Source organism: Streptomyces sp. MNU76 (genome assembly GCF_020982545.1).
Classification (GTDB): Bacteria; Actinomycetota; Actinomycetes; order Streptomycetales; family Streptomycetaceae; genus Streptomyces.
Window position 1 is genome coordinate 631938 of sequence record NZ_JAJKLK010000001.1, and the last position, 57671, is coordinate 689608.

The 57671-nt window shown below is 71.1% G+C and carries 52 protein-coding genes and 1 pseudogene (1 of these 53 only partly in view); 29 read left to right on the forward strand and 24 right to left on the reverse strand.

Translation table 11 applies throughout. The features are described from left to right. The 9 genes from dnaJ to E4N62_RS02775 form a co-directional block, all read left to right on the forward strand. Positions 1–498, forward strand: the final stretch of a protein-coding gene (gene dnaJ / locus E4N62_RS02735) for a molecular chaperone DnaJ (RefSeq protein WP_230211753.1). 639 nt of this gene lie to the left of the window's left edge; only the last 498 of its 1137 coding nucleotides appear in the window; its start codon lies beyond the left edge, outside the window; its stop codon occupies positions 496–498. 196 nt (positions 499–694) lie between these two features. Further along, complete coding sequence (locus E4N62_RS02740; protein ID WP_230211754.1) at positions 695–1780, forward strand: nitronate monooxygenase; 1086 nt, start codon at positions 695–697, stop codon at positions 1778–1780. Then, the gene (locus E4N62_RS02745) at positions 1777–2526 is read left to right on the forward strand and encodes a 16S rRNA (uracil(1498)-N(3))-methyltransferase (RefSeq protein ID WP_230211755.1); all 750 of its coding nucleotides are present in this window, start codon (positions 1777–1779) and stop codon (positions 2524–2526) included. The genes E4N62_RS02740 and E4N62_RS02745 overlap by 4 nt, the downstream gene beginning before the upstream one ends. Positions 2527–2572: 46 nt before the next feature. After that, positions 2573–2965, forward strand: a complete 393-nt coding sequence (locus tag E4N62_RS02750; protein WP_230211756.1) for a VOC family protein — start codon at positions 2573–2575, stop codon at positions 2963–2965. Positions 2966–3050: 85 nt separating this feature from the next. Further along, the gene (locus E4N62_RS02755; protein ID WP_230211757.1) at positions 3051–3611 is read left to right on the forward strand and encodes a hypothetical protein; all 561 of its coding nucleotides are present in this window, start codon (positions 3051–3053) and stop codon (positions 3609–3611) included. A gap of 107 nt (positions 3612–3718) precedes the next feature. Further along, the gene (locus E4N62_RS02760) at positions 3719–6964 is read left to right on the forward strand and encodes a S41 family peptidase (protein ID WP_230211758.1); all 3246 of its coding nucleotides are present in this window, start codon (positions 3719–3721) and stop codon (positions 6962–6964) included. A gap of 238 nt (positions 6965–7202) precedes the next feature. Continuing rightward, positions 7203–7556: a histidine triad nucleotide-binding protein gene (locus tag E4N62_RS02765; RefSeq protein ID WP_230211759.1), complete on the forward strand. Its 354-nt coding sequence runs from the start codon at positions 7203–7205 to the stop codon at positions 7554–7556. A gap of 6 nt (positions 7557–7562) precedes the next feature. Continuing rightward, positions 7563–8471 carry a ribonuclease Z gene (locus E4N62_RS02770; protein ID WP_230211760.1) on the forward strand — a complete coding sequence of 303 codons (909 nt, stop codon included), beginning with the start codon at positions 7563–7565 and terminating at the stop codon, positions 8469–8471. A gap of 20 nt (positions 8472–8491) precedes the next feature. Beyond that, positions 8492–9484, forward strand: coding sequence for an adenosine deaminase (locus E4N62_RS02775; RefSeq protein ID WP_230211761.1), 993 nt, complete (start codon positions 8492–8494; stop codon positions 9482–9484). A 127-nt stretch (positions 9485–9611) separates the two neighbouring features. Here the strand turns inward: E4N62_RS02775 and E4N62_RS02780 are convergent, their stop codons facing one another. Both E4N62_RS02780 and E4N62_RS02785 read right to left on the reverse strand, forming a co-directional pair. Then, positions 9612–10721: a PfkB family carbohydrate kinase gene (locus E4N62_RS02780; protein WP_230211762.1), complete on the reverse strand. Its 1110-nt coding sequence runs from the start codon at positions 10719–10721 to the stop codon at positions 9612–9614. Positions 10722–10916: 195 nt separating this feature from the next. Beyond that, complete coding sequence (locus tag E4N62_RS02785; RefSeq protein ID WP_230211763.1) at positions 10917–12218, reverse strand: glucarate dehydratase family protein; 1302 nt, start codon at positions 12216–12218, stop codon at positions 10917–10919. A 212-nt stretch (positions 12219–12430) separates the two neighbouring features. On the opposite strand from E4N62_RS02785, the gene E4N62_RS02790 reads away from it, so the two are divergent. From E4N62_RS02790 to E4N62_RS02815, 6 genes are all read left to right on the forward strand, one after another. Then, positions 12431–14584 carry a PhoH family protein gene (locus E4N62_RS02790; protein ID WP_230211764.1) on the forward strand — a complete coding sequence of 718 codons (2154 nt, stop codon included), beginning with the start codon at positions 12431–12433 and terminating at the stop codon, positions 14582–14584. Between the two features lie 14 nt (positions 14585–14598). Further along, a complete protein-coding gene (gene ybeY / locus E4N62_RS02795; protein ID WP_230211765.1) occupies positions 14599–15096 on the forward strand; it encodes an rRNA maturation RNase YbeY in 498 nt (165 codons plus the stop codon). Next, a complete protein-coding gene (locus E4N62_RS02800) occupies positions 15093–16400 on the forward strand; it encodes a hemolysin family protein (protein ID WP_230211766.1) in 1308 nt (435 codons plus the stop codon). The genes ybeY and E4N62_RS02800 overlap by 4 nt, the downstream gene beginning before the upstream one ends. Beyond that, positions 16397–16756 carry an MmcQ/YjbR family DNA-binding protein gene (locus tag E4N62_RS02805; protein WP_215455373.1) on the forward strand — a complete coding sequence of 120 codons (360 nt, stop codon included), beginning with the start codon at positions 16397–16399 and terminating at the stop codon, positions 16754–16756. Before E4N62_RS02800 ends, E4N62_RS02805 begins: the two co-directional genes overlap by 4 nt. A gap of 16 nt (positions 16757–16772) precedes the next feature. Next, positions 16773–17132 (forward strand): cytidine deaminase, encoded by a 360-nt coding sequence (locus tag E4N62_RS02810; RefSeq protein WP_230211767.1) that lies wholly within the window; start codon positions 16773–16775, stop codon positions 17130–17132. A gap of 570 nt (positions 17133–17702) precedes the next feature. Beyond that, complete coding sequence (locus tag E4N62_RS02815) at positions 17703–18179, forward strand: hypothetical protein (RefSeq protein WP_230211768.1); 477 nt, start codon at positions 17703–17705, stop codon at positions 18177–18179. Positions 18180–18254: 75 nt separating this feature from the next. Here E4N62_RS02815 and E4N62_RS02820 read toward each other — a convergent pair whose 3' ends face one another. Beyond that, positions 18255–18593 carry a P-II family nitrogen regulator gene (locus E4N62_RS02820; RefSeq protein WP_184894236.1) on the reverse strand — a complete coding sequence of 113 codons (339 nt, stop codon included), beginning with the start codon at positions 18591–18593 and terminating at the stop codon, positions 18255–18257. A 195-nt stretch (positions 18594–18788) separates the two neighbouring features. Here E4N62_RS02820 and era point away from each other — a divergent pair, with 195 nt between their 5' ends. Together era and E4N62_RS02830 are read left to right on the forward strand one after the other, a co-directional pair. Beyond that, positions 18789–19751, forward strand: a complete 963-nt coding sequence (gene era, locus E4N62_RS02825) for a GTPase Era (RefSeq protein WP_177261760.1) — start codon at positions 18789–18791, stop codon at positions 19749–19751. A 73-nt stretch (positions 19752–19824) separates the two neighbouring features. Further along, positions 19825–20538, forward strand: a complete 714-nt coding sequence (locus E4N62_RS02830; RefSeq protein WP_230211769.1) for a VOC family protein — start codon at positions 19825–19827, stop codon at positions 20536–20538. A 69-nt stretch (positions 20539–20607) separates the two neighbouring features. Here the strand turns inward: E4N62_RS02830 and E4N62_RS02835 are convergent, their stop codons facing one another. From E4N62_RS02835 to E4N62_RS02855, 5 genes are all read right to left on the reverse strand, one after another. Continuing rightward, positions 20608–22545, reverse strand: a complete 1938-nt coding sequence (locus E4N62_RS02835) for a protein-arginine deiminase domain-containing protein (RefSeq protein WP_230211770.1) — start codon at positions 22543–22545, stop codon at positions 20608–20610. Positions 22546–22754: 209 nt separating this feature from the next. Next, positions 22755–24008 (reverse strand): MFS transporter, encoded by a 1254-nt coding sequence (locus tag E4N62_RS02840; RefSeq protein WP_230211771.1) that lies wholly within the window; start codon positions 24006–24008, stop codon positions 22755–22757. Continuing rightward, complete coding sequence (locus tag E4N62_RS02845; RefSeq protein WP_230211772.1) at positions 24005–25339, reverse strand: GH1 family beta-glucosidase; 1335 nt, start codon at positions 25337–25339, stop codon at positions 24005–24007. Before E4N62_RS02845 ends, E4N62_RS02840 begins: the two co-directional genes overlap by 4 nt. Before the next feature lie 88 nt (positions 25340–25427). Next, positions 25428–25694: a protealysin inhibitor emfourin gene (locus E4N62_RS02850; protein ID WP_230211773.1), complete on the reverse strand. Its 267-nt coding sequence runs from the start codon at positions 25692–25694 to the stop codon at positions 25428–25430. A 58-nt stretch (positions 25695–25752) separates the two neighbouring features. Beyond that, a complete protein-coding gene (locus E4N62_RS02855; protein ID WP_184894249.1) occupies positions 25753–26823 on the reverse strand; it encodes a M4 family metallopeptidase in 1071 nt (356 codons plus the stop codon). A 382-nt stretch (positions 26824–27205) separates the two neighbouring features. Here E4N62_RS02855 and leuA point away from each other — a divergent pair, with 382 nt between their 5' ends. Both leuA and E4N62_RS02865 read left to right on the forward strand, forming a co-directional pair. Next, positions 27206–28927, forward strand: coding sequence for a 2-isopropylmalate synthase (gene leuA, locus E4N62_RS02860; protein ID WP_230211774.1), 1722 nt, complete (start codon positions 27206–27208; stop codon positions 28925–28927). A 219-nt stretch (positions 28928–29146) separates the two neighbouring features. After that, the gene (locus E4N62_RS02865; protein ID WP_374116912.1) at positions 29147–29878 is read left to right on the forward strand and encodes a TerB family tellurite resistance protein; all 732 of its coding nucleotides are present in this window, start codon (positions 29147–29149) and stop codon (positions 29876–29878) included. A gap of 108 nt (positions 29879–29986) precedes the next feature. Here the strand turns inward: E4N62_RS02865 and E4N62_RS02870 are convergent, their stop codons facing one another. The 5 genes from E4N62_RS02870 to E4N62_RS02890 all read right to left on the reverse strand — a co-directional run bounded on the left by E4N62_RS02870 (position 29987) and on the right by E4N62_RS02890 (position 36781). Then, positions 29987–30922 carry a dihydrodipicolinate synthase family protein gene (locus E4N62_RS02870; protein ID WP_230211775.1) on the reverse strand — a complete coding sequence of 312 codons (936 nt, stop codon included), beginning with the start codon at positions 30920–30922 and terminating at the stop codon, positions 29987–29989. Continuing rightward, positions 30901–31995 carry an ABC transporter ATP-binding protein gene (locus E4N62_RS02875; protein WP_230211776.1) on the reverse strand — a complete coding sequence of 365 codons (1095 nt, stop codon included), beginning with the start codon at positions 31993–31995 and terminating at the stop codon, positions 30901–30903. The genes E4N62_RS02870 and E4N62_RS02875 overlap by 22 nt, the downstream gene beginning before the upstream one ends. Next, the gene (locus E4N62_RS02880) at positions 31992–34121 is read right to left on the reverse strand and encodes a dipeptide/oligopeptide/nickel ABC transporter permease/ATP-binding protein (RefSeq protein WP_230211777.1); all 2130 of its coding nucleotides are present in this window, start codon (positions 34119–34121) and stop codon (positions 31992–31994) included. The genes E4N62_RS02875 and E4N62_RS02880 overlap by 4 nt, the downstream gene beginning before the upstream one ends. Positions 34122–34191: 70 nt before the next feature. After that, entirely contained in the window at positions 34192–35151 is a 960-nt protein-coding gene (locus E4N62_RS02885) for an ABC transporter permease (protein ID WP_230211778.1), read from the reverse strand. Between the two features lies 1 nt (position 35152). Beyond that, entirely contained in the window at positions 35153–36781 is a 1629-nt protein-coding gene (locus E4N62_RS02890) for an ABC transporter substrate-binding protein (RefSeq protein WP_230211779.1), read from the reverse strand. Positions 36782–37064: 283 nt separating this feature from the next. On the opposite strand from E4N62_RS02890, the gene E4N62_RS02895 reads away from it, so the two are divergent. Together E4N62_RS02895 and E4N62_RS02900 are read left to right on the forward strand one after the other, a co-directional pair. Continuing rightward, on the forward strand, positions 37065–37805 hold the full coding sequence (locus tag E4N62_RS02895; protein WP_184898517.1) for a FadR/GntR family transcriptional regulator: 741 nt from the start codon (positions 37065–37067) through the stop codon (positions 37803–37805). Positions 37806–37808: 3 nt separating this feature from the next. Next, positions 37809–38249, forward strand: a complete 441-nt coding sequence (locus E4N62_RS02900; protein WP_230211780.1) for a protein phosphatase — start codon at positions 37809–37811, stop codon at positions 38247–38249. Positions 38250–38562: 313 nt separating this feature from the next. On the opposite strand, the gene E4N62_RS02905 is transcribed toward E4N62_RS02900, so the two are convergent. From E4N62_RS02905 to E4N62_RS02915, 3 genes are all read right to left on the reverse strand, one after another. Continuing rightward, on the reverse strand, positions 38563–39219 hold the full coding sequence (locus E4N62_RS02905; protein WP_184894261.1) for a M15 family metallopeptidase: 657 nt from the start codon (positions 39217–39219) through the stop codon (positions 38563–38565). A gap of 377 nt (positions 39220–39596) precedes the next feature. After that, positions 39597–42692 carry an AfsR/SARP family transcriptional regulator gene (locus E4N62_RS02910; RefSeq protein ID WP_230211781.1) on the reverse strand — a complete coding sequence of 1032 codons (3096 nt, stop codon included), beginning with the start codon at positions 42690–42692 and terminating at the stop codon, positions 39597–39599. 228 nt (positions 42693–42920) lie between these two features. Beyond that, entirely contained in the window at positions 42921–43514 is a 594-nt protein-coding gene (locus E4N62_RS02915; RefSeq protein ID WP_230211782.1) for an HD domain-containing protein, read from the reverse strand. A 296-nt stretch (positions 43515–43810) separates the two neighbouring features. Here E4N62_RS02915 and E4N62_RS02920 point away from each other — a divergent pair, with 296 nt between their 5' ends. From E4N62_RS02920 to E4N62_RS02935, 4 genes are read left to right on the forward strand one after another with little or no spacing between them, the layout of a single operon-like run. Continuing rightward, the gene (locus E4N62_RS02920) at positions 43811–44041 is read left to right on the forward strand and encodes a hypothetical protein (protein WP_215455351.1); all 231 of its coding nucleotides are present in this window, start codon (positions 43811–43813) and stop codon (positions 44039–44041) included. A 58-nt stretch (positions 44042–44099) separates the two neighbouring features. Beyond that, a complete protein-coding gene (gene recO / locus E4N62_RS02925; protein ID WP_184894268.1) occupies positions 44100–44849 on the forward strand; it encodes a DNA repair protein RecO in 750 nt (249 codons plus the stop codon). A gap of 42 nt (positions 44850–44891) precedes the next feature. Then, positions 44892–45752: an isoprenyl transferase gene (locus E4N62_RS02930; protein WP_230211783.1), complete on the forward strand. Its 861-nt coding sequence runs from the start codon at positions 44892–44894 to the stop codon at positions 45750–45752. A gap of 2 nt (positions 45753–45754) precedes the next feature. Next, complete coding sequence (locus E4N62_RS02935; protein WP_230211784.1) at positions 45755–46279, forward strand: YcxB family protein; 525 nt, start codon at positions 45755–45757, stop codon at positions 46277–46279. Between the two features lie 89 nt (positions 46280–46368). Here E4N62_RS02935 and E4N62_RS02940 read toward each other — a convergent pair whose 3' ends face one another. The 4 genes from E4N62_RS02940 to E4N62_RS02955 all read right to left on the reverse strand — a co-directional run bounded on the left by E4N62_RS02940 (position 46369) and on the right by E4N62_RS02955 (position 49569). Further along, positions 46369–46782 carry a Fur family transcriptional regulator gene (locus tag E4N62_RS02940; protein ID WP_184894274.1) on the reverse strand — a complete coding sequence of 138 codons (414 nt, stop codon included), beginning with the start codon at positions 46780–46782 and terminating at the stop codon, positions 46369–46371. 70 nt (positions 46783–46852) lie between these two features. After that, positions 46853–47797, reverse strand: a complete 945-nt coding sequence (locus E4N62_RS02945) for a metal ABC transporter permease (RefSeq protein ID WP_230211785.1) — start codon at positions 47795–47797, stop codon at positions 46853–46855. Positions 47798–47810: 13 nt separating this feature from the next. Further along, positions 47811–48578 (reverse strand): metal ABC transporter ATP-binding protein, encoded by a 768-nt coding sequence (locus tag E4N62_RS02950; protein WP_230211786.1) that lies wholly within the window; start codon positions 48576–48578, stop codon positions 47811–47813. A gap of 28 nt (positions 48579–48606) precedes the next feature. Continuing rightward, on the reverse strand, positions 48607–49569 hold the full coding sequence (locus E4N62_RS02955; RefSeq protein ID WP_230211787.1) for a metal ABC transporter substrate-binding protein: 963 nt from the start codon (positions 49567–49569) through the stop codon (positions 48607–48609). 215 nt (positions 49570–49784) lie between these two features. Here E4N62_RS02955 and E4N62_RS02960 point away from each other — a divergent pair, with 215 nt between their 5' ends. Beyond that, positions 49785–51167, forward strand: a complete 1383-nt coding sequence (locus E4N62_RS02960) for a glycine--tRNA ligase (RefSeq protein WP_230211788.1) — start codon at positions 49785–49787, stop codon at positions 51165–51167. Positions 51168–51279: 112 nt separating this feature from the next. Here the strand turns inward: E4N62_RS02960 and E4N62_RS02965 are convergent, their stop codons facing one another. The 3 genes and pseudogenes from E4N62_RS02965 to E4N62_RS48510 form a co-directional block, all read right to left on the reverse strand. After that, on the reverse strand, positions 51280–51495 hold the full coding sequence (locus E4N62_RS02965) for a hypothetical protein (protein WP_230211789.1): 216 nt from the start codon (positions 51493–51495) through the stop codon (positions 51280–51282). A gap of 12 nt (positions 51496–51507) precedes the next feature. Further along, positions 51508–52641, reverse strand: a complete 1134-nt coding sequence (locus tag E4N62_RS02970) for a transposase (protein WP_230211790.1) — start codon at positions 52639–52641, stop codon at positions 51508–51510. Positions 52642–53082: 441 nt separating this feature from the next. Then, a pseudogene (locus E4N62_RS48510) lies at positions 53083–53181 on the reverse strand (helix-turn-helix domain-containing protein); the annotation flags it as partial. A 628-nt stretch (positions 53182–53809) separates the two neighbouring features. On the opposite strand from E4N62_RS48510, the gene E4N62_RS02975 reads away from it, so the two are divergent. Further along, positions 53810–54772: a DUF4394 domain-containing protein gene (locus E4N62_RS02975; RefSeq protein ID WP_230211791.1), complete on the forward strand. Its 963-nt coding sequence runs from the start codon at positions 53810–53812 to the stop codon at positions 54770–54772. A 179-nt stretch (positions 54773–54951) separates the two neighbouring features. On the opposite strand, the gene E4N62_RS02980 is transcribed toward E4N62_RS02975, so the two are convergent. Continuing rightward, positions 54952–55167: a VOC family protein gene (locus tag E4N62_RS02980; RefSeq protein ID WP_230211792.1), complete on the reverse strand. Its 216-nt coding sequence runs from the start codon at positions 55165–55167 to the stop codon at positions 54952–54954. A gap of 9 nt (positions 55168–55176) precedes the next feature. Here E4N62_RS02980 and E4N62_RS02985 point away from each other — a divergent pair, with 9 nt between their 5' ends. Together E4N62_RS02985 and E4N62_RS02990 are read left to right on the forward strand one after the other, a co-directional pair. Beyond that, positions 55177–56685 carry a recombinase family protein gene (locus E4N62_RS02985; protein ID WP_230211793.1) on the forward strand — a complete coding sequence of 503 codons (1509 nt, stop codon included), beginning with the start codon at positions 55177–55179 and terminating at the stop codon, positions 56683–56685. A gap of 631 nt (positions 56686–57316) precedes the next feature. After that, complete coding sequence (locus E4N62_RS02990) at positions 57317–57511, forward strand: hypothetical protein (protein WP_230211794.1); 195 nt, start codon at positions 57317–57319, stop codon at positions 57509–57511. The last annotated feature ends 160 nt before the right edge of the window (positions 57512–57671 follow it).

Genomic DNA, 57671 nt, shown 5'->3' on the forward strand with positions numbered 1-57671 from the left:
ACGCTCACGGTCAAGATCCCGGCCGGTGTCGACAACGGCACGCGCATCCAGCTGGCCGGTGAGGGCGAGGTCGGACCCGGTGGTGGTCCCGCCGGTGACCTCTACGTCGAGATCCACGAGTTGCCGCACCCGATGTTCCAGCGGCGCGGCGATGATCTGCACTGCACGGTGACGATCCCGATGACGGCGGCGTCCCTCGGTACGAAGGTGCCGCTGGAGACGCTGGACGGGCTGGAGGAGGTCGACATCCGCCCCGGCACGCAGTCCGGGCAGTCGATCCCGCTGCACGGGCGTGGTGTCACGCATCTGCGCGGTGGTGGGCGTGGGGATCTGATCGTCCACGTCGAGGTGCAGACGCCGACGAAGCTGGACCCCGAGCAGGAGGCGTTGCTGCGGCAGCTGGCCGCGCTGCGGGGTGAGGAGCGGCCGACGGGGCAGTTCCAGCCCGGGCAGCAGGGTCTGTTCTCCCGGCTGAAGGACGCGTTCAACGGGCGCTGAGCGAGTTCGTCGCCGGGTGCGGGTGGGCGGGGCTTCTCGCGCCCACGCGGCGGAGCCGCATATCGACACAGGCCCGCAGGGCCTGTGTCTTCAGGGGCGCGGGGAACCGCGCGGCCCGCCCCCACGCACCCGCACCCGACGAACAACCGTCCGTCCCCGATTCGGCTCCCCCCGGAGGGCATGGCACCATGCCGTCATGTCCTCCGCACTGACCGATCTCGTCCCGCTCCCGATCGTGCAGGCCCCGATGGCGGGCGGTGTGTCCGTGCCGCGGTTGGCCGCCGCCGTGTCCGAGGCCGGCGGGCTGGGGTTCCTCGCCGCCGGGTACAAGACGGCCGACGGGATGTACCAGGAGATCAAGGCGCTCCGGGCGCTCACCTCCCGCCCCTTCGGCGTGAACCTCTTCTTGCCGCAGCCGGAGTACGCCGAGCCCGCCGCCGTCGAGGTCTACGCGGAGCAGCTCGCCGGTGAGGCCACCTGGTACGACGCCGAGCTGGGCGACCCGGACAGCGGACGCGACGACGGCTACGAGGCCAAGCTCGCCGTGCTGCTGGACAACCCCGTGCCGGTGGTGTCGTTCCACTTCGGCTGCCCGACCCCCGAGGTCATGGAGTCCCTCGCCCGCAAGGGCACGCTCACCCTGGTCACCGCGACCTCGGCGGAGGAAGCCCAGGCCGTGGAGCGGTCCGGGGCCCACGCCGTGATCGTGCAGGGCGTCGAGGCGGGTGGCCACCAGGGCACCCACCGCGACGACCCCGAGCGGGACTGCGCCGGCATCGGCCTGCTCTCCCTGGTCGCCCAGGTCCGCGAGGCCGTGGCGCTGCCGATGGTCGCGGCCGGCGGCATCATGCGTGGCAGTCAGATCGCCGCCCTCCTCACGGTGGGCGTGAGCGCGGCCCAGCTCGGCACGGCCTTCCTCGCGACCGCCGAGTCCGGCGCGCACGCCGTGCACAAGCGGGCCCTGACCGACCCCCTCTTCGTCCGCACCGAGCTGACCCGGGCCTTCTCCGGCCGTCCGGCCCGGGGCCTGGTCAACCGCTTCCTGCGCGAGCACGGCCCGTACGCTCCCGCCGCCTACCCGGAGGTCCACCACCTGACCTCGCCGCTGCGCAAGGCCGCCGCCAAGGCCGGGGACGCGCAGGGCATGGCGCTCTGGGCCGGGCAGGGGCACCGGATGGCACGGGAACTGCCGGCCGGGGAACTGGTCGAGGTGCTGGCCGCCGAGATCGCCGCCGCGCAGGCGGCGCAGGCTTCCGCCCAGGTCGGGAGCGAGGGACGATGACCGCACCGGTGTTCGTGGTCGACTCGCTGTACCTGCCGGGCGGCAGTGGCGGCGAGCTCGTCCTGGACGGCCCCGAGGGGCGGCACGCCGTCTCCGTGAAGCGGCTGCGGGCCGGTGAGGACGTCGTCCTCACGGACGGGCGCGGACGCTGGGCGGAGGGGATCGTCAAGGCCGCCGAGGGCAAGGACCGGCTCGTGGTCATGGACCTGGAGACCGTGCACGAGGAGCCCCCGGCACAGCCGCGGATCACCGTCGTCCAGGCGCTGCCCAAGGGCGACCGGGGCGAACTGGCCGTCGAGACCATGACCGAGGTCGGGATCGACGCGATCGTGCCCTGGGCGGCCTCCCGCTGCATCACCCAGTGGAGGGGCGACCGGGGGCTGAAGGCCCTCGCCAAGTGGCGGGCCACCGCCCGGGAGGCGGGCAAGCAGTCCCGCCGGACACGGTTCCCCGAGGTCGCGGACGCGGCCACGGGCAAGCAGGTCGCGGAGCTGCTGGCGAAGGCCGACTTCGCCGCGGTCCTGCACGAGAGCGGCGACGAGACACTGGCCACGGCCGAGCTGCCGGCGGCCGGGGAGATCGTGCTCGTCGTGGGGCCCGAGGGGGGCGTGTCGCCGGAGGAGCTGGCGCTCTTCGGCGAGGCGGGCGCGGGGGCGTACCGACTCGGGCCCAGTGTGCTGCGCACGTCGACCGCCGGGACGGCGGCCGGGGCGTTGCTGCTGGGCCGAACCGGACGCTGGTCCTGACCGCCACCCGGTCCCGACCGGTGTCCCCCAACCCTCTGGGAGCATCGTGGAACTCGCCCAAGTAAGACTGCTCGTCACCGACTTCGCCGTGTGCTACCGCTTCTACGCCGATGTGCTCGGGCTGAAGCCACAGTCCGGTGCGGTCGACGGGCCGTACGAGAAGTTCAGCCCGGCCGTCGGGTCCGCGGGGATCGCCCTGCAGGACCGGGCGATGATGGCCGAGGTGCTCGGGGAACTGGCCGACGAGGCGAACGGCCACCGGTCGCTGGTCGTCCTACGGGTCGACGACCTCGACGCCTACTGCGAACGGATCACCTCGTTCGGCGTACGGCTCCTGCCCGGTCCCGCACGTATGACCGACCGTATGCGGGTGGCCCATCTCAAGGACCCCGAGGGGAACTTGGTCGAGCTGCAGGAATGGCTGCTGATGAGCGGCTGACACCCCTCGCCCGCGTCCCCCGGTCCCGGCGGCTTGTCCGCATGCGGTCTTCCCCACCGCCGCGGGCGGTGGCAGGCTGCCGGACATGCGGGCATGGAGGCGTGTCAGGGCGTACCGGTCGGGCGGGCGTCGGCTCCTGCTGGGAGCCGGGCTCGGTGTCTGCGCGGTCGTGGGTCTGGTGGCCTGCGAGGGCGGCGGGCTCAACACCGGCGCGGTCGCGTTCACCACGGACCAGCTCGCCACCGAGGAGCTGGAGCGGGAGGGCCTCGACGTCCGGTGGCTCACCTGCACGGCGTCCTACGACAGCGACGGCAAGGACGGCAAGGGCGGCGGGAAGACCGCGTCGCCGTCCTCCTCGGTCGCCACCGTCGCGAAGGTCGACTGCACCGGCGAGGACAAGGAAGGCCGGGAGATCACCGTCACCGGGAAGGTGACCAAAGAGGTCAACGGCAGGTGCGTGCGCGGCGATCTGACCGCGAAGGTCGGCGGCAAGGAGTGGTTCCACGTGGAGGGGCTCGGCAACTGCGACGCCCCGGAGTCCGACCAGCCCGGCCGGCCCGGTCAGCCGGGACCGACCGTGACGGTCACCGTCACCCAGACCATCTGGTGCCAGAAGGACCCGGCGTGCGTGCCCGAGGGCAAGTGAGGCCCGGCCCGGAGCGGACCGACCTGCCCGTCGGCAACTCGGGCCCGGTGCGAGGGACATGATCCAAACCCCTCCCCATCGGACCGAACGCTGCTTAAAGTGACTGGGTGACTCAGCTCGCGTATTTCCGGTATCCGCACCTGCACGGCGACCTGGTCGCCTTCACCGCCGAGGACGACGTGTGGGTCGCGCCTCTGGACGGCGGCCGTGCCTGGCGGGTCAGCGCGGACAACGTACCCGTCAACCATCCGCGGATCTCTCCGGACGGCACCACCGTCGCGTGGACCTCCACCCGGGACGGCGCGCCCGAGGTGCACATCGCGCCCGTCGACGGAGGATCCGCCAAGCGCCTGACGTACTGGGGGAGTTGGCGCACCCAGGTGCGCGGCTGGACATCCGACGGTCGGGTCCTCGCGCTCAGCACCCACGGTCAGGCCAGCCTCCGGCGGAGCTGGGCGCGTGCCGTGCCGCTCGACGGCGGACCGGCCGCCACCCTCCCCTACGGGCCCGTCGGCGATGTCGCCCACGGGCCCGCCACCGTGCTGCTGTCCGCGCCGATGGGCCGCGAGGCCGCCTGGTGGAAGCGGTACCGGGGCGGCACCGCGGGCAAGCTGTGGATCGACCGGTCCGAAGACGGCGGTGACGGCGGTGACGGCGCCGGGGCGGCCGGGGAGTTCGTACGCCTGCACACCGAGCTGGACGGCAACCTCGAATACCCGATGTGGGTCGGGGACCGGATCGCGTTCCTCTCCGACCACGAGGGCGTCGGAGCGCTCTACTCCTCCCTCGCCGACGGCTCCGACCTGCGCCGCCACACCCCCGTCGACGGGTTCTACGCCCGGCACGCGGCCACCGACGGCACCCGCGTCGTGTACGCGTCCGCCGGTGAACTGTGGCTGCTGGACGACCTGGACGGCGCCGAGCCGCGCAGGCTCGACATCCGGCTGGGCGGGCAGCGCGTCGACCTCCAGCCGTTCCCGGTGAACGCCTCCCGCTGGTTCGGCTCCGCCTCGCCCGACCACACCGCCCGCGGCAGCGCCGTCTCCGTGCGCGGCTCGATCCACTGGATCACCCACCGCTCCGGCCCCGCCCGCGCGCTCGCCGCCGAGGACGGCGTACGGGCCCGGCTGCCCCGCACCTTCCGTGTGGAGGGCGAGGAATGGGTGGTGTGGGTGACGGACGCGGAGGGCGACGACGCCCTGGAGTTCGCCCCGTCGACCGGCGTCGGCCCCGGCGCCACCCCGCGCAGGCTCGCCGCCGGACAGCTGGGCCGCGTCCTCGGGCTCGCCGTGGCCCCCGACGGCAGCCGGGTCGCCGTCTCCGCGGACGACGGCCGGGTGCTGCTCGTCGAACGGGAGACCGGCGAGGTACGCGAGGTCGACCGCAGTGAGGACGGCGAGGTGACCGGGCTCGTCTTCTCACCCGACTCGGCATGGCTGGCCTGGTCGCACCCGGGCCCGCGCCCGCTGCGCCAGCTCAAGCTCGCCAACACCGCCGACCTGTCCGTCACCGAGGCGACCCCGCTGCGCTTCCAGGACTTCTCGCCGACGTTCACGCTCGACGGCAAGCACCTCGCCTTCCTCTCCGCGCGCGCCTTCGACCCGGTCTACGACGAGCACGTCTTCGACCTGCACTTCGTCAGCGGCGCCCGCCCGCACCTCATCACGCTCGCGGCGACCACCCCGTCCCCCTTCGGACCGCAGCGCCACGGCCGGCCGTTCGAGGCGCCCGACAAGGACGAGACACCGGACAGCGAGGGCGCCCCGGCCACCCGGATCGACCTCGAAGGGCTCGCCGACCGGATCGTCCCCTTCCCGGTCGAGGCCGCCCGCTACTCCACGCTGCGCGCCGCCAAGGACGGCGTGTTGTGGCTGCGCCACCCCGTCACCGGTGTCCTCGGCCATCTGCGGGCCACCCCCGACGACCCGGACCCGAAGACCTCCCTGGAGCGGTACGACCTCGCCCAGCGGCGCCTGGAGTACCTGGCGTCCGACGCCGAGCACTTCGCCGTCAGCGGCGACGGCAAGCGGGCCCTGCTGTGGACCGACGGCAAGCTCAAGGTCGTCCCGAGCGACCGGCGCGCCTCGGGCGACGACGACAGCGACAGCAACATCACGGTCGACCTCTCCCGGGTCCGGCGGACCGTCGACCCGGCCGCCGAGTGGCGCCAGATGTTCGACGAGACCGGTCGGCTGATGCGGGACAACTTCTGGCGGCCCGACCTGGGCGGCGTCGACTGGCCCGGCGTCCTCGACCGGTACCGCCCCGTGCTGGAACGGGTGGCCACCCACGACGACCTGGTGGACCTGCTCTGGGAAGTACAGGGCGAGTTGGGCACCTCCCACGCGTACGTCACCCCGCGTGGCCGGGGCGGCTCCGGCGACCGGCGCCAGGGGCTGCTCGGGGCGGACATCTCCCGGCACGAGGACGGGCCCCAGGGGGCGCCGCTGTGGCGCATCGACCGGGTGCTGCCGTCGGAGACCTCCGACCCGGACGCGCACTCGCCGCTCGCCGCGCCCGGCGTCGCCGTACGGGCCGGGGACGCGATCATCGCGGTCGGCGGGCAGCCGGTCGACCCGCTGACCGGGCCCGGGCCGCTGCTCGTCGGCACGGCGGGCAAGGCGGTCGAGCTGACCGTGCTGCCGGCCGGGGGCGGCGACCTCCGGCATCCCGTGGTGGTGCCGATCTCCGACGAGGAGCCGTTGCGGTACCACGCGTGGGTCGCGGACCGACGGGCCTACGTCCACGAGAAGTCCGGCGGCCGCCTCGGGTATCTGCACGTCCCCGACATGGTCGGCTCCGGCTGGGCCCAGCTCCACCGCGACCTGCGGATCGAGGTCGCGCGGGAGGGGCTGGTCGTGGACGTCCGGGAGAACCGGGGCGGGCACACCTCCCAGCTCGTGGTGGAGAAGCTGGCCCGGCGGATCGTCGGCTGGGACCTGCCACGCGGGATGCGGGCGAGCAGCTATCCCGACGACGCGCCCCGGGGGCCCGTCGTCGCCGTCGCCAACGAGTTCTCCGGGTCGGACGGGGACATCGTCAACGCGGCGATCAAGGCGCTCGGGATCGGGCCGGTGGTCGGTACGCGGACGTGGGGCGGGGTCGTCGGGATCGACAGTCGGTACCGGCTGGTCGACGGGACGTTGGTGACGCAGCCGAAGTACGCGTTCTGGTTGGAGGGGTACGGGTGGGGGGTCGAGAACCACGGGGTCGATCCTGACGTCGAGGTCGTGCAGGCTCCTCAGGACTACGCGGCCGGGCGTGACCCCCAGCTCGACGAGGCGATCCGGATCGCGCTGGAGGGGCTGGAGTCGACGCCGGCCAAGACGCCGCCCGCGCTGCCGGAGTCGTGACCGGCCGTCAAGACTCGGGGCTCCGCCCCGGACCCCGTTCGCGCAGTTCCCCGCGCCCCCTTTCAGGGGCGCGGGGAACTGCGCGAGAAGCCCCACCAGGCCTGCGGACGACTGACAAGCGAGCGGGGTCGAAGGGGCGCAGCCCCTGGGGACGGGAACGGGTAAGGGCGGCGGGGGCGGAATTCGCTCGATAGCATGCCCGGGTAGAAGAAGATCACCGGTGGCTGGGAGGCAACGTATGGCTGGGGAGCCGCAGGACGACTGTCTGTTCTGCAAGATCATCGCGGGCCACGTCCCCGCGACGATCGTGAGGGAGACGGACACGACGGTCGCGTTCAGGGACATCAACCCCCAGGCACCGACCCACGTCCTGGTCATCCCGAAGGCGCACTACACGGACGCCTCGACACTCGCCGCCGCCGACCCCGGCCTCGCCGCGGACGTCCTCCGCGAGACACAGGCCGTCGCGGACGAGGACAAGCTGGAGAGCTACCGCATCGTCTTCAACACCGGCCCAGGCGCCGGCCAGACCGTCTTCCACGCGCACGCCCACGTCGTCGGCGGTCGCGGCCTGCAGTGGCCCCCCGGGTGACGAGCCGTGTCCGTACGTGAACTGGTGGTCCTCGGCACCGCCAGCCAGGTCCCGACCCGGCACCGCAACCACAACGGCTATCTGCTCCGCTGGGACGCCGAGGGGCTTCTCTTCGACCCCGGCGAGGGCACCCAGCGGCAGATGCTGCGCGCCGGGGTCGCCGCCCACGACCTCAACCGCATCTGCGTCACCCACTTCCACGGCGACCACTCGCTGGGGCTGGCCGGGGTGATCCAGCGGATCAACCTCGACCGGGTCCCGCACGACATCACCGCCCACTACCCGCGCTCCGGGCAGCGGTTCTTCGACCGGCTGCGGTACGCCACCGCGTACCGCGAGACGGTCCAGCTGATCGAGGCGCCGGTCGAGGGCGAGGGCGGAGCGCTGGCCGTCACCCCCGGCTACACCCTCGACGCGCACAGGCTCTCGCACCCCGTCGAGTCCTACGGGTACCGCCTCGTCGAACCCGACGGACGCCGGATGCTGCCCGAGCGGCTCGCCGCGCACGGCATCAAGGGACCGGACATCGGACGGATCCAGCGCGAGGGCGCGATCGGCGGCGTCCGCCTGGAGGACGTCAGCGAACTGCGGCGCGGACAGCGGTTCGCGTTCGTCATGGACACCCGGTTGTGCGACGGTGTCTACTCCCTCGCCGACGCGGCCGACATGCTCGTCATCGAGTCCACCTTCCTCAACGAGGACATCGAACTCGCCGTCGACCACGGTCATCTGACGGCAGGTCAGGCCGCCTCCGTCGCCCGCGACTGCGGGGTACGGCATCTCGTCCTCACCCACTTCAGTCAGCGCTACACCGAACCCGAGGAGTTCGAGCGGCAGGCGCGGGCCGCCGGGTTCGAGGGAGAGCTGACGGTGGCGCACGACCTGCTGCGGGTGGCGCTTCCGAAACGGCGCTAGAGCGGCCGTACGATGCTTCGATGTCCCTCCCCAAAGCTGAACTGCACCTGCACATCGAAGGCACCCTGGAGCCGGAGCTGGCCTTCGCACTGGCCGCCCGGAACGGCGTCGCGCTGCCGTACGCGGACACGGAAGCGCTCCGCAAGGCCTACGAGTTCGAGGACCTCCAGTCCTTCCTGAACCTGTACTACGAGCTGATGGCGGTCCTGCGCACCGAGCAGGACTTCGCCGACCTCGCCGACGCCTATCTCGCCCGCGCCGCCGCCCAGGGCGTGCGCCACGCCGAGATCTTCTTCGACCCGCAGGCCCACATCGCGCGGGGCGTCGGAATGGGGACGGTCGTCGAGGGGCTGTGGCGGGCGCTGGGCAGGAGCGAGCAGACGCACGGCATCTCCACCCAGCTGATCATGTGTTTCCTGCGGGACGAGTCCGCCGAGTCGGCCCTCTCCACCCTGGAGGCCGCGAAGCCGTACGTTGACCGGATCGTCGGGATCGGGCTGGACTCCGCCGAGGTCGGGCACCCGCCGGTCAACTTCCGTGAGGTGTACGAGGCGGCCGCCGCGCTCGGGCTGCGGCGCGTCGCGCACGCGGGGGAGGAGGGCCCGCCGGAGTACATCACCGAGGCCCTCGACATCCTCGGGGTCGAGCGCGTCGACCACGGGCTGCGCTGCATGGAGGACCCGGCCCTCGTCGAACGGCTGGTGCGCGAGCGGATCCCGCTGACGCTCTGCCCGCTCTCCAACGTCCGGCTGCGCACCGTCGACACCCTCGCCGACCATCCGCTGCCCGCCATGCTCGACGCCGGCCTGCTCTGCACGGTCAACTCCGACGACCCCGCCTACTTCGGCGGGTACGCCGGCGACAACTTCGACGCCGTACGCCGGACGCTCGGCCTGAGCGAGGACCGGCTGCGGGAGCTGGCCCGCAACTCCTTCACGGCGTCCTTCCTGGAGCACGACGAGGAGCGACGGGCCCGATATCTCGCCGAGGTGGACGCGTACGACTTCGGATGAGCCGGGAGCGCGCTTCGCCCCTGCTTTTCAGGGGCGCGGGGAACTGCGCGAGAAGCCCACCGGAGCCCCACCCGCCGACGAACCCGCACTCCCGAGCTATCAGGCGCCCCGCCTCAAGCCAACCGCCTCAAGCCGACCGGCGGAAGCCGATCGTCGGGACCGCCCGCCGCAGCGGCCACGGGCTGACCTGGTCCTTCGGCAGGAACTCCTCCAGGAACGCGTACCGCCGCAGCGCCGCAGGCTCCTGGCGGTCCACCGACTGCACCCGCCGCCACCACGCCGCGATCTCCGACCACCCGGGCGCGGACAGCGACCCGCCGAACTCCTGCACCGACAGCGCCGCCGTCAGCCCCGCGAAGGCCAGCCGGTCCGCCAGCGGCCAGCCCGCCAGCGTGCCGGTGACGAACCCGGCGACGAAGACGTCGCCCGCACCCGTGGGGTCCAACGCCTCCACCGCGATGGCCGGCACCTCCGCCGTCTCACCGGTCCGCCCGTCCACGGCGTACGCGCCCTTCGCACCCAGCGTCACCACGGCCACCGGGACATGCTCGGTGAGGGCGCGGGCGGCCGCCCGGGGGCACTCGGCGCCGGTGTACCGCATCGCTTCGGCCGCGTTGGGCAGGAACGCCTCGCAGTGGGCCAGATCGGCCAGCCCCGCCAGGTCCCACGCGCCGGTCTCGTCCCAGCCGACGTCCGCGAAGATCCGGGTGCCCTTGCTCGCGGCCTGCGCGATCCAGGGGGCGCGTACGCCGGGCGTGAGGGAGGCGACGGCGGCACGCGCGTGGGGCGGGCACTCCGGCGCGGACTCCTCCGGGGGCGCTTCGTGGCCGTGGGAGACCATCGTGCGCTCGCCCTCGTACGCCATGGAGACCGTGACCGGGGAGTGCCAGCCGAGGACCGTGCGGGAGTGGGAGAGGTCGATGCCCTCGCCCTGTTCCAGGGCGTCCCAGCAGTACTCGCCGTAGTGGTCGTCGCCGAAGGCCGCCGCGAGGGAGGTCTTCAGGCCGAGCCGGGCCAGGGCCGTGGCCATGTTCGCCACGCCGCCGGGGCTGGACCCCATGCCGCGTGCCCAGGACTCCGTCCCGCGCACCGGGGCGGAGCCCAGGCCGGTGAAGATGATGTCGAGGAAGACGGTGCCGGTCAGATAGACGTCCCAGGGCGGGTCATTCGGTGTGCGCAGGGCCCTCAGCGGATCTACCTGGGGCCGGTGCGGTCGCTCTCCCTTGAACGCGGTCACGATGTGCTCCCTGGCGTGGTGCGGATCCAGCCAGTCTGCACCACGCCGCTCCGCTCGGGGTGCGGGTCGGGGTGGGGGCTCGGGTGTGTTGTCGGGTGCCGGTCCGGTGGGCTTCTCGCGCAGTTCCCCGCGCCCCTGAAAAGCACGGGGCGCGGGGAACTGCGCGACCAGCCCCCACGCACCCGCACCCGACGACTACCAGCGAGGCATCCGCGGCGTCACCCAGCCGGGGTCGGCCGCGCGCATCGCCGCCGCGTCGTCCCGCTCCCGCAGGGAACCGTCGTCCGACAGCCACCGCTGGTGCAGGAACTCCAGCCTGTCCCGGTCCAGTTCGACCCCGAGGCCCGGCGCGTCCGACACCCGTATCGCCCCGTTCTCGAAGGTGAGCCGCGAGGTGAGGACGTCCTCGGTCTGCCAGGGGTAGTGGGAGTCGCAGGCGTGGTGGAGGCCGGGCACCGTGGCCGCCACGTGCGTCATCGCGGCGAGGCTGATCCCCAGGTGGGTGTTGGAGTGCATGGACACCCCGACCCCGAACGTCCGGCAGATCGCGGCCAGTTCACGCGTGTTGCGCAGCCCGCCCCAGTAGTGGTGGTCGGAGAGGACGACCTGCACGGCCCCCTTCGTGAACGCCTCCTCGATCTCCGCGAAGGTCGTCACGCACATGTTGGTGGCCAGCGGTACGGACGTCCGTGACGCCACCTCGGCCATCGCGGGCGTCCCGAGCGCCGGGTCCTCCAGGTATTCGAGCACGTCCCCGAGCGCGTCCGCGACCTTCAGCGAGGTCTCCACGGACCAGGCGCCGTTCGGGTCCAGCCGCAGCGGATGCCCGGGGAACGCCTCGGCCAGCGTGCGGATCGCCGCGATCTCCTCGTCCGGCGGGAAGACACCCCCCTTGAGCTTGAACGACGTGAACCCGTACCGCTCCTTGAACCGCCGGGCCTGCTCCACGACCCCGGCCGGGTCCACGGCAGCCTCCCAGTCGTCCCGCTCGCCCACGACGCCCTCGGGGTGATCGGCCCACTTGTAGAAGAGGTACGCGCTGTACTCCACGGTGTCCCGCACCTTCTCGCCGAGCAGCGCGTGCACGGGCAGTCCCAGCGCCTTGCCGAGCGCGTCGAGACAGGCGACCTCGAATGCGGACACGACCGACAGCCGCAGCTTGTCGGCGGTCTGGACACCGCGCAGCCCGCCCACGTCGACCTTCCCGGAGACCCGTGGCCCGTCGACGTCCACCTCGTCGGCGAGCACGAACAGCCCGTTCAGATCGCTGACCCGGCGGCCCACCAGCTTCGCCGCGAACGGCCTGGCCAGCTCCAGGTACTTGGTGTCGCCGTACGTCTCGCCCACCCCCGTCGTCCCGTCGGCGGTCACCACCTCCACGATCAGCCGGGGCGTGTACGGCTGGTGCACCCCCTGCGTGTTCAGCAGCGGTGGGTCGGCGACCAGAGTCGGGGTCAGCCGGACCTCGGCGACGGTCAGGTCACGGGTCGCGCTCACGGGGCGGCTCCCTGTCTTCCCATGTAGACGTCATCCCTATATGGAGATAAAGGTTAGATAGGTGAACTTCTAGGGTCAATGACGCCGCGCAAGCGGCCCCGAGCTCCCCCGGTAAAAGCCCTACGGCACTGTCACCGCCGCGTCGTACTCTGGAAAAGGGCAACACGAGCCCCACGGCCAAGAGGAGGAACCGCGGCCTACAGAGCCGGCCCATGACTCAGACACGCACAGCTCACACCCCCGCGCAGGGCAAGGCGAGAGCGCAGTTCACCGTCCCCGCGGCGCACCCCATGGTGACCGTGCTGGGTTCCGGCGACTCCCTCCTGCGCGTGATCGAGAAGGCCTTCCCGGCGGTCGACATCCATGTCCGGGGCAATGAGATCAGCGCGGTCGGCGACGCCCCCGAAGTCGCTCTCGTCCAGCGCCTGTTCGACGAGATGATGCTGGTGCTCCGCACCGGACAGCCGATGACGGAGGACGCGGTGGAACGCTCGATCGCCATGCTGAGGGCGAGCGAGAACGGGAAGAGCGAAGGCCAGGAGACCCCGGCCGAGGTACTCACACAGAACATCCTGTCCTCGCGTGGCCGCACGATCCGCCCCAAGACGCTCAACCAGAAGCGGTACGTCGACGCCATCGACAAGCACACGATCGTCTTCGGCATCGGCCCGGCAGGCACCGGCAAGACCTATCTCGCCATGGCCAAGGCCGTCCAGGCCCTGCAGTCCAAGCAGGTCAACCGCATCATCCTGACCCGTCCGGCGGTCGAGGCCGGAGAGCGCCTGGGCTTCCTGCCCGGCACCCTCTACGAGAAGATCGACCCCTATCTGCGCCCGCTCTACGACGCGCTGCACGACATGCTGGACCCCGACTCCATCCCGAGGCTGATGGCCGCCGGGACGATCGAGGTCGCGCCCCTGGCGTATATGCGGGGCCGGTCACAGCCGCTCTTCACCAATGTGCTGACGCCAGAAGGTTGGCGCCCCATCGGCGATCTCCAGGTCGGTGACCTGGTCATCGGCTCCAACGGCGAGCCGACACCGGTTCTCGGCGTCTACCCGCAGGGCGAGCGGGACATCTACCGCGTCACAGCCCAGGACGGTTCCTGGACGCTGTGCTGTGGCGAGCACCTGTGGACGGTCCGGACGGCTTCAGACAGGCGACGGAACAAACCGTGGCGTGTCCTGGAGACCCAGGAGATGATCGGCAACCTGCGTGCGGCCCATGCGCGCCGGTACGAGCTGCCGCTCCTCACGGCGCCGGTCTGCTTCCCGGAGCGCCAGGTCCCCATGGATCCGTACGCCCTGGGGCTGCTCCTGGGCGACGGCTGCCTCACGGGTTCCACCACACCGTCCTTCGCCACGGAGGACCCGGAACTAGCGGAAGCACTGGTGGCCGTCCTGCCCGGCGTCACCGCCCGGCACAGAGGTGGGCCTGACTACGTCCTCAACCGAGTCAAGTCACCCGGCGACGTGGTCACCTTGGAGAACCCGGTGACTCGGGTCCTACGTGAGCTGGATCTGCTGCGCACTCGCTCACACAGCAAGTTCGTCCCGGACGACTACCTGCGCAATTCGGCCGAGGTGCGCCTGGCTGTCCTGCAGGGTCTGCTCGACTCCGACGGTGGTCCGGTCACGCAGAAGGATCGCACCTGCCGAATCCAGTACACGACGACGTCGATCCTGTTGCGGGACGACGTGATTTCGCTCGTGCAGTCACTGGGCGGAGTCGCGTACACCCGCCGACGGGTGGCCGAGGGGCGCAGGCCCGGCCTGGCGAAGGGTCGGGAGGTCGGCCACCGATACGACGCCCACATCGTCGACATCCGCCTCCCCGAAGGCATCGAACCCTTCCGTCTCGACCGCAAGCGCGACAAGTACCACGCGGCCGGAGGCGGCGGACGCCCGATGCGCTTCATCGACAGCATTGAGCCCGCGGGCAGGGAGGAGACCGTCTGCATCCAGGTGGCCGCCGAGGACTCCCTCTACGTCACCCAGGACTACCTGCTGACGCACAACACGCTCAACGACGCCTTCATCATCCTCGACGAGGCCCAGAACACCTCGCCCGAGCAGATGAAGATGTTCCTCACCCGCCTCGGCTTCGACTCGAAGATCGTGATCACGGGTGACGTGACCCAGGTCGACCTGCCGAACGGCACGAAGTCCGGTCTGCGCCAGGTGCAGGACATCCTGGAGGGCCTGGACGACGTGCACTTCTCCCGGCTGTCGTCGCAGGATGTCGTCCGGCACAAGCTCGTCGGCCGTATCGTCGACGCGTACGAGAAGTACGACAGCGAGCACGGCACCGAGAACGGCTCCCACAAGGGCGGCCGGGGCAGGCAGTCCGGGCCCAAGGGGAAGTAGACAGACACAGCACCATGTCGATCGACGTCAACAACGAGTCCGGAACCGAGGTCGACGAGCAGGCGATCCTCGACATCGCCCGCTACGCGCTGACACGGATGCGCATCCACCCCCTCTCCGAGCTCTCGGTGATCGTGGTGGACGCCGACGCCATGGAGCAGCTGCACATCCAGTGGATGGACCTCCCCGGTCCGACGGATGTCATGTCCTTCCCGATGGACGAGCTGCGTCCGCCGTCGAAGGACGACGGCGAGCCGCCGCAGGGTCTGCTCGGCGACATCGTGCTGTGCCCCGAGGTCGCCGAGAAACAGGGCAAGGAAGCGGACACGCAGCACTCCATGGACGAGGAGCTCCAGCTCCTCACCGTCCACGGGGTGCTGCACCTGCTGGGCTACGACCACGAGGAGCCGGACGAGAAGGCCGAGATGTTCGGCCTGCAGGCCGCCATCGTGGACGGCTGGCGTGCGGAGAAGGGCCTCACCGGCCCCTCCCCGGCACCGACCGTGTCATGAGCGCGACTCTCATCGGCGGCGCCGTCGCCCTGGTCGTCGTCGCCTGGCTCGCCGCCTGCGCGGAGGCGGGCCTCGCGCGCGTCTCCAGCTTCCGTGCCGAGGAGGCCGTACGGGCCGGGCGGCGCGGTAGCGCGGGGCTCGCCCAGATCGCGGCCGACCCGACCCGCTATCTGAACGTCGCACTCCTGGTGCGCGTGGTCTGCGAGATGGCCGCCGCGGCGCTCGTCACCTACGCCTGCCTGCAGGAGTTCGACGCGACCTGGGAGGCCCTGGTCGTCGCGATCGGCGTGATGGTCCTCGTGTCGTACGTGGCCGTCGGTGTCTCCCCGCGCACCATCGGCCGTCAGCACCCCCTGAACACGGCCACGGCGGCGGCGTACGTCCTGCTGCCGCTGGCCCGGATCATGGGCCCGATCCCGAACCTCCTGATCCTCATCGGCAACGCGCTGACCCCCGGCAAGGGCTTCCGCCGGGGCCCGTTCGCCTCCGAGGCGGAGCTTCGGGCGCTGGTCGACCTCGCGGAGAAGGAGTCGCTGATCGAGGCCGAGGAGCGCCGGATGGTGCACTCGGTCTTCGAGCTGGGCGACACCCTCGTCCGCGAGGTGATGGTCCCGCGCACCGACCTGGTCGCCATCGAGCGGTACAAGACCATCCGGCAGGCTCTCACCCTCGCCCTGCGCTCCGGTTTCTCACGCATACCGGTCACGGGGGAGAACGAGGACGACATCGTCGGGATCGTGTACCTGAAGGACCTGGCCCGCAAGACGCACATCAACCGGGACGCCGAGAGCGAACTGGTGTCCACGGCCATGCGCCCGGCCGTCTTCGTCCCCGACACCAAGAACGCCGGTGACCTGCTGCGCGAGATGCAGCAGGAGCGCAACCACGTCGCCGTCGTCATCGACGAGTACGGCGGCACCGCCGGGATCGTCACCATCGAGGACATCCTGGAGGAGATCGTCGGCGAGATCACCGACGAGTACGACCGGGAGCTGCCGCCGGTGGAGGAGCTGGGCGACGACCGCTACCGCGTCACCGCCCGCCTCGACATCACCGACCTCGGCGAGCTGTACGGGCTCGACGCCTACGACGACGAGGACGTGGAGACCGTGGGCGGCCTCCTCGCCAAGGCGCTCGGGCGCGTCCCCATCGCCGGTGCCTCGTCGGTCGTCGCCCTGCCGGACGAGCGCGAACTGCGGCTCACGGCGGAGGCCGCAGCCGGCCGCCGGAACAAGATCGTCACCGTGCTGGTGGAGCCGATCGGCCCCGCCGAGGTGCCGGAGGAGGAGAAGAAGTCCGAGTGACGCCACAGGAGTTGCGTGCCTTCTGCCTCTCGTTCGACGAGGCCGTCGAGGACTTCCCCTTCAGTCCCGAGATCTCCGTCTACAAGGTCCTCGGCAAGATGTTCGCCCTGAGCTGGGCGGAGCGGCAGCCCCTGAAGGTCAACCTCAAGTGCGACCCCGAGGACGCGGTCCGGCTGCGCACCGAACACCCCGGTCTCATCGCCCCCGGCTATCACATGAACAAGCGCCACTGGAACACGGTGACCCTCGACGCCGGTCTTCCGGACCGGCTGGTCGAGGAGCTGATCGAGGACTCGTACGACCTGGTGGTGGCGGGGCTGCCCCGCGGGGACCGGCTCCGGCTCGACCGGGCGTGAAACGTATGCTCGGCCCATGACCGACAGCAGCGCGCTCGACCTCGACCCCGAGGACCGGAAGATCGTCACCCTCGCCCGTTCCGCGCGGGCCCGCAACGGCGTGCCCGAGGGGGCGGCCGTACGGGACGAGACGGGCCGTACGTATGTCGCCGGGACCGTGGCCCTGGAGTCCCTGCGGCTCAGCGCGCTGCGCACGGCCGTCGCCATGGCGGTGGCCTCCGGCGCGAAGTCCCTGGAGGCGGCGGCCGTGGTGACCGCCGCCGAGACCGTCTCCGACGAGGACCGGACCGCCGTGCGGGACCTCGGCGGACCGGAGACCCCGGTCCTGCTGGCCGGGCCGGACGGGTCGGTGCGCGCGACGGTGACGGCGGGCTGAGGGCCCGGCGGTTCGGGCGGCCGAGGTCCCGCACGGCGGTCCGGGCAGGCCGAGGGCGCGACGGACGCGCGTCCGTCCGGCCCCCTCCGGTGTCGAGCCCTGGTTCTTCCGCGGGGTGCGAGTGGATCAGCAGGATCACGGCGAGGAGCCAGACTGCAACCCGGGCTGCGGCGTTTCCACGCCACGCTCACGGCGTAGTGTTACGGCTGGTAACAGTCCTCCGAGCTGCGTGAAAATCTTGCGCGGGCGAGTGGACACCCGGGCCGTGCCACCGGCGAAACCGTGCGGCACGGGACAGATCGGCTCATCGCCCCGGCCGTGCCGGGGAGTTCGCCGACGGGGTCGGCGAACGGCTTCGGCCACTTTCGCCGACCCTTGCCCCAACCGCCAGAGCATCTCTTGCAATCTCCGCCCGCGCACGTCTCAATGGAGCCGTTCTCTTGGCGGACCGTCATATTCCGCCGCGCGGCCGCGCATTGCACCGCCCCCACATGGCAACGCCCGTACCGGGACGGACGGGGCTTCCCCAGGCCCCGTGCGCCTCCCGTACCAGGGAAGGGAATTCGCACGATGAGACGCATACGACTCGGAGTCGGCTCGGCGCTCGCGGCAGGGACGCTGGCCGTCACCGGCCTCGCGTTCGCGCCGACCGCCCTCGCGGTCACCCCGCAGACCGCGACCATCAACGCCAGCTGCACGATCGGCGGCTCCGGCGAGGCCACGCTCACGGCCACCCAGAGTGGTACGACCGCCACGGTCACCCTCTCCTCCGAGGGGATCACCGCACCGATCGCCCTCGCCGAGGACTCCATCCAGTCCACGCTCACCTTCGTCAAGGCGAGCGGCGGCACGACGGCCTTCACCGGCACCGAGAACCCGGCCCTGGCCGCCGGCGACGGCATGGTGGTGGGCCCGCTCACCGGCACCGTCGCCCCCGGCGACAGCCTGGAGGCGTTCGGCGGCTCCCTGCAGATGGTGGTCTTCGGCTTCCCCGTGACCTGCACGGCGAGCGGACCGCAGTCGCCGGGCCCGTTCGTCTTCGACTGATCCCTCGCCGTACCTGAGTGAACGGGTGAGGGGTGGTACCGCACCCGGCGGTACCACCCCTCACCCCGCTCCCGTCTACAGCGCGTCGGGACCCCGCTCGCCCGTCCGCACCCGTACGACCGTCTCGACCGGCAGCGCCCACACCTTGCCGTCGCCGATCTTCCCGGTCTGGGCCGCCTTCACGATCGCGTCGATGACGTCGTCGGACACGGCGTCCTCGACGACGACCTCGATCCGGACCTTGGGGACGAGGTCCACCTGGTACTCGGCGCCCCGGTACACCTCGGTGTGGCCCCGCTGCCGGCCGTACCCGCTGGCCTCGCTGACGGTCAGACCGTGCACGCCCATCTCCTGGAGTGCGGTCTTGACCGCGTCGAGGCGGTACGGCTTGACGATCGCGGTGATGAGTCTCATGCCCTGGCCTTCTGGGGAGGGAGCGGACGAGGTGACCGGGGCGCCGTGGCCCGGGACGCCGTGATCGTATGCCGCCTCGGCGTGCACCGTAAGGTCGAGACCGGTGTGCTCGTGCCGAGCCGGGCGAGCCCGCCCAGGGTTTCGGAGAGCTCACGGTCCGTGGTGGGTGCGGCGGTGCTCCGGGGATCAGGGAGAATGGGCGCCATGAGCGTCCGTACCCAGTCATCCGAGCAGCCGGCCGAGGCCGCCCACCGCGCCGGCTTCGCCTGCTTCGTGGGCCGCCCCAACGCGGGCAAGTCCACCCTCACGAACGCTCTGGTCGGCCAGAAGGTGGCGATCACGGCGAACCAGCCGCAGACCACGCGGCACACGGTCCGGGGCATCGTGCACCGGCCGGACGCGCAGCTGATCCTGGTCGACACCCCGGGGCTGCACAAGCCGCGCACCCTGCTGGGGGAGCGCCTCAACGACGTGGTCCGCACGACCTGGGCCGAGGTCGACGTGATCGGCTTCTGTCTGCCCGCGAACGAGAAGCTCGGTCCGGGCGACCGGTTCATCGCGAAGGAACTGGCGTCCATCAAGAAGACGCCGAAGATCGCGATCGTCACCAAGACCGACCTGGTGGACAGCAAGGCGCTCGCCGAGCAGCTCATCGCCATCGACCAGCTGGGCAAGGAGCTGGGCTTCGAGTGGGCCGAGATCGTGCCCGTCTCGGCGGTCGCCGACAAGCAGGTGGACCTCCTCGCCGACCTGCTCGTCCCCCTCCTCCCGGAGGGCCCCGCCCTGTACCCCGAGGGCGATCTCACCGACGAGCCCGAGCAGGTCATGATCGCCGAGTTGATCCGTGAGGCGGCCCTGGAGGGCGTCCGGGACGAGCTCCCGCACTCCATCGCCGTCGTCGTGGAGGAGATGCTCCCCCGCGAGGACCGCCCCGCCGACAAGCCCCTCCTCGACATCCACGCCTTCGTCTACATCGAGCGCCCCAGCCAGAAGGGCATCATCATCGGCCCCAAGGGCAAGCGCCTGAAGGAGGTCGGCATCAAGTCGCGCAAGCAGATCGAGGCGCTGCTGGGCACCCCGGTCTTCCTCGACCTCCATGTGAAGGTGGCCAAGGACTGGCAGCGCGATCCCCGACAGTTGCGGAAGCTGGGGTTCTGAGGGGCGGCGAGACCCCTGAGGGTGGTGTCTATTCGGTCGCGCACTCTGGTCAAGTTTGACTAGGGTGGGTGTCATGGGCGAGAAGACGATTCCGATCCTTCCGTGTCAGACCCTCCAGCCCCTCCTGGACTTCTACGAGGCCCTCGGCTTCGACGTCGCTTTCCGGCAGCGCAGCCCCAATCCGTACGCCGTGGTGGTGCGCGGCGGCATCGAACTCCAGTTCTTCGGCCTGAAGCGGTACGAGCCGGCCCAGTCCCACAGCACGTGCTACGTGCGCACGGACGATGTCGACGGCCTGTACACGGCGTTCCGGGCGGGCCTGAAGAAGACGTACGGGCGGATACCGACGCGGGGGCTGCCGCGTCTGGGACCGCTGAAGGACATGTCGTACGGCATGCGGCAGTTCCTGATGACCGACCCGGGCGGCAACTGTGTCCGGATCGGGCAGGCGACCAGCGAGGACCAGAGCCACCGGCCCGCCCCGGAGGAGCCCGTCGCGCGGGCGCTGCACCTCGCCTCCCTGCTGGCGGACTCGAAGAACGATCCGGCGGGCGCGGCCAGGGTCGTCGACCGGGCGCTGCGGGAGGACGCCGAACGGCCGTCCGGGGCGGAGCTGCTGCACCTCCTCGTGCTGCGTGCGGACGTGGCCCTCCGGCTCGGGGACGAGGAGACGGCGACGGGCGCGCTGGCGCGGGCGGCGGCCGTCGAACTCACCGACGAGGAACGGCACACCACGCACGACGCCCTGATGCGGCTGGAGGACCTGCGGGGCCGGGAGCAGACGTGAAAAGAGCCGCCGCCCCGGTTCTCCGGGGCGGCGGCCGTCAGGTCGCGCGGGGTCCGGCGGTGGCCGGTGTCAGCGCGTCCACCAGGCGGCGGAGGTGCTCCGCAGGGTGTTCGTGCCGCAGTGGATCTCACCCATGCCGAGGTGGTACGTCTCCCAGTCGTCCAGGTACGACACCTTCATGCCGGCGCTCGTGTACGCGGCCGTCACCGCCTCGGTGAAGATGTCCTTGCCGCCGATGACCGGGCCCCACTGGCGCGGCGCCAGGTAGTTCGTGCGGCTGAGGACGATGCCGTTGACCGCGCCGGGAACGTACGCGCTGGTCATCACCGACGGCGCGGGCGCCGCGGGGGAGGCGGCCCCGAAGCCCTCCCGGCCCTTCGCGCCCTGGTCCGCCGTCGTCTCGTCGAGACGACGCTGCTGGCCGTAGTCCCGTGCCACGTCCGGGAGTTCGGCGCCGGCGCCGAGGCGGCTGAGCCGGGGCAGACGGGTCTTGGCGTCGCCCGACTGCGTCTCGCCCACCATCTCCGTGCCCTGGGTGTAGAGGGCCGGGACACGGACGACCTCGGCGTCCGTGACGCCCGTCTCGCGCTTGAGCACCGCGAGGTTGGCCTCGATCTTGCGGGTGGCGAGGTTGTTGTCGGAGACCAGGTTCTTCGAGGCGAGGGCCTTGGCGATGGTCTCCGTGGGGCCGAGCTTCAGGGAGAACATCTTCGTCGAGCCGTGACCGGTGGCCTTCGCGTCGCGCAGCAGCTTCAGCCCCGCCTCGGGGTCGGCGACCGCGATCTTCCAGCCGCGCGGGGTGTCGGCGGGCAGGAACTGCACGAACTCGTCGACATGGCCCACGTGCAGCCACGACGTGTCGAGGAACAGCGGGTCCTGCATGCCCTGGGACTTCAGGAACGTCCGCATCACCTTCGCCGGCTTGGAGCCGACGTCCGGGCGCTGCCCCATGATGATCCGGCCCGCCGGGAAGGAACGCTCGCCGTGGGCGTACGGCGGAATGGTCTCCAGGTTGCCCATGGAGTTGAGCGTCCACTCCTCCGAGTCCTTGGCGCCCGTCACCTGCACGGCACCGATGTTCGGGCCGCGCAGCTTCTCGAACAGCTCCCGGCCGGACTCGCGGTCCAGCTGGGCGGAGCGCAGCATCACGCGCATCGACTGCCGCTTGCCGTCCGCGCCGGTCATGCTGACGTACGCGGGCTCGACGAAGTCCTGCGCCCAGATGTCCCCGTACTTGGTGAAGTTCACCGTCGGCCGGGTGATGCCGGCGTCCTTGGCCGCCTTGTCCAGGCCCTTGCGGAACGCGGCGTTGAGCTTGCCGTAGTTGCCGCCGGAGATCTTGGTGACCAGCAGCTGCTGGGCGTTCTGCAGATGGTGGTGGGTGAGGAGCGGGGCCACGCGCAGGGTGACCGAGTCGGCGGAGGTGCCGGCCGAGGACTTCACCGTCAGCCGGATCCGGGCGAGGCCGTCCCACTTGGCGGTGTCCCGGATGACGTCCTTGGCCTCGACGCCGAACTCCACACCGGCCTTCAGCTCGGCGCGCGACAGCCGGGTCTTGGTGGTGACCGGCTCCCACTTCTTGCCCCGCTTGACGAACACCCGGGTCTGCGCGGCGCCCGCCGTCACCTTCACGGTGCCCTGCGCCCCGGCCGGCACGCCGCGCATCGGCACGGACCGGACGCGGGCCAGGTCGGCGGCGTCGGCGGTGCCGTTCACCTTGGTGTCGGAGGCGTCGTTGCAGGCGGCCAGCTTGGCGTCCGTCAGGGGCTTGCCCTTGGGGCCGGTGGCCGGGCAACGGCGGGTGTCGTCGTCGATGTTGGGCAGCATCAGGGCGCCGCGGGCGACGGTCCAGCCGTTCTCGCCGGAGGTGTCGGTGGTGCCGGTGACATCGACCGTGCCGTCGCGGTTGGTGTCCACGCGCAGATCGGTCGGGGGCGCCCCGGCGGCGAACGCCGAGGGCACCGCCAGCGAGGGCGTCGCGAGGAGCGTGCCGGACACCGCGAGCACGGCAATCGCCTGCAGTGCGGGGCGGGTTCGGAGTGGTCTGGTTGAACGCGTAGGCACAGAGCGTCCCTTCGGCGGCGAGCGTGGTCAGCACTGAAGACGGCCGAGAGCGCGAATCCGTTGTCTGTGCGGCGCCTGTCAAACAGTGATCTGCCACACGTCGGCTGTGAACCGCGACGGCCGGGCGCGTCCCGCGCAGATCGCGCCCCCACCTACTCCACGCCGCGAATCCGTCCCACGAGCACCGCCCCCGCCAGTCCGATCACCGCCGCCACCAGATACAGCGTCCGGTAGCCGCCGAGATGTGTCACGATCGGCGCCGCCAGCACCGGAGCGGCCACCTGGGGCAGCGAGTTGGCCACGTTGATGACACCCAGGTCCTTGCCCCGGTCGAGGGCCTTCGGCAGGACATCGGTCATGAGGGCGAAGTCGACCGAGGTGAACACACCGAAACCCAGGCCGAGCAGGGCCGAGGCGACGAGCGCGCCGGGCCAGGTCGGCCAGAGGGCGATGAGCCCGGTCGCGGCCGCCATCAGCAGGCCCGACCAGTACACGAACGGCTTGCGCCGCCCCACCCGGTCCGACCACACCCCGGAGACCACCACCGTCGCCAGCAGCGTTGCGGCGTTCACCACCGTGAGGATCAGCACGCCCTCCTGCGGATCCGGGTAGCCGACCCGGTCCCGCAGGTAGAACAGCAGGTAGAGCAGGCCGACGGCGTTGCTCAGATTGATGAGGAAGCGCGTCAGCCAGGCCCACGCGAAGTCCGGATGGCGCCGCGGGCTCAGCCAGAAGCCCGCCAGGAACCCCCGCCACGACCACTCCGGGCGGGCTCCCACCGGCAGCGGGGGATCCCGGTGTGCCAGCACGTACGGCAACACGCCCACCAGCGTGAACACCGCACACGCCGCGTACCCCGCGCCGATGCCCCCGCCCAGGGTCGCCAGCCCGGTGCCGCCGACCACGCCCAGGATCTGCGCCGCCCCCAACCAGCCGCCCACGGCGCCCCGTTGGAGCCGCGGCACCTGATCCGGGACCGCCGCGGTGACCGCCGCCCAGGACGCGTTCAGCGTGAGCTGCACCAGACACCAGCCGGCCACCATGGCCCACAGCCCGCCCGCGCCCGCGAGCAGCAGCAGCGACACCGCCCCGCCGGCGGACCCCGCCACGATCCACGGTGTACGGCGGCCCCGGCGGGACGTCGTACGGTCCGACAGCGCCCCGAACAGCGGCGTGGCCAGCAGCGAGACGACCGCCCCGGCACCGGTCACCCACGCCAGCACCGACTCCTTCGACATGCTCGCGCCGGGGGCGAAGTCCTCCGCCTGGGAGGCCAGCAGAATCTGCAGCGGGCCGTACCAGCCCACCCAGATCGCCGCGTTGGCCAGCGCCAGGGCAGAGGTCCAGCCCCCGCCGACCCGCTCGACGGGCTCGGCGAGGGCGTCCGTCGGCCGTGTGGTCGTCATGCTCTGCTCTGGGCCCGCAGCAGGTCCCGGTACCAGGCGTACGACGCCTTCGGGGTCCGCTCCTGCGTCTCGAAGTCCACGTGGACCAGGCCGAACCGCCGCGCATACCCCTCGGCCCACTCGAAGTTGTCGAGCAGGGACCACACGAAGTAGCCGCGGACGTCGACGCCCGCCGCCACCGCCTCGCGCAGCGCGCGCACATGGCCGTCGAGGTAGGCGATGCGCTCCTGGTCGTCGACGCCCTCGTAGGAGCAGCCGTTCTCGGTGACGACGACGGGCGGCAGCCGGTCGCCGTAGCGGTCGCGGAAGCCGGTGAGGAGTTCGGTGAGGCCCTCGGGGACGACCGGCCAGCCGAAGTCGGTGGTGGGGACGTTCTCGATCTGCTTGACGGTGAAGGGCAGCTCGGCCGGGATGGAGACGCCGCCGAACTCGATGTCCTCGCCCTCGGGGGCGCCCACCCGGGTCGGCGCGTAGTAGTTGACGCCGTACCAGTCGATCGGCTCGGAGATGGTCTTCAGGTCGGAGTCGATGTCCGTGCCCGGCATCAACTCGCCTATCCCCTCGGGGTATTCGCCCAACAGGACCGGTTCCGCGAACAGGCGGTTGAGAAGCAGGTCGTAGAAGCCGGCGGCCTCGACGTCCGCCTGCTCCTGAGACGCGGCCCAGGTCGGCCCGTGCGAGTTGGCGATGCCGATGTCCGTGGCACCGGCCGCGCGCAGCGCCCGTACGGCCAGGCCGTGGCCCAGCAGCTGGTGGTGGGCGGCCGGGAGCGCGTCGAACATCAGCTGCTTGCCGGGCGCGTGGGTGCCGAGGGCGTGGCCCAGCAGCGTGTGCTCGGCGGGCTCGTTGAGGGTGATCCACTTGCCCACGCGGTCGCCGAGCCGGGCGGCCACGACGGCGGCGTACTCGGCGAACCGCTCGGCCGTGTCCCGGTTGAGCCAGCCGCCGGTCTCCGCCAGCGACGCCGGCAGGTCCCAGTGGAAGAGGGTCGGCACGGGGCGTACGCCGGCGCCCACCAGCTCGTCCACCAACCGGTCGTAGAAGTCCAGGCCGTTCGGGGTGTTCACCCGGGGCCAGGAGACCGAGAAGCGGTACGCGCCGACCCCCAGGTCGCGCAGGAGGGCCACGTCCTGCGGGTAGCGGTGGAAGTGGTCGCAGGCCACCGCCGCCGTCGAGCCGTCCTTGATCCGGCCCGGCTCGGCCGAGAAGGTGTCCCACACGGACGGCTCGCGCTCGTCCGCGGCCCCCTCGATCTGATGCGCGGAGGTCGAGACGCCCCACAGGAAGCCTGCGGGGAACCGGGGTATCGGGTTGGTCGCGTTCGTCGCCATGGGCGGATCATCCGTACCACGGGTAACGGAAGTCAACGCCCGAGGGTGAAGTGCCCGTTACGCACCCGGAGCACCGCCGTCGGCGCGCTCACGCACCCTCCTTGAGCACCCTTCTGATCAGCTCCCGCTGCTCCTCCGACAGCGTGGGGTCCGCGCAGCGCACGACCCTGCCGTCCACCGTGATCTCGTACGAGAAACCGTCCGGCACCCCGAGCCCCGGCGAACCCCGGCCGGTGGTGAGGGCCCGTTCGGCCAGGGCGTGCCAGTCGGGGGCATCGGGCCGCCCGGCGGTGTCCACCACCGCGTGCCGCTCGATGCCCGCGAAACCGCCCGTGCGCCGCACTTCAATCCGCATGGGTCCTGTCTAGTACGGATCGGGGCCGCGGCGCAGCACCGCCGCCGCCCGCCGCGCCCTACAGGGTCCGCACACCCACCTGCTCCCAGGCTTTCAGCACCGCCGTCAGTTCGTCACCCTGTCCGTAGCGGTCCTTCGCCGCCCTGACCGTGAGTGTGGCGAAGTCGACGAAGAGGGCCTGCTTGTCCAGTTGGCCGCCGGTGAGGACGTCGTACCAGATCTGTCCGGCCCGCTCCCAGGCGTGGCCGCCGAGCGCGGTGGCCACGAGGTAGAACGCGTGGTTGGGGATACCGGAGTTGATGTGCACACCGCCGTTGTCGCGGCCCGTGCGGACGAAGTCGTCCATGGTCGCCGGCTGCGGGTCCTTGCCGAGGACGTCGTCGTCGTACGCCGTGCCCGGGGCCTTCATCGAGCGGAGCGCGACCCCGGTGACGCGGGGCGCCAGCAGGCCGGCGCCGATCAGCCAGTCCGCCTCGGCGGCGGTCTGGCCGAGCGTGTACTGCTTGATGAGGGCGCCGAAGACGTCCGACATCGACTCGTTGAGCGCGCCCGGCTGGCCGAAGTACGTGAGGTTCGCCGTGTACTGGGTGACGCCGTGGCTGAGTTCGTGGCCGATGACGTCGATCGGGATGGTGAAGTCGAGGAAGATCTCGCCGTCCCCGTCGCCGAACACCATCTGTTCGCCGTTCCAGAAGGCGTTGTTGTAGTCGCGCTCGTAGTGCACGGTCGCGTCCAGCGGCAGCCCGTTGCCGTCGATGGAGTCGCGGGCGAAGGACTTCCAGAACAGTTCGTACGTGGCCCCCAGGCCCGCGTACGCGCGGTTGACCGTGGCGTCCTTGCCGGGTGCGTCGCCCTCGCCGCGCACCTTCCTGCCGGGCAGGTCCGTGCCGTGGCGGGCGTCGTGGATCGTGCGGTGCGGGGTGCCCGCCTCGGCGCCGAGGGGCGCGGTGACGGACGGGGCGCCGACGACCGTGGTCAGGCGGCGGTGGGTGCGTTCGAGGGCGTCGCGCTCCAGGGTCTTGCGCGCGGCGCCGGCGAGCACCGGGTCCTCGGCCTGGGAGAGCTTGTCGAGGACGTGGGGTGGGACGACTGTGCAGAAGACGGGCTCGTGGCCCCCGTTGGTGGTCATGTCCCGCACGATTGCACTCCGTTCGGGGGCTGTCACTGGGGGCAACCATGATTGGTGAAATGTCGCTGTATGGGTTGCGTATCGTCTGTGCCGTGTTACTGAGGGTTGACTTCGGCTTTCCGTGCCGTCGCGGCCGGGCGCGCTGTCGTGGGCGGTGTGGCATTGCGCACCTTTTGTCCCTTGATCTTCCTCGGTCCCGCATACTGATACGGCCCCCCGCACCGCGCCGGACTCGGCTAGGCTGCTCCGCATCATGCGTTTCGGGCTGCTTCTCCTTAGCTGCCGCGGCGAGGGCCTGTAGTCGAGGCCGACCCCCTCCCCGCGGTGCTTTGGCGTTGCGTCGTCGGCCGTCCTTTCCGGACCATCGAGGAGCCCACGCACCATGGCGAACCGCCAGCAGCCCACGTCCATGCCGATCCACAAGTACGGGCAGTACGAGCAGGTCGACATCCCCGACCGCACGTGGCCGAACAACCGGATCACCGTCGCCCCCCGCTGGCTCTCCACCGACCTGCGCGACGGCAACCAGTCCCTGATCGACCCGATGTCGCCCGAGCGCAAGCGCCGGATGTTCGACCAGCTGGTCAAGATGGGCTACAAGGAGATCGAGGTCGGCTTCCCCGCGTCCGGACAGACGGACTTCGACTTCGTACGGTCGATCATCGAGGAGCCGGGCGTCATCCCGGACGACGTCACCATCTCCGTACTGACCCAGGCCCGTGAGGACCTGATCGAGCGGACCGTGGAGTCCCTGAAGGGCGCCAAGCGGGCCACCGTCCACCTGTACAACGCCACCGCGCCCGTCTTCCGCCGGGTCGTCTTCCGGGGCTCCAAGGACGACATCAAGCAGATCGCCGTGGACGGTACGCGGCTGGTGATGGAGTACGCGGAGAAGCTGCTGGGCCCGGAGACGGAGTTCGGGTACCAGTACAGCCCGGAGATCTTCACCGACACCGAGCTGGACTTCGCCCTGGAGGTCTGCGAGGCGGTCATGGACGTCTGGCAGCCCGGTCCGGGCCGCGAGATCATCCTCAACCTGCCCGCCACGGTGGAGCGTTCGACGCCGTCGACGCACGCGGACCGCTTCGAGTGGATGGGCCGCAACATCTCCCGCCGCGAGCACGTCTGCATCTCCGTCCACCCGCACAACGACCGCGGCACCGCCGTCGCGGCGGCCGAGCTGGCGCTGATGGCCGGCGCCGACCGTGTCGAGGGCTGTCTGTTCGGGCAGGGCGAGCGCACCGGCAACGTCGACCTGGTCACCCTGGGCATGAACCTGTTCTCGCAGGGCGTCGACCCGCAGATCGACTTCTCCGACATCGACGAGATCCGTCGCACGTGGGAGTACTGCAACCAGATGGAGGTCCACCCACGCCACCCGTACGTGGGCGACCTGGTCTACACGTCCTTCTCCGGCTCCCACCAGGACGCCATCAAGAAGGGCTTCGACGCCATGGAGGCGTCCGCGAAGGAGCAGGGCAAGACGGTCGACGACATCGAGTGGGCCGTCCCGTACCTGCCGATCGACCCCAAGGACGTCGGCCGGTCCTACGAGGCCGTCATCCGGGTCAACTCGCAGTCCGGCAAGGGCGGTATCGCGTACGTCCTGAAGAACGACCACAAGCTGGACCTGCCGCGCCGGATGCAGATCGAGTTCTCCAAGCTGATCCAGGCGAAGACGGACGCCGAGGGCGGCGAGGTCACCGGCTCCGACATCTGGGCGGTCTTCCAGGACGAGTACCTGCCCAACCCCGACAACCCGTGGGGCCGCGTCCAGGTCCGCAACAACCAGTCGACCACCGACAAGGACGGCGTGGACACGCTGACCGTGGAGGCCGAGGTCGACGGCGTCGGGGCCACTCTGGTCGGCACCGGCAACGGCCCGATCTCGGCGTTCTTCGACGCGCTGCAGGGCATCGGGATCGACGCGCGTCTGCTGGACTACCAGGAGCACACGATGAGCGAGGGCGCCTCCGCGCAGGCCGCCTCGTACATCGAGGTCGCCATCGAGGACAAGGTCCTGTGGGGCATCGGGATCGACGCGAACACGACGCGTGCCTCGCTGAAGGCGGTCGTCTCCGCCGTCAACCGAGCGGCCCGCTGACCAGCCTGACCGGCGGTTTGAAGGTCCCGTTCACCGGATTCCGGCGAACGGGACCCGTCGTTAACCGGCCAAACCGTGTGCAGGTCGCGGGAAGGCCTCGTCCGGAGTACTGACTGCGCCTCACCGATGTGGCTAACATCACGCAAGCGCGGCAATGTTGCCGAGGAGGCACTTCCCGCGCCCAAGGGGCCGTGTGTGGGGGAGTTACGGAGGTGCGACGTGCTGCCAGGACGGGACCCGATCGGCCGTGCCGCCGCGCTCGCCCGCGACGGGCGGACCAGCCGTGCCACCGGCTTCTCGCGTGTGCTGGGGACCCGGATCGCGTGGACGGGCGTCGGTGACGGCGAGTTCTTCTGCCCCGGCTGCGGAGGCGACCGCAACTACCAGCGCCTCACCGGCCGCCGCCGCTTCACCCTCCTCGGCGTCCCCGTGCTGCCCCGCGGCGAGACCGGGCCCGTCGTCGAATGCGCGGCCTGCCGCCACCACTACACCCTCGACGTCCTCGACCACCCCACCACCACCCGCTTCTCCGCGATGCTCCGCGACGCCGTCCACACCGTCGCCCTCGCCGTGCTCGCGGCCGGCGGCACCTGCTCGCGGACCTCGCTGACCGTCGCTGCCGGCGCCGTCCGCTCCGCCGGGTTCGACGACTGCACGGAGGACCAACTCGGCGCCCTGGTCGAGGCCCTGGCCGCCGACACCGGCCGAATCCACGGCGAACCCTGCGGCCCCGGTCTCGCCATAGAGCTCCACGAGGCCCTGGACCCGCTGGCACCCCACCTCGCCCCGACCGGGCGCGAGGCGATCCTGCTCCAGGGCGCGCGGATCGCCCTGGCGGACGGGCCGTACACCCCGGCGGAACGGGACGCGCTGGCCACGGTGGGAGCGGCGCTCACGATCTGCGCCGACGACGTGACCCGCCTCCTCACGGCGGCCCGGACCCCGTCCTGACCGGACCCGGACCCCGTCTCAGCGGGACCCCGTTCCAGCAGGACACCGCCTATGCCAGTCGGCGAGGGTGCCCCGGGAGCGATCTGAGGACCCCCGGCTCCTGGGGCCTCAGAGCAGGCCCGCCGCCGCCAGGTACTTGCCGACTCGCTCGGTCTCCGCCTCCGACAGCGGGACCTGGGGTTCCGCCGTGGCCGGGCAGGCGATGACGCCACGCAGGTGCAGGGCGGCCTTGAAGGCGCCGAGGGCGGAGGACGAGCCGCCCATGCGGGCCGGGTCGCCGGCGCCGGCCATGCCGAAGAGGGCGCACAGGCGCTCCTGCTCGGCGCGCGCCCGGTCCAGGTCGCCGGCCCGGAAGAGGCGGTGGAGGCGGACGTACCCGGCGGGATCGACGTTCGCCAGCCCCGGCACCGCGCCGTCGGCGCCCAGGGCCAGCGCGGAGTCCACGAGGAGTTCGGAACCGGTGAGGACGCTGAGACCGGTGACGGCGGGATCGGTGCGCGCACCCGTGACGATCCTGCGGAACGCGGCCAGGTCGCCGCTGGAGTCCTTCAGGCCGGCGAGGACCCCGTCCGCCGCCAGCTCCAGGACCACCTCGGCGGGCAGCGTGCAGTGGACGGCGACCGGGATGTCGTAGGCGAAGACGGGGACGGGGGAGCCGGCGGCGAGCAGCCGGTAGTGGCGGGAGATCTCCGCCGGGTGGGTGCGCGCGTAGAAGGGGGCGGTCGCCACGACGGCCTCCGCCCCGGCGGCGGTCACGGCGCGGACGTGGTCCAGGACACGCGGCGTGGTCATGTCGATCGCCCCGGCGAGGATGGGGAGTTGGCCGCCGACGTGGCCGACCACGGTCTCCACGACCCGCCGCCGCTGCGCGTCCGTCAGGAAGGCCGCCTCCGACGACGAACCGAGCACGAACAGCGCGTCCACCCCGCCCGCCACGAGATGGTCGACCAGCCGGACCAGCGAGGGGACGTCCACCTCGCGATCCGGTGTCAGAGGCGTGCAGACGGGCGGGATGACACCGGTCAGCGGGGCGGGGAAGGGCATGGCGGCTCCCTGGTGCTGGACTTGGCTGGACGTCGCTGGGCATCGCGGACGGAGTCCGGCGCGGGCGCGGCCACCGCCTGGGCGACCAGGTCCCGCGTCGAGTCCGTCTCCTGCACAGGATGGTGGCAGCGGAAGCGGTGTCCGGGGGCCGACGCGGCCGCGAAGCCCGGCATGATCTCCGCGCAGACGTCGTCCGCCTTCCAGCAGCGGGTACGGAACGGGCAGCCGCTCGGCGGCCGGGTCGCCGACGGGACCGGGCCCACCAGGGGGATCGGGTCGATCGGGTCCAGCAGGCCCGGCGTCGCCGAGAACAGCGCGCGGGTGTACGGGTGCCGGGCGCGGCCGGTGACCAGGGCCGCCGGGGTCTCCTCCACGATCCGGCCCAGATACATGGTGACCACCCGGTCGCTCATCCGCCGAACCGTCTGGATGTCGTGCGAGACGAAGACCAGCGCCAGACCGAGGCGTTCCCCGAGGTCCAGGAGCAGGTTGAGGATCTGGGCGCGGACCGAGACGTCCAGCGCGCTCGTCGGCTCGTCCGCGACCACCAGCTCCGGTTCCAGCGCCAACGCCCGCGCGATCGCCACGCGTTGCCGCTGGCCGCCGGAGAGCTGTCCGGGCAGAGCGTCCGCGAGCGCCGGGGGCAGGCCGACCAGTGACATCAACTCCCGCACCCGATCCTCCCGTTCGGCCGGGGTGCCGCGCCGGTGCACGTCCAGCGGGTCCCGGAGGATGCGGTGGACCGTCAGCCGGCGGTTCAGGGCCGTCGAAGGGTCCTGGAAGATCATGCCCGCGCCGCCGCCGACGGTCGCCCGGCGCTCGCCCGGAGACATCGACCACAGGTCCCGGCCCCGGAACGCCACCGTCCCGGACGTCGGCCGGTCCACCCCCACCAGCAGCTTCGCCAGCGTCGACTTGCCGCACCCCGACTCGCCCACCACGCCCACCGTCTCACCGGGCGCGATCACCAGGTCGGCGTCGGTCAGGGCGTACACCCGGTCCCGGGTGAACAACCCGCCACCGCGCGCCCGGTGGACGACATGGGCGCCGGAGACCTCCACGAGCGCGTTCATCCGACCGTCTTCCTCCCGTCCGTGAGGTCCACCACCGGGTGGTGGCAGGCCGCCGTGTGCGTACGGCCGCCCAGCAGGGCGGGGGCCGTCGTACGGCAGACCTCGCTCGCCCGGGGACAGCGGTCGGCGAAGCGGCAGCCCGCCGGGAAGTCGGCGGGGGCGGGGACGACACCCCTGATCTGGGTCATCCGCTCGGCCGCCGACTCCAGGGAGAGGACGCTGCCCAGCAGCCCGCGCGTGTAGGGGTGGGAGGGCCGCTCCACCAGGTCCGCCGTCACGCCCGTCTCGACGATCTGTCCGCCGTACATCACCACCACCCGGTCGGTCACGTCCGCGACCAGGGCCAGGTCGTGGGAGACGAGGATCAGCGCGAAGCCGAGTTCCGCGCGCAGCCGCAGCAGCAGTTCGATGATCTGGGCCTGCACGGTGACGTCGAGCGCGGTCGTCGGCTCGTCGGCCACGATCAGCCGGGGATCGCGGGACAGGGCCATCGCGATGAGGACGCGTTGGCGCTGGCCGCCGGAGAGTTCGTGCGGATAGCTGCGCAGGGTGCGGTCGGGGTCCAGGCCGACCAGGCGCAGCAGTTCGGGCGCGGGGCGTCTGCCGCCCCTGCGCACCACCTGCTTCAGCTGGGCGCGGACGGTCATCGCCGGGTTCAGCGAGGACAGGGCGTCCTGGTGGACCATCGCCATCTCGTGGCCGAGCAGCCGGCGCCGGGCCCGCATCGGCTCGCCCACCAACTGCCGCTCGCCGAAGAGGACCTGTCCGCGTACGCGGGCACCCCTCGGTTGCAGGCCCATCACCGTCAGCGCGGTCAGCGACTTGCCGCAGCCCGACTCGCCGACCAGGCCCAGCACTTCACCGGGGCGGACCTCGAAGCTGATGCCGTCGACGATGTCCATGCCCCGGTGCCGTTCGTCGAAGCCGATCGCCAGGTCCCGCACGGACAGCACGGGCCGGCCCTCGGGGAGAGGACGGGCCCGGGAGCGCAGCCGCGCAGCCGCCTCGACCAGACCGGGCAGCTCCGCACCCTCGCCGCCGCCCACCGCCTCCGCGCCACCACCGCTCCCGGTGACCTCCAGCCGGCTGTCCCGCTCCTGTGGCTCCGGTCGGTCGCCCTGCTCCGGTGGCGCCAGCTGGCCGTCCCGCTCAGGTGGCGCCAGCCGGTCGGCCCGCTCCCGTGGCTGCGGTCGGTCCGTCCCCTCCAGGGGCTCCGGCCCTCCCGGCCCCGTGGCCCGCGCGGCCGGTGCGGCCCACGCGTCGGAGACGCCCTCGGAGAGGATGTTCAGGCAGAGGACCGTGACCAGCATCAGCAGGCCGGGGAAGACGGTCGCCCACCAGCCGCCGGTGAGCACCATGTTCTTGCCGTCCGCGATGACACTGCCCCAGGACGGGTCCGGCGGCCGTACGCCCGCGCCGATGAAGGACAGCGACGCCTCGAAGACGATCGCCTCGGCGACCTGGACGGTGCAGAACACGAGCACCGGGGCCGCGCAGTTGATCGCCACGTGCCGGAGCACGATGTGCGGGGTGCGGGCCCCTATCACCCGCTCGGCGGTCACATAGTCCTCGCCGTACTGGTCGAGGACGTTGGCCCGGACGACCCGGGCGACCGGCGGGGTGAACAGGAACGCGATCGCGCAGATCAGCACGGTGATCCCGCCGCCGAAGACGGCGACCAGCACGGCGGCGAGCGCGATGCCGGGGAACGCCATGACCACGTCCAGGCAGCGCATCAGCGTCTCGTCGACCGCCTTGCGCGAGGTCGCCGCGACGGCGCCGACGACCGCGCCCACGACGAGGGCCAGCGCGGTCGCGCCGAGTCCGATCGCCAGCGACCAGCGGGCCCCGTACATCAGCCGGCTCAGGATGTCCCGGCCGAGGCTGTCCTGGCCCATCCAGTGGTCGGCGGAGGGCGCGCCGGTACCGTCGACCAGGCTCTGCTGGTCGAGCGGGTCGTGCGGGGCGAGCCACGGGGCGAGGAGCGCGGTGAGGACCACGACCGCCAGGAAGCACACCGCGATCCGGGACAGCGGCGGCAGCCCGCGCCAGGGGCGCGGCCGGACACCGGGCCGGGACAGGGCCTCGGTCAGGCGCCTGCGCGTGGTCACGATCAGACCGAACATCAGGGCATCAGCTCCCGCCCGAGCGCCCGTACACGGGTTGCGGCCCACGGTCCACGTCCCTCGGAGGGTGTCAACTCGCCTCCCTGATACGGGGGTTCACCAGCAGGTAGAGGACGTCGATCACGAGGTTCACGACCACGAAGCCGACCGCCGTGGTCAGGACGACCCCCTGGACGACCGCCGGATCGCCGTTCTTCACGGCGTCGATCATCAGCTTGCCCATGCCGGGCAGCGAGAAGATCGTCTCGATGACGACCGCGCCGCCGAGCAGATAGCCCACGCGCAGCCCCAGCACGGTCAGCGGGTTGATCAGCGCGTTCCGCAGCACGTTCCGGCCCACCACCACCCGGGGCGGCAGCCCGCTGCCGATCGCCGTCCGCACATAGTCCTTGTCCAGCTCCTCGACGACCGCCGTCCGCACGATCCGGGTCAGCTGCGCCGCCACCGGCAGCGACAGCGCGAGCGCCGGCAGGGTCATCGTCCGCAGCCACCCCGTGAAGGAGTCCGCCGGGTTGACGTACCCGCCCGTCGGGAACCAGCCCAGGTCCACCGCCAGGTACTGGATCATCAGCAGCGCCAGCCAGAACCCGGGCGCGGCCACCCCGGTCAGCGACACCACCCGGATGAACTGGTCCGGCAGCCGGTCCCGGTGGATCGCCGCCGTCACCCCGCCGAGCAGCGCCAGCACGACCGCGATCCCCAGCCCGAGGAAGGTCAGCTGGAGCGTGAGCGGCAGCGCGGTCGTCACCTGGTCGACCACGGGTGCCCGGGTGAGCGCGCTGATCCCCAGGTCCCCGTGCAGCAGATCGCCGACGAAGCCGGCGTAGCGGACCGGCAGCGGATCCAGCAGCCCGTTCTCCTCCCGGAACTCGTGCAGCTGCTCCGGTGTGGGATTGGCGCCCTGGAAGAACGCGGAGGCCGGGTCGACGTCCGAGAACCGCATGACCACGAAGACGAACAGGATGATCCCGAGCAGCAGCGGAACGAGCAGGGCGATCCGCCGCAGCAGGATGCGCAGGACGGCGACCACGCTAGACCCACTTGGCCTGGAGCAGATTGATCCCCGGATACGGCTGTGCCCTTATCCCCGACAGCCGCTTCGGGTTCCACGCGGTCATCAGCTCGTTGTGCACCACCGGGTAGAGCACGGCCTGTTCGGCGACGACGTCGATGTAGTCCTGGACCATCGTCCTCTTGCGGTCGGCGTCCGGTTCCCGCGTCGCCCGGTCCATGTCCTTGAAGAGTGCCTTGGCCACCGGATCGTCGGCCCACCGCGCGTACTGCATCCACAGGTTCTGCGGGCCGTAGTTGTAACGCATGATCAGATCCGCGTCGAGCCCGAACTGGTTGGGGTTCGACGCGGCGGCGACCACCTGGTAGTCCTGCTTCTGGTCCATCTTCGTGAAGACGGCGGTGGTCTCCTGCGGCGAGAGCGTCGTCTCGACCCCGATCGCGTCCCAGGACGCCTTGATCGTCGGCAGACAGTCCACGATCCAGCTGACGTTCACCGCCAGGATCTCGATCCGCAGCCCCTTCACCCCGGCCTCCGCCAGCAGGGCCTTCGCCCTGTCGGGGTCGTACGTGTACACGCTCTTGGCCGGTCGGTAGCTCGGGTTCCCCTCATCGAGGAACGAACTCGCCGGTTTCCCGTGCCCCTTGAGCGCCACCTCGATCATCTTGTCGCGGTCGATCGCGTGGTGCAGCGCCTGCCGCACCCGCACGTCGTCGAAGGGCTCGCGCCGGGTGTTGAACATCAGGAAGAGGTTGTTCATCCCGGAGCCGCCCTGGACGGACATGCCGCCCTTCTCCAGCTGCCCGATGTTGGCGTAGGGGATGTTGTCGGCGATCTGCGCGCCCGCGCTCGCCCCGGAGATCTTCGCCACGCGCGGGGCGGCGTCCACGATGGTCAGCCAGTTCATCTTCTTGAAGGCGGCCGGGCGGGGCCCGTTGTAGTCGGCGTACGCCTCGAAGGTGGTGTTGGACTTCGGGTGGTGCGCGGTCTGCCGGTACGGCCCCGAACCGATCGCCCTGCCCTTGATGGCCTCCTCCCAGGCACCCGGCCGGGAGAAGACGTGCTTCGGCATGATCTTCGCCAGCGTCAGCCGCGCGATGCCGTCCGGGAACGGGAACCTGAGCACCAGCTCGACGGTCCGCGCGTCGATCTTCCTGACCTCCTTCAGCCAGCTCACGAAGAAGCCCTTGGCGAGGGTCTGCGTGCCGGGGTCGAGGATGCGCTCGTACACGAAGACGACGTCGTCGGCGGTGACCGGCCGGCCGTCGTGGAAGGTGGCGCCGGGCCGCAGCTCGAAGGTCCAGGACGTGCCGTCGACGTCGCCCGGCACGGCCGTCGCGAGCGCCGCGTACGGCTCGCGCGAGATGGGGTCGGTGTCGAGGAGGCCCTCGTAGATGTGGTTGTTGGCCGCCATGCAGAAGGCGGACGCGGTCTGGGTCGGGTCCCAGCTGCCGTCGTTGCCGTAGCCGATGACGGCCGTCAGCGTGCCGTTCCCGCCGCCTCGGTCGCCGGTGTCGTTGGTGGACTCCGGGCCCGCCGAACACGCGGCCAGCGACGGGGAGACGGCGGCGGCCGCGCCCAGCGCGCCGGAGTACTTCAGGAGCGACCGGCGGCTCGGTGCCGGGGCGTCACGGATCACGTCGCGCACGGTTCCTCCAGGGAGGGAGAGGAGATACGACGTCCTACGTCCTACAGGGAGCAGCGTGACCTTAGGAGCGCCCGTGGGGGCGGTCAAGAGATCGCACACGAATGGCGTACGCGCCAGAGGTGCGACCAATGACGGATCAACGCCGGTGTGACATGACGACAGTTGAGGGTCCGTTGGGAGAGGGTTTCCCGGGGTGATCACGGGACGTTAACCTGGCGTTCCCCTGGCCCTTTCACGTGGTTCCCGTCCGGAGGTGGGACGTCGGATGTCCGGCGAGCGTACGATGCGGCGCATGTCTCAGGAGAGCGGGAGCAGGCGCCGGCCCGAGCGGCGGGTGGGCAGCCAGATCCAGCGCGAGATCGTGCAGCTGATCCTCGACCGCGGGCTCCGGGCGGGCGCGCCCCTGCCCACCGAGACGGAGCTGATGGAGGACCTCGGCGTCAGCCGCAACTCCGTCCGCGAGGCCCTCAAGGCCCTCCAGGCCCTCGACATAGTCGACATCCGGCACGGCTACGGCACCTATGTCGGCGAGGCCTCCCTCACCCCCCTCGTCGACGGCCTGACCTTCCGCACCCTGGCCCGGCCCGACGGCGACACCGCCGCGCTCGCCGAGATCCTCCAGGTCCGCGAGGTGCTGGAGGACGGCCTCGTACGACGGGTCGCGGGCACCCTCACGGACGACGAACTGGACGCGCTCGCGGCCGTCGTCGACCGGATGGAGGCGGCCGGGCAGGCGGGCGAACCCGTCGCCGAACTCGACCGCGACTTCCACGAACTCCTCTACGCCTCCCTCGGCAACGCGCTCATCCCGCAGCTCCTCGGCGCCTTCTGGACCGTCTTCCTGCGGGTCGCGGGCGCCCGCGGCTGGACCGACGACCCCACCCCCGAGCTGACGGTCCGCCGCCACCGGGACATCGTGGCCGCCCTGCGCGCCCGCGACGTCGAGGGCGCCCAGCGGGCGATGTCCGACCACTTCAGAGGCATCGAGGCGAGGGCGGCGCAGGCCTCGCGGGGGGTGGGCTAGGCCATGGGAAAGACCCCGACCGAGCCGTGGGACCCCGCCGACGCCGGTGTGCTGCGGCTGCCCTCCGGGCGGCTGGTGCGCGGCCGGGGGCTGCGTCGACCGCTGCCCGACGGCACGGTCCCCACCTACGCCGTGTACCTCCTCGGCAAGGAGCCGCCCGAAGTCCCCTGGGAGTCCCGCTGGTTGCGCTGGCCCGACTTCCGGCTGCCCGGCGACCGGGCGGAGGCGCACCGGGTGCTGCGGGACGCCTGGGAACGGGCCGCCGTCGACCGGGTCGAGCTCGCGTGCGGTGGCGGCAAGGGCCGCACGGGTACGGCGCTGGCCTGTCTCGCCGTCCTCGACGGCGTCCCGCCCGGGGAGGCCGTGGCGTACGTGCGCCGGCACTACGACCGGCACGCGGTGGAGACGCCGTGGCAGCGGAGGTACGTGCGGAGATTCGGCTGAGCGTCGGGGGAGGCTCGGGGGAGGGGGAGCCGAGGAACGGGCCACCCTCACCCGGCTGTCGGACGGCACGCTGGACTTCGCCTACACGGGCGCCAAGGTCGACGGCTCCCAGCAGTCGGTGAACGCCGTTCTGGCGAAGGTCCGTTGAGGACGGCGGCCCCTCCTCCCGCCACCCTGCCCGTCCCATCCGCAGGGTGCTGCCCCTGGCCCCGCTACGGGGTTTGCCGCCGAGGCGACAACGGGGGCAGGGTGCAGCCCTCGGGGATGGGACGGGTAGGGGCGGCGGGGACGGAGGGCCCAGGGCCCGGTCCGGCTAGGGGCCGGTGCTCGCGGGCCCGTACAGCGCGTTCGGCGCGCCCGTCATCAGCGCCCAGTACCTGTCCCCGTACGACCAGTGCCACCACTCGGTGGGGTAGTTGACCAGCCCGGCCGTGGTGAGCGCCGCCGAGAGGGTGCGCCGGTTGCGGCGGGCCGTGTCGGAGATGTTGGGCGCGTCGGTGTAGCAGGCGTCGTCGCTCTCCTCGGGGCTGGCGTCCAGGCGTGTGCCCATGTCGAGTTCCTCCCCGGCGGCCGTGCACAGGGTGAGGTCGACCGCGGCGCCGGCGACATGCGGCCCGATCTCCGGCGGGGAGAGCGAACGGCTGGTCTGGACGTGGAGGAACTCCTCCGTCCAGTCGGGGTTGGCCTGCCGCAGCTCGGCGGCGTACCGCTCGAAGTAATGGATCTGCAGGGCCAGCGGCCGGTATCCCTCGGTGACCAGCAGCCGCAGCCCGTCGGGCAGCAGCCGGGCGGCCCGCGCGAGACGCCAGGCGACGCCCTCACGCAGGTGCGCGTACGCCCCCTCGGGGTCGGCCTGACGGGAGTCGACCACCACGAAGGGCAGCTCCCTCAGATCGACGAGGGGCTCACCGCACTCCTGGACCGGGACACCGGCGACCTCGGGGTCGCTCATGAGGATGATCGAAGGCATGCGTCGTCTTCCACCGGGCGGGAGGTGCGATGCGTCGGGGTGTGCGGCAGCACCCCGGGGAGGGACTTGATCCCCTGATGTCCCTCCCCGGGGGCCTCCCCCCTTGAGTGGTGGTTCGTGGCCTGGCTCCGGGCGTCCCCCCAGCCCGTCCTGCTCGTGCGATTCCACTGTTGTCACGTTCCCACCGGTCCGTCCCCTGTGCGCTCCGGTGGGCCGACCGGCCGGGCGGTGGTCGCCCGGCCGATCCGTTGTTCCCCCGAGAACAACGAGAATGGCGGACTCCGCTGGAAGTTCTCTGCAAGTCCGCCGCAAACGGGTTTCGGCCTGCCCGACCGTCCGGAACGCGCCTGCGTCACCCAGGTCACGTGCCCGGGGGATCACACCCACGGCCACGGCTCGTGCCGTTCGCGGGCCTCGCAGGCGTTGAACACCCCCATGGCCTCGGCCCGCAGCTCCTCCGCGCCGGTCCGGTCCCCGAGCGCGGCCCGGACCACCGACAGATTGCGCAGGGCGCGGGCCCGGGGCAGCGGCAGGGCGAGGACGCCCCAGAGCGCGGCGGAGGCCGTCAGCAGCCCCTCCGCGTCCGTCAGCCGCCCGTCGGCCAGCGCGCACTCGCCGAGCGTGCGCAGCGTCAGGGCCTCGCCGAAACGGTCCTCGTGGGTCCGGCAGACCTCCAGGATCTCGTGCAGCTCCGTCTCCGCCTCCCGCACGTGCCCGAGCCGCAGCCGCGCCTTGACCCGGGCCCGCAGCGCGTACGCCGCCATGTGCGGGTCGCCGAGGTCGCGCAGGATCTCCAGCGCCTGCTCCGCCACGCGCGCGGCCTCCTCGTACGCGTCCAGCGAGCGGTGCACCAGGCTGAGCGTGCGCAGCGCCAGCGCCTCGCCGCGTCGGCTGCCGAGCCGCCGATAGGCCCGCAGCGACTCGTCGAGCAGCGGGAACGCGCCCTTCTGGTCGCCCAGTTCGAGGCGTACGGAACCGCCGTACCGGCAGGCGACCCCGACGCCCGTGTCGTCGCCGACCCGTCGGAAGCCCTCGGCGGCGTCGGTCAACGCCCGTTCCGCGTCGCGGAGTTCGCCGACCTCGCGGCAGGCGCTGCCGAGGCCCGCGAGGGCGGCGGAGCGGCCGCGGACGTCGCCCAGTTCGGTGCAGATGCGCTCGGCGGTGCGGAAGTACTCCTGGGACTCGGCGATGCGGTCCTGTTCGTAGCGGAGCTGTCCGAGGCCGATGATCAGCAGGGCCTCGCCCGAGCGGTCCTCGGCCCGGCGTGCCGCGGCGAGGGCGGCGTCGTGGCTGCGCCACCAGGCGTCGAAGCGGTTCTTGATGGCGAACGAGGAGGAGCACAGGGCCGCTGCCGCTTCGCAGGCGAGGGTGTGCAGGCCGAGGGCTGCCGCCCGTTCGACGGCTGTGGTGAGGGTGTCGGCTTCGGCGTCGAACCAGGCGAAAGGGTCTGTCAGAGCGCGGCGGGTGGTCTGTGCGCCTACCGGGGAGGGGGCTTCGGTCGGTTCGCGGCTGTCGATCGTGTGTGGTTGCTCGCGCAGTTCCCCGCGCCCCTTGAGGCGGAACCCCTGTCTCAGGATCACCGCACCCGAAGGTGCCTCCTCCGTCACCCTGTCCATCAGCCACAGGCCGGCCGACAGTGCCCTGCCCACCGCCGCAGTGCGGTCCTCCGCGGGGTCCTCGGCCTCCGCGCGTTCGGCGGCGTAGACGCGGACCAGGTCGTGCAGGCGGTAGCGGGGCTGGCCGATCTGGTCGGTGCCGGGGCAGGTGATCAGCTGGGCGTCCAGGAGTCGTTCGAGGACCTCCTCCGCCCCGTCCTCGGTCATGCCGGAGAGCGCGGCGACCGCCCACACGGCGACGTCGGCCGAACCGAGCGTCGCGATACGGCGCAGGACGCGGCGGGCGCACTCGTCCAGCGCCTGGTAGCTGAGGCCGAGCCCGGCCCGGACCTCCAGGTCGCCCACGGACAGCTCGTCCAGGCGGCGGTGTTCGTCGGCGAGCCGCTCGGCGAGGACGCTGGGCGTCCAGTGCCGCCGGGTCGCGAGGCGGGCGCCGGCGATCCGCAGGGCCAGCGGCAGCCCGCCGCACAGCTCGACGATCCGGCGGGCCGCGGCCTGTTCGCGCGGGTCGTCCGGGGTGCGTTCCGGGCCGGTGACCCTGGTGAGCAGTTCGAGTCCGCGGGCGTCGTCCAGGACGTCCAGGTCGGTGCGGCGCGCCCCGACGAGCCCGCCGAGCCGGGCCCGTGAGGTCACCAGGACCCCGCAGCTGGCGCTGCCCGGAAGCAGGGGCCGTACCTGGGCCTCGCCGTTCGCGTCGTCGAGGACCAGCAGGATCCGGCGTCCGGCGACCAGGCTGCGGAACAGGTCGCCGCGTTCGGCCGTGTCCTCCGGCGGGTCGGCGCCGAGCGCCCGCAGCAGTCGGCCCAGAACCTCGGCGGGCGGCACGGGCTCGCTGAAGCCGTGCAGTTCGGCGTAGAGCTGCCCGTCGGGGTACGCACCGGCGACCCGGTGCGCGGCCTGCACGGCGAGCGTGGACTTGCCGACCCCGGCGGCCCCCGAGACCACGACGACGGGCATCGCCTCCCGGGCGGCGGTCAGCTTCTCGACGACCCGGGCCAGCTCCTCCTGCCGACCGGTGAAGTCGCCGATGGCGGGCGGCAGGAGCGACACCGCCCGGGGCGGGGCCGTGCCGACGGGCCCCGGAGCCGCGGGCGCCGCCGTCGCGGCGAGCAGGGCCGGGTCGGCCCGCAGGATGGCCTCGTACAGGCGGTTCAGCTCCGGGCCCGGGTCGAGGCCCAGCTCCTCGGCGAGCACGGCCCGGCCCTCCGCGTAGACGGCCAGCGCGTCGGCCTGTCGGCCGAGCCGGTAGAGGCCCAGCATCAGCTGCCCGCGCGGCCGTTCCCGGGCCGGATGCGCGCCGACCAGCGCGGTCAGTTCGGTGACCAGTTCCGCCTCGTGCCCGCCGGTCTCCAGCTCGGCGGCGATCCGTTCCTCCAGGGCCGCCTGCCGTGCCTCCTCCAACCGCCCGGCCTCACCCCGCAGCGCCTCCCCGACCCCGCCGAGCGCCGGGCCCCGCCACAGCTCCAGCGCCTGGCGCAGCAGCCGCGCGGCCTCCGTGGGGTCGCCCTCGGCGGCGGCCCGCCGCCCGTCGGCGGTGCGGGCCTCGAACTCCGCCAGATCGACCCGGCCGACGCCGGGCCGCATCACGTATCCCGGCGGCCGGGTCTCGATCGCCTCCGCCGTCTGAGGGGGCAGCGCCCGGCGCAGGGCCGACACGTACGTCTGCACCAGCGCCCGTGCCGTGTCCGGGGGGTCGTCCCCCCAGATCACGTCCACGAGCGCGTCGGCGGGCACCACCTGTCCGGCCCGCAGCAGCAGCACGGCCAGCAGCGCGCGCGGTTTCGGGCCGCCCAGCCGCAGGGGTCTGTCACCGTGCCATGCCTCGACCGGGCCGAGCAGTCGGAATTCCAGCTCCACGGGTCCCCATCTTCCGTGCTGTCGGACCGCCGGGACAGCGGTTTCTCACGCACCGTTCGACGCTCGTGTACGGCGAGTGGTTTCCCATGCCGCGTGATGCGCCGCGGAGTTGTCGGAAAACGGGGCAACCGAAGGGAATCTTAGGTGGACGACGCGGAGATTCCCCCCGTGTGTGAGGACCATCTGTGACGATGCTGTGAGGGCCACCGGGCTACGAGGACCGCCGGGCTACCGGTGTACGGGGTACGACGCCTGGAAGGCCAGCCGACGGTCCGCGCCGGCCCCGAGCGGGTCGAGGAGGTCGTCGAGGGCGAGGAACTCCTCCCGGACGGGCCGGCCGCTCACCTCCGCCAGCCGGCCGACGAAGAGGTCCTCCAGCTCCCGCACCCGCTTGTTCTTCCACACCTTGTCGGCCAGGGAGACCAGCAGGTCCTCCACCCCGACGCCGGGCCCCGCCCATGCCGCGTGCGTGGCCGCGAACCTGGCCGACTCCGGCTCGACCCCGTGCTCCAGCAGCAGCCGGCGCCCGGCCTCCTCGTGCGCGGAGCCGGGGCCCGACAGCTCCCCGGGGTGCGTGATCTTCCCGATGTCGTGCGTGGCCGCCCCGAAGAGCGCGGCCGCGCGGTCGAACGGCAGCCGGGGGTGCCGCTGTTCCAACCAGGCGGTCAGTTCGTGTGCCACGTCGTGGACGAGCCGTAGGTGTGCCGTGAGCCGGGGCGGGGCGCCGAGGCTTCGCAGCAGCGTCACGGCTCGCTCGGGCAGGGGGCGCAGTGGCGGGTCGGTGACGGCGGTCAGCGGATCGGTGGGGCGCGACGAATTCACGGGATGTGTCTACCGGTCCGCGGGGGCCGTCGGGCGAATTCGACGCATCCGCGCGGACCCGGAGTTGTGCGGGACAGACTCCAGCCGAGTTTAGACACAGCGGGTCATTGAGGAGATGCGAAGAGTGAAATTCGATGGTGCGGGGGAGCACCGTGAAGGCAGGTGGAGAAGGCTCGGGGGACGGTACTCGGCGGGCGCGTCGAAGAGGCGGAGGAATCGGTGGAGGAATTGCGGCGGACGGCAGAAAAGGCGGGAATTGTTCTGTCGTCACCGGGCCTCTCGGCGGCGGCCCTGCGGTGAACGGCAACGGGAGGAAACCTGCGATCGGCACCTATGCGGTGGACACCCGCACCGGGCAGGTCGGCCGCGTCATGGGCCACGAGGGGCCCTACGTACAGCTCCGGCCGGTCGGCGGCGGAAGGGAGTGGGACTGCGCCCCCGAGGTCGTACGGGCCGCGACGACCATAGAACGGCTGCGGGCCGCGACGGCCTACGAGAACGCACGCAGCCGGGGCGAGGTCCCTTGAAGGGATGACCGCCGGACGAGGTCCCGCCGCGCACCGGCCGTAGGCGAGAATGGGCGGCATGAGCCTTTTCCGGGACGACGGTGTCGTGCTGCGCACCCAGAAGCTGGGTGAAGCGGACCGGATCATCACGTTGCTCACCCGTGGGCACGGGCGGGTGCGGGCCGTGGCGCGCGGGGTACGGCGGACCAAGTCCAAGTTCGGCGCGCGGCTCGAACCCTTCTCCCACGTGGACGTGCAGTTCTTCGCGCGCGGCAGCGAGCTGGTCGGACGCGGGCTGCCCCTGTGCACCCAGAGCGAGACCATCGCTCCCTACGGCGGCGGCATCGTGAGCGACTACGCCCGCTACACCGCCGGGACGGCCATGCTGGAGACCGCCGAGCGGTTCACGGACCACGAGGGCGAGCCCGCCGTGCAGCAGTACCTGCTGCTCGTCGGTGGGCTGCGCACCCTCGCCCGCGGCGAACACGCCCCGCACCTGGTCCTCGACGCCTTCCTGCTGCGCTCCCTCGCCGTCAACGGCTACGCCCCCACCTTCAGCGACTGCGCCAAGTGCGGCATGCCCGGCCCGAACCGTTTCTTCTCCGTCGCCTCCGGAGGCTCCGTCTGCGTGGACTGCCGGGTGCCCGGCAGCGTCGTACCCTCGCCACAGACGCTGGAACTGCTTGCCGCGCTCCTTACGGGAGACTGGGAGACCGCGGACGCGAGCGAGCCGCGGCACGTCAGGGAGGGCAGCGGGCTGGTGTCCGCCTATCTGCACTGGCATCTGGAGCGCGGCCTGCGCTCCCTTCGGTACGTGGAGAAGTCGTAGGCACGACCGACCCACCGGCACCCCTAAGGAGACGAGAAGCACATGGTGGTACGCGGGTTCCTCGGGCGTCAGCGCCGCGAGTACAAGGCGCCGACGCCGCACCCGTCCGGCGCCCGCGCGCCCAAGCTCCCCGGCGAGCTGGTCCCCGAGCACGTGGCGATCGTCATGGACGGCAACGGCCGTTGGGCCAAGGAGCGCGGGCTGCCGCGCACCGAGGGCCACAAGGTCGGCGCCGAGCGCGTGCTCGACGTCCTCCAGGGCTCGATCGAGGTCGGCGTCCGCAACATCTCCCTCTACGCCTTCTCCACCGAGAACTGGAAGCGCTCGCCCGACGAGGTCCGCTTCCTGATGAACTTCAACCGCGACTTCATCCGCAAGACCCGCGACCAGCTCGACGAACTCGGCATCCGGGTCCGCTGGGTGGGCCGGATGCCGAAGCTGTGGAAGTCGGTCGCCAAGGAACTCCAGGTCGCGCAGGAGCAGACCAAGGACAACGACCTGCTGACGCTGTACTTCTGCATGAACTACGGCGGCCGGGCCGAGATCGCCGACGCGGCCCAGGCCCTCGCCGAGGACATCCGCGCGGGCCGCCTCGACCCCTCCAAGGTCACCGAGAAGACCTTCGCGAAGTACCTCTACTACCCGGACATGCCGGACGTCGACCTCTTCCTGCGCCCCAGCGGTGAGCAGCGCACCTCCAACTACCTGCTCTGGCAGAGCGCCTACGCCGAGATGGTCTTCCAGGACGTGCTGTGGCCCGACTTCGACCGCCGTGACCTATGGCGGGCGTGCGTGGAGTTCGCCTCCCGCGACCGCCGCTTCGGCGGCGCCGTCCCGAACGAGGAACTCCTCGCGATGGAAGCCGCGATGGAGGGCCGGACGGAGGGCCGGACGGAGGGCTGACCGTGACGCGGGCCGGCGGGGAGAACGTGGAGCTGGTGTACCGGGCGGCGGTCGGGGACTTCCGCGAGGCGGTACGCGTGTCCGCGCGCGCCTCGGCCGCCGGCCGGTGGGGCCAGGGCCTGCTGCTGTTCGCCGCCGGGGCGGGCCTGTTCGTCACGGTCGTGACGCTCGCCCTGGGCGCCCTGCCCGACGCACGGGCCCTGGTGACGCCGGTGGCGGCGGCGGGCGGCCTCGTCCTGCTGCCGCGGCTCCAGGCCCGCCTCCTGCACCGGCGGGCGGCGGCCCTCGGGCTGCACCGCGCCGTGCTGGACCCGTGGGGCGTGACGGTCGCGCACGACCGGGGCACCGAGCGTCCGGCCCGCTGGTCCCAGGTCTCCCGGTACGCGGAGACCCCGCACACCTTCGTACTGCTCAGCGGCGCCCACGCGCCCCGTCTCACCGTGCTCCCGAAGCGCGGCCTGGCAACCCCCGCCGACGCCGACCGACTCCGCGCCGTCCTGAACCGCGAGGGCCTGACCCGGCTGTAGAGGGAAAGGCCGGGGCGGAGCCCCGGCCTTTGAGGGGCGCGGGGAACTGCGCGAGAAGTCCCACGCACCCGCACCCGCCGACGCGCGCCCTACGACGTCTTGGCCGCGCAGTCCGCGCAGGTGCCGAAGATCTCCACCGTGTGGGCGACGTTCACGAAGCCGTGCTCGGCGGCGATCGCGTCGGCCCACTTCTCGACCGCGGGGCCCTCCACCTCCACGGCCGCGCCGCAGATCCGGCAGACCAGGTGGTGATGGTGCTCGCCGGTCGAGCAGCGGCGGTACACGGACTCGCCGTCGGAGGTGCGCAGGACATCGACCTCGCCCGCGTCGGCGAGGGACTGCAACGTGCGGTACACGGTGGTGAGCCCGACCGAGTCGCCCTTGTGCTTGAGCATGTCGTGGAGTTCCTGCGCGCTGCGGAACTCGTCGACCTCGTCCAGTGCCGCGGCCACGGCCGCCCGCTGCCGGGTGGAACGACCTCGTACAGGTCCGGCGGTCGTCACCGTTGCCTCCTCACGTAGCGGTCTTGCGGGGCCATTGTGCCAGCCCCCGTCGACCCCGTTCAGCCGCCGGTCAGCCCGCGGACCCCTCGGCGGAGCCCCGGGCGGCCGGAACCGTGTCCTTCGCCACACCCGTCCCGGCGGCCTCCCGGGCCTGCGGGACCCCGCACTCCGCCGGGTCCCCGGGCGCCGTCTCCAGGGCCCGCGCGCGGCGCCTGGCCAGCGGTGTCGCCAGCGCGGTCAGCACCATGAACGCGGCGATGGCGAGCAGCACGATCGTCGCGCCGGGCGGCACGTCCTGGTAGTACGAGGTGACCGTGCCGCCGATCGTCACGGTCACCCCGAGGGCCACGGCGATCGCGAACGTCGCCGCGAAACTGCGGGTGAGCTGCTGTGCGGCGGCGACGGGCACGACCATCAGCGCGGACACCAGCAGCAGTCCGACGACGCGCATGGCGACCGTCACGGTCACCGCCGCCGTGACCGCCGTCAGCAGGTTCAGCGCCCGCACCGGCAGACCGGTCACCCGGGCGAACTCCTCGTCCTGGCTGACCGCGAACAGCTGCCGGCGCAGCCCCAGCGTCATCACGATCACGAACGCGGCGAGCACGCAGATCGCGGTGATGTCCTCCTGTGACACGGTCGACAGCGAGCCGAAGAGGAACGACATCAGGTTGGCGTTGGTGCCGCCGGGCGCGAGGTTGATGAGCATCACACCGCCGGCCATGCCGCCGTAGAAGAGCATGGCGAGCGCGATGTCGCCGCGCGTCCTGCCGTACCAGCGGATCAGCTCCATGAGTACCGCGCCCACCACGGACACCAGCGTCGCCATCCAGACCGGCGACCAGGAGAGCATGAAGCCGAGGCCGACGCCGGTCATCGCGACATGGCCGATGCCGTCGCCCATCAGGGCCTGACGGCGCTGGACGAGGTAGATGCCGATGGCGGGCGCGGTGATGCCGACGAGGACGGCGGCGAGCAGGGCCCGCTGCATGAAGGCGTAGTCGAGGAATTCCATCGTGGGTGCCTTCTCAGCTCAGCAGACCCGTACGGACGGGCTCGGCGCCCGGTGCCGCGTGCGGGTGGACGTGGTCGTGGCCGGGCAGCGCGTGCTGGCCGACCGCCTTCGGGGGCGGGCCGTCGTGGGTGACACAGCCGTCGCGCAGGACGACCGCGCGGTCGATCAGCGGCTCCAGCGGGCCGAGTTCGTGCAGGACCAGCAGCACGGTCGTGCCGTGGGCGACCTGCTCGCGCAGGGTCGCGGCCAGCACCTCCTGGCTGGCCAGGTCGACGCCCGCCATGGGCTCGTCCATGATCAGCAGCTCGGGTTCGGAGGCGAGGGCACGGGCGATGAGGACGCGCTGGTGCTGGCCGCCGGAGAGGGCGTTCACCGAGTCCTTGGCGCGGTCCGCCATGCCGACCATGTCCAGGGCGTGCCGGATCGCCTCGCGGTCGGCCTTGCGCAGGATGCCGAGGCGGGTGCGGGAGAGCCGGCCGGAGGTCACGACCTCCGTGACCGTCGCCGGGACACCGCCGGCGGCCGTGGTGCGCTGCGGCACGTACCCGACGCGCCGCCAGTCGCGGAAGCGGCGCCGGGGGGTGCCGAACAGCTCGATCTCGCCGGCGCTGACCGGCACCTGCCCGATCACCGTGCGGACGGCGGTGGACTTCCCGGAGCCGTTGGCGCCGAGCAGCGCGACGACCTCACCGCGGCGCACGGTGAGGTCGATGCCGCGCAGGACGGTGCGCGAGCCCAGGTCGGCGCGGACGCCGCGCAACGTGATGACGGGCTCGGTCATGCCTGCTGCCTCCGGATGATCAACAAGGTCACTTGGCTCCCAGGGCCGTCTGGAGGGCCTTGAGGTTGGCTTCCTGGACCGCGAAGTAGTCCTTGCCGCGCGACTTCTCGGTGATGCCCTCGATCGGGTCGAGGACGTCGGTCTTCAGGTTCGCGTCGGCGGCGATGGTCTTCGCGGTCTTGTCGCTGACCAGTGTCTCGTAGAACACCGTGGTCACACCGTCGGCCTTCGCCATCTTCTCAAGGTCCTTGACCCGGGCGGCACTCGGCTCGGACTCGGGGTCGAGACCGGTGATGGACTCCTCGGTGAGGCCGTAGCGCTCGGCGAGGTAGCCGAAGGCGGCGTGGGTGGTGATGAAGACCTTGGTCTTCGTGTCCCTCAGCCCGCCTGCGAACTGGTCGTTCAGCGCGCCCAGCTTCTCGACCAGGGCCTCGGTGTTGGTCTTGTAGGTGTCCGCGTGGTCCGGGTCGGCCTTCTCGAAGGCGGCGCCGACACCCTTGGCGACCTCGGCGTACTTCACGGGGTCGAGCCAGACGTGGGGGTCCTTGCCCTCCAGTTCCTCGTTCTCGTGGTCGTCGTGCTCTTCCGAGTGGCCGCCGACCTCGTTGCCGTGGTGCTCCAGGTCAGTCAGCGTGGCGGCGTCGATCTTCGTCTCGTGGCCGGACTGCGCGACCGCCTCGTCGACGGAGGGCTGCAGGCCCTTGAGGTAGAGCACGGCGTCCGACTCCTGGAGCGCGGCCGTCTGCTTGGCGCTGATCTCCAGGTCGTGCGGCTCCTGGCCGGGCTGGGTCAGACTGGTGACGTTCACGTGCTTCCCGCCGATCTGCTCGGCGAGGAAGGCCATCGGATAGAACGACGCGACGACGTCGAACTTGTCGGTGTTGCCCGCGGCGGCGGTGTCGCCGCCGCACGCGGTGAGAGTGGTGAGGCCGAGAGCGGCGGCCGCGGTCGCCGCCGCGGGTATCAGAAGGCGTCGTCGTACTACGTTCATGACAGTCATTTTCATCTTGTCTGGAAACGATTGTCAACAAGCCGGGTGGTAAGCCCTTGGTAAGGCGTTTGTCCCGCATCGGCCGTCTCCTTCTTCGAACCGATTTGATCCGAGGGCAGGCCGCGCCGGTAACCTGAAGCATTCGCTCTGAAGCGCGTCCGCTTCCTCCAGGAGCGCATCGCTTCGTCGCCCGTCGTCGTAATGAAGAGAGCACCGTGGCCGCCGACAAGATCGACACCATCGTCAGCCTGAGCAAGCGCCGTGGCTTCGTATTCCCGTGCAGCGAGATCTACGGCGGCCAGCGTGCCGCCTGGGACTACGGACCGCTGGGTGTCGAGCTCAAGGAGAACCTCAAGCGTCAGTGGTGGCGCTACATGGTGACGTCGCGCGAGGACGTGGTCGGTATCGACTCGTCCGTCATCCTGGCCTCCGAGGTCTGGGTGGCATCCGGCCACGTCGCCACCTTCTCCGACCCGCTCACCGAGTGCACCGCGTGCCACAAGCGGTACCGCGCGGACCACCTGGAAGAGGGTTACGAGGAGAAGAAGGGCTACGCCCCGGCGAACGGCCTGGCCGACATCAACTGCCCCAACTGTGGCAACAAGGGCCAGTTCACCGAGCCCAAGCAGTTCTCGGGTCTGCTCTCCACCCACCTCGGCCCCACCCAGGACACCGGCTCCATCGCCTACCTGCGTCCCGAGACCGCCCAGGGCATCTTCACCAACTTCGCCCAGGTGCAGACCACTTCGCGCCGCAAGCCGCCCTTCGGCATCGCCCAGATGGGCAAGTCCTTCCGCAACGAGATCACGCCCGGCAACTTCATCTTCCGCACCCGCGAGTTCGAGCAGATGGAGATGGAGTTCTTCGTCAAGCCGGGCGAGGACGAGAAGTGGCAGGAGTACTGGATGCAGGAGCGGTGGAACTGGTACACCGGCCTGGGTCTGCGGGAAGAGAACATGCGCTGGTACGAGCACCCGCAGGAGAAGCTCTCCCACTACTCCAAGCGCACCGCCGACATCGAGTACCGCTTCCAGTTCGGCGGCAGCGAGTGGGGCGAGCTGGAGGGCGTCGCCAACCGCACCGACTACGACCTCGGCGCGCACTCCAAGGCCTCCGGCCAGGACCTGTCGTACTACGACCAGGAGGCGGGCGAGCGCTACACGCCGTACGTCATCGAGCCGGCGGCCGGTGTCGGCCGCACGATGCTGGCGTTCCTCCTCGACGCCTACACCGAGGACGAGGCGCCCAACGCCAAGGGCAAGCTGGAGAAGCGCACGGTGCTGCGCCTGGACCACCGGATCGCCCCGGTGAAGGTGGCCGTCCTGCCGCTGTCCCGCAACCCCGAGCTGTCCCCGAAGGCGAAGGGGCTCGCGTCGGCGCTGCGGCAGAACTGGAACATCGAGTTCGACGACGCGGGTGCGATCGGTCGGCGTTACCGCCGCCAGGACGAGATCGGTACGCCGTACTGCGTGACCGTCGACTTCGACACGCTCGACGACAACGCTGTGACCGTGCGCGAGCGGGACTCGATGAAGCAGGAGCGGGTGTCTCTCGACCAGATCGAGGGGTACCTCGCCGCTCGGCTCGTGGGCGCGTGATGCCAGGGCCGGGTTCGCCTCTGCCTGGCTCGAGTGATTGACCGGCCGCGGGTCGTTCGTTGTTGGTCGCGCAGTTCCCCGCGCCCCTTACGGGCGCGGGGAACTCGGCGTTCTACAGGTCCAGGTCGGCGAAGGGGGCCGCGTGGTCGGAGGCCTGGTTGCGTTTTGAGGTGACTGTGGTGAAGGGCTCGAAGGTTCTCGGGGCCCAGATGCCCCGGCGTTCCACGCCGACGTGTGCCACGCGGTCCCACAGGTCCGGGCTGAACATGAGGTAGCCGAGCTTCTGTTCGTCGCGTTTGCCGGTGCCGTGGGTGCCCGGGGGTGCCATAGCTCTCGTGGGTCATGGCCTTGCGCAGGCCCGCGTCGAGGAGGAGCTTGATGGGGGCCTGGTCAGTGTGTCGTTGAGGTCGCCGGCCACGACGACCCGTGAGGAGCGTTCGAGGGTGGCCTCATGGATCTCCCTGACCCGCTTCCCCTGGGCCTTGCGGCGCTTGTCGTTCTCGGAGGCCTTTCCGAAGCCCTTGCTCTTGAATTGACATCCTCCCCCTCCTTGAAGGGGGATTCCAACCCGGGTGGGTTGAGGTTCACGGACGCTCGACCGCTGGTTGGGCGGTGCCGTCCCTCCGGCACCGGCTGCTCGCCGGGGGCGGGGGATCCCGCCCTGTCCTGCCGCGATGTTGATACTGGCGTTGGTGTCGGCGTTGCAGGTGAAGCCGCAGGAGGAACAGACGAACCCGGCTTGGCTCTTGCGCGAGTTCTTGTCGATCCACCCACAGGCACTGCACCGCAGAGACGTGTAGGGGGCGGGAACGTCCTCGACCCGGCCGGGGGCCTTGTGCCCGGTGCGCTGCCGCAGCAGGCCCCAGCCCTGGGCGAGGATGGACCGGTTCAGGCCGGACTTCTGCGCCACGTGCCTGCCGGGCCGCTCCACGGTTCCCTTCGCGGAGCGGGTCATGTTTCTGATGTTCAGTTTCTCGAACCGGATGAGGCCGTAGGAGCGGGCGAGCAGGGTGCTGGTCTTCTCGCACCAGTCCTTGCGCCGGTTCGCCTCCCGCGCCCTGAGCCCGGCCACCTTCGCATGCTCGGTCGCTTTGGCGGGGCTGTCTTTCGGTGCTCGTGCTGCGGGCCGCTGGTGTTTGCGGATCCGGGCGCGTTCCTTGACCGTGAGCTGGGGGCAGTTCAGTGTCCGGCCGTCGGAGAGGGCGGCGGTGACGGTGACGCCCCGGTCGATGCCGATCACCGTGTCCGTGCCGGGCGCCGGGACCGGGTCGGGGGTGACGGCGAAGGCGATGTGCCACTGCCCGTTGCGGAAGGTGACCCTGAACGTCTTGGCGGCGGGCAGTTTCGCGCCCTTGCCCTGGGCGCTGAGGCGGAAGCGGACCCAGCCGCAGCCGGGCACCTTCACCTGCGCCCACCGCCGGTTGAGTTTCTGCACGACCACCGACCGGCCCATGACCTGCCTGCCGGTCCTCACGTTCACCTTCGGCGACCCGTCCGCCTCGTATTCCGGCACGCGGTCGGTACCGATGACCCTAGGGGGTGTTTCGAAAGTCCCGCACAGCACCCACGGCGCCCGGCACGCACTCTCGCCGCACCGGCCGAAACCCCAAGTACGTTCAGTACGAGGGCTTTCGTCCGGCACGCCGAGAGCACGCACCGGACACCGCGGGCACCGCACAGGACTGTCGAAACACCCCCTAAAACCCTCATGCACATGCTTCCTGCGCCACGTCGGCTCACCGAACCCGGACGTGAACCGGGCACTCTTGGCCCGGGCGAAGTCCTTCAGCGCCTGCTGCTGCACATCCGCGTTCCCCGCACCCAGCCACGCGTTCTCCCGCCGCGCCTCGGTCAGCTGACGGCACTGCTCCGCGAAACCCGGCGCGGACCTGCGCCACCGCCGCCAGTGGGCGTGCTGCTCGACGGCAAGGTTCCACACGTATCTCGCGTGCGCGCAGTGCGTGAGCATCTGCTCGGCCTGTGCGCGCGACGGATACATCCGGAAACGAGACATGCCCCGAACCTAGGCATTTCGTTCCCCTACCGCCCACGACTTCGACCAACATCACCCCTGAGAGTGACCAGCACGCTCTCGCCTTCCAGAGCAACCCCCGACCACCGGGCCCTAAACCCGCCACCACCAACGGCTCCACGCCGACCTCACCGCCGTCCCTCCCGAGACGCCGAATCGCCCCGGCGTCGATTCGGCCTCCCCTGCCCCGCTACGTGGGAACGGGCATTCACCCCGGACCTGAAGGGCCAGGCGCCCTGCCCAGCGAGCAAGGTGGACACCGTGTAGAGCTTGGCACCGCCACGGGGCTGGTTGGCGAAGAACGGTCGGCGGCTGCCCGGGTCCGAGTCGTGCGCGCCGTGCTTCACGATCAGCGTGGTGATCCGTTCCTTGTCCGCCTCCTGGGGCCACGCGGCCGGTGACGGGCTTGACGGGCTGACAGGCACCTCGAATCGTCCGAGAGCGGGCGAACGGTGTCCAACGGAATGCCATGGAACCTCTGGAACACCACGGAAGCTTCCGAAGTGCCCGGAAAAATCTCGTACGACCCACCAATCCGGACGTTCCCCCGGTCCGAAGAAGGGGGCATACGGCCCGCAGAGGGCGGGCCGCGCATCTCACGGGGGCGCACATGCGCAAGCAAGCAGTCATCGGCGTACTGACCATGGCGGTGGCGATCGGGACGGTCGGCGCGGTCAAATCCGGGGCGCTGGGCGGATCGTCGGCGTCGACCGGGGTCGCGGGCAGCGACTCCTCCGGTTCCGGCACGGGTGCCGGAACCGGTATCGAGTCCAAGGGCGGCGGTCTCGGCGCCGGGGTGCAGGTGCCCGGCGCACTGAAGGCCGTCGGTCTCACCACCGACCAGCGGCTCGTCGTCTTCCGCGTCGACAAGCCCGCCGCCGCCGTCCCGCTCGGCAAGGTCCGCGGCCTCAAGGGGGACACCCGGCTCGTCGGCATCGACTACCGCGTCCAGAACAACAAGCTGTACGGCGTCGGCGACAAGGGCGGCGTCTACACCCTGCGTGAGGTGGGAGCCAAGGCCACCAAGGTCTCACAGCTCACCGTCGCCCTCCAGGGCACGGCCTACGGCGTCGACTTCAACCCCGCCGCGAACCGCCTCCGGGTGATCAGCGACACCGGTCAGAACCTCCGCCACAACCTCGACGACCCCCAGGGCGCCCCGGCCGCCGGCACCACGGCCGTCGACGGCACCCTCGTCAACCCGCCGGTGCCGCCCGCCACGACCGGCGTCACCGCCCGGGGGGTGACCGGGGCCGCGTACACGAACAACGACCTCGACGCGGCCACCGCGACCACCCTCTTCGACCTCGACACCGCGCAGGACCAGGTCTCCGTCCAGTCCCCGGCCAACGCGGGCAACCTCGCTCCCACGGGCAAGCTCGGCGTCGACGCCCCGCTGACCGCCGGGTTCGACATCTACAGCTCGGCGGGAAGCGGGGTGAACGCCGGGTACGCGGTGACGGGGACGCGACTGTTCGCCGTCAACCTGCTGACGGGGAAGGCGAGTTCGGCGGGGGTCTTCCCGAAGAGCCGCCAGGTGGTGGATCTGGCGATACCCCTGCGACAGGGCTGACGGACGCCCGGACGTGAGCGCCACACGTCCACTCCCGCACTGCACGCGCGGGAGTGGACGTGTGGCGCCTGCGGCACGCTCCACGACCGGGACCACAACGCCGCACTCGACATACCGCGTAGCGGCACGGCAGCCAGTCGAGAAAGCCAGAATCCTCGGGTTTCAGCCCGAGGTGCGAGTCAAGCCACGCAGAACTCGTTGCCCTCCGGGTCGCGCATGACCCACCAGTGGCCCGCCGGGCCCCGGTCGAACTCCTCGACGCGGGTGGCGCCCAGGGTCTCCAGGCGGGTGGCCAGGGCCTCCAGGCCGTCGGGGCCCGCGTGCACGTCGATGTGGAGGCGGTTCTTGGCCGTCTTGGGCTCGGGGACTTGTTCGGAAGACGTAACCGGGCGCACGCTGGGGTTATGACTCAATGTGTTGCTTTGTACTGCCGACTGTCCCCCCGCCCCGACGGCAGCTATGAGGGTGTCGACCTCCAAGAGGGGTGGGGCCGCTCCTACGCCGCGAGCATGTGGCCGGGCATGCCCGTGAAGGTGTTCGCCGACGCTGGTATATCCGCCGCGAACGGCGACCACAGACCCCGCTTCGAAGAGTTCCGCGCGGCTCTCGCACGCGGGGAAGTCGCCCACGTCTGGGCCGTTGAACAGTCCCGGTTGGAACGGCGTGAGGTCGAGTGGTTCACTCTGGCCGCAGAGATGGACTCAGCCGGTATCAGTGAGCTGCACACGAACAGGGACGGCGTTGTACGCGTACATGATGAGGTCGCCGGAATCCGCGCGGTACTCAACGCTGGGGAGGTGCGCAAGATGAAAAAGCGGGTCAACGATCGTCTTGCCGAGAATGCCGCCCAGGGGCGCCCTGCGGGCTCCAAGCCGTTCGGGTACGGCCACGCTGTCGACGAATCCGGCAACAAGACGTACGTGATCATCCCGGAGCAGGCAGAGGCGATCCGGTGGGCCGCCGAAAAGGTGCTGGACGGTTGGTCGCTCGCCAACATCGCTGCGGAGTTGCGGGCGCGCGGACTGGTCGGGGCGCACAAGGTGAAAGTCAAGGATGCCAACGGGGAGATCGTGACCGATGCGGCGGGGAAGCCCGTCACGCGGCCCTCTACGCTCACGGCAAGCTCTGTGCGGTCCATGGTGACCAAGCCGACCATTGCGGGGTTCCGAGTCCATCAGGGCGTGATTGTGGGCCGTGGAAACTGGGCGCCCATTCTCGATGAGGCAACGTGGCAGGCATGCCGGGCGAAACTGTCGGCGCCGCGCACGGTCCGCACTTCTGACGGCTTCACCTACCCGATTACTGACGCGCACAAGGGCAACCGCGCCGGGCGCAAATACACCCTGACCGGTGGCCTGGCAGTGTGCGGCGTATGTGACGCGCCCATGGTCGGCTCGATGAAGAAACTGAAGAATGGAAAGCGGACGCCGTACCTGTTGTGTCACCCGAATCGGGGAGGTAAGGGCTGCACGGGAATCATGCTGGAAGCCACCGAACAGTACGTTGCGGATGAACTGTTCAACTTGCTGGACATGCCGGGATTTCTCGATTCCCTCACGTCTGACGACAATGCCACCCGCCGGGATGAACTGACCGTCGAACTCACGGCAGTTGAGGCGGAGCGCAACGAAATCGCTGCCGAGCGGGGACGCGGTGAACTGACACTCGCCGAGTGGAAGAACATGCGGGCCGGTCTGAACGAGCGGGAACAGCGCCTACGGGCCGAACTGACCGCCATACCGGCCCCGGTCGCGACTGTCGACTACAGGGAGGCACGGGGGTCGTGGGAGGCCATGACGCTGGACGAGAGGCGCGCGCTCCTGCGAGTGTTCATTGAGCGTGTGACGGTCAAGCGCGCCAAGCCGGGGACCAAGGGGTTTGATCAGAACCGCGTCTTGATCGAATTTCACTAGGCATGATCTGAACGCGCCATCCACGCACTGACAGCGGCTCTCCCCGGAGGGCCGCTGTTTCGTGTTGCGGGCACCCCGACGCACTGGTGTGAGGCCGGTCACAACCCCCCTACCGGTGGCAAGAATCTGTGCTTAGTCTGATTGGCAACCGGGCCGCGACGGTAAGCGGCCCCGCGCTCCGAGACGGAGCATATCCGGGACGCCTCATGCCCATTTCCCCAGAGGCCGCACGAATCCGCGCACGCATTGCCGCGCAGAAACGGCACCACCCCGACGCGGACACTTCCGCCCTCGAACGCGAACTGAAAGCTGCCACTCAGGCCGCACATGTTCAACTCGCGATCGACGACCCCGTACAGCTTGCCCAGGCTGCCCGCATTGTGCGCGCGGCCCTCGAACGCAAGCGTCTCGCCCTCGCTGTCTTGCCCCCGCCTCCGGCCCAGCGCCCGGACGGGGATTCCCTCGATGCCGCATAGGCAAATATCACGCCTGCGCACTTTCCCGCGCACTGGGCGGTAATTCGCTACGCCTGAAAATCCCCAAAGCAGTCATGGTCCTTGGACCTTGGAGGGGCGCCCCCGGTCCCTTGGCAGGTAGCCATTCCACGGGGAGTACAAGCAAGGGGATAACTGTGACCAAACCGATTTTGGATGTGATGAAACATGCCAGGAAACAAGAAATCCAGAAAGCCGAAGCCGGCGCCGAGTGGACCCCCGAAATCGGTCAAAGAGTTTGCCCGGCAATACCGTTGTTCACATTGCCGCTCACGCGTCCACGGCATCGTCAAGGACGCGTCCGGGATTTGGCGCATGACGATCTGCCATGATTCGAGCTGTCCCGTATTGAGAGGCACCCTCACAGACATGCATGACGCCGTCCGGGCGGCCGTAGCCGCAAGTGGAGTCACAGGGGTCGTAACTGGTCCATTTGGCGGGGGGTCGAGTGAATGACCTGTTCGTGCCCCTGTTGAAATTGGTTGGGCCACT

Bases quoted from the DNA above. Each gene is read 5' to 3' on its own strand.
- E4N62_RS02810 (WP_230211767.1), top strand. From the start codon at position 16,773: ATGACCGACAGCAGCGCGCTCGACCTCGACCCCGAGGACCGGAAGATC.
- E4N62_RS02815 (WP_230211768.1), top strand. From the start codon at position 17,703: ATGAGACGCATACGACTCGGAGTCGGCTCGGCGCTCGCGGCAGGGACG.
- E4N62_RS02850 (WP_230211773.1), bottom strand. From the start codon at position 25,694: ATGCGGATTGAAGTGCGGCGCACGGGCGGTTTCGCGGGCATCGAGCGG.
- E4N62_RS02930 (WP_230211783.1), top strand. From the start codon at position 44,892: ATGGTGGTACGCGGGTTCCTCGGGCGTCAGCGCCGCGAGTACAAGGCG.
- E4N62_RS02765 (WP_230211759.1), top strand. From the start codon at position 7,203: ATGGCTGGGGAGCCGCAGGACGACTGTCTGTTCTGCAAGATCATCGCG.
- E4N62_RS02895 (WP_184898517.1), top strand. From the start codon at position 37,065: ATGCGGCGCATGTCTCAGGAGAGCGGGAGCAGGCGCCGGCCCGAGCGG.
- ybeY (WP_230211765.1), top strand. From the start codon at position 14,599: ATGTCGATCGACGTCAACAACGAGTCCGGAACCGAGGTCGACGAGCAG.
- E4N62_RS02870 (WP_230211775.1), bottom strand. From the start codon at position 30,922: ATGCCCTTCCCCGCCCCGCTGACCGGTGTCATCCCGCCCGTCTGCACG.
- E4N62_RS02950 (WP_230211786.1), bottom strand. From the start codon at position 48,578: ATGACCGAGCCCGTCATCACGTTGCGCGGCGTCCGCGCCGACCTGGGC.
- E4N62_RS02880 (WP_230211777.1), bottom strand. From the start codon at position 34,121: ATGTTCGGTCTGATCGTGACCACGCGCAGGCGCCTGACCGAGGCCCTG.
- E4N62_RS02830 (WP_230211769.1), top strand. From the start codon at position 19,825: ATGGGCGAGAAGACGATTCCGATCCTTCCGTGTCAGACCCTCCAGCCC.
- E4N62_RS02745 (WP_230211755.1), top strand. From the start codon at position 1,777: ATGACCGCACCGGTGTTCGTGGTCGACTCGCTGTACCTGCCGGGCGGC.
- E4N62_RS02855 (WP_184894249.1), bottom strand. From the start codon at position 26,823: ATGACCACCAACGGGGGCCACGAGCCCGTCTTCTGCACAGTCGTCCCA.
- E4N62_RS02790 (WP_230211764.1), top strand. From the start codon at position 12,431: ATGACTCAGACACGCACAGCTCACACCCCCGCGCAGGGCAAGGCGAGA.
- E4N62_RS02800 (WP_230211766.1), top strand. From the start codon at position 15,093: ATGAGCGCGACTCTCATCGGCGGCGCCGTCGCCCTGGTCGTCGTCGCC.
- E4N62_RS02905 (WP_184894261.1), bottom strand. From the start codon at position 39,219: ATGCCTTCGATCATCCTCATGAGCGACCCCGAGGTCGCCGGTGTCCCG.
- E4N62_RS02985 (WP_230211793.1), top strand. From the start codon at position 55,177: ATGACTCAATGTGTTGCTTTGTACTGCCGACTGTCCCCCCGCCCCGAC.
- E4N62_RS02845 (WP_230211772.1), bottom strand. From the start codon at position 25,339: ATGGCGACGAACGCGACCAACCCGATACCCCGGTTCCCCGCAGGCTTC.
- E4N62_RS02975 (WP_230211791.1), top strand. From the start codon at position 53,810: ATGCGCAAGCAAGCAGTCATCGGCGTACTGACCATGGCGGTGGCGATC.
- recO (WP_184894268.1), top strand. From the start codon at position 44,100: ATGAGCCTTTTCCGGGACGACGGTGTCGTGCTGCGCACCCAGAAGCTG.
- E4N62_RS02945 (WP_230211785.1), bottom strand. From the start codon at position 47,797: ATGGAATTCCTCGACTACGCCTTCATGCAGCGGGCCCTGCTCGCCGCC.
- E4N62_RS02955 (WP_230211787.1), bottom strand. From the start codon at position 49,569: ATGAACGTAGTACGACGACGCCTTCTGATACCCGCGGCGGCGACCGCG.
- era (WP_177261760.1), top strand. From the start codon at position 18,789: ATGGGCGCCATGAGCGTCCGTACCCAGTCATCCGAGCAGCCGGCCGAG.
- E4N62_RS02875 (WP_230211776.1), bottom strand. From the start codon at position 31,995: ATGAACGCGCTCGTGGAGGTCTCCGGCGCCCATGTCGTCCACCGGGCG.
- leuA (WP_230211774.1), top strand. From the start codon at position 27,206: ATGGCGAACCGCCAGCAGCCCACGTCCATGCCGATCCACAAGTACGGG.
- E4N62_RS02740 (WP_230211754.1), top strand. From the start codon at position 695: ATGTCCTCCGCACTGACCGATCTCGTCCCGCTCCCGATCGTGCAGGCC.
- E4N62_RS02820 (WP_184894236.1), bottom strand. From the start codon at position 18,593: ATGAGACTCATCACCGCGATCGTCAAGCCGTACCGCCTCGACGCGGTC.
- E4N62_RS02965 (WP_230211789.1), bottom strand. From the start codon at position 51,495: ATGGCACCCCCGGGCACCCACGGCACCGGCAAACGCGACGAACAGAAG.
- E4N62_RS02775 (WP_230211761.1), top strand. From the start codon at position 8,492: ATGTCCCTCCCCAAAGCTGAACTGCACCTGCACATCGAAGGCACCCTG.
- E4N62_RS02900 (WP_230211780.1), top strand. From the start codon at position 37,809: ATGGGAAAGACCCCGACCGAGCCGTGGGACCCCGCCGACGCCGGTGTG.
- E4N62_RS02840 (WP_230211771.1), bottom strand. From the start codon at position 24,008: ATGACGACCACACGGCCGACGGACGCCCTCGCCGAGCCCGTCGAGCGG.
- E4N62_RS02755 (WP_230211757.1), top strand. From the start codon at position 3,051: ATGCGGGCATGGAGGCGTGTCAGGGCGTACCGGTCGGGCGGGCGTCGG.